The following is a 57,671-nucleotide window of genomic DNA, read 5'->3' on the forward strand; positions in this document are numbered from 1 at the left end:
TTCGCGCAGTTGAAACGCCTCCTGCATCCACTGCAGGCGGTTGAGCAGCGCCGCCTGGGTGTTGCCGGCCCCCTTGGGCCGGCCGGTGGAGCCGGAGGTGTAGAGCACATAGGCCAGGTGTTCGCCGTGCAGCGCCGGGGTGGGCGCCTGCGCCGGCTGGTCCTGCCAGGCCGAGCGGTCGTCCAGCAGCAACTGGGGCACCTCGCTGGCCGGCAGGCGTGGCTGCAGGTGGCGCTGGGTCAGCAGCAGCCGCACCTGGCTGTCTTCGAGCTGGTAGGCCAGGCGTTCGGCGGGATGGTCCGGGTCCAGCGGCACATAGGCACCGCCGGCCTTGAGCACCGCCACCAGGGCCAGCACCAGTTCCACCGAGCGCTCGGCGGCCACCCCCACCAGGACGTCGGGGCCCACGCCCTGGGCGATCAGCCAGTGCGCCAGGCGGTTGGCCTCGGCGTCGAATTCGGCGTAGTCCAGGCGCCGTGCGCCCTGGACCACGGCCAGGGCCTGGGGGCTGCGCCGCGCCTGCTCGGCCAGCAGCGCCGGCAGCAGCGGCGTCCGCGGATAGGCCACGGCGGTCTGGTTGCGCGCCGCGACCTGGGCCTGGCATTCGCCGGCGTCCAACAGGCACAGCTCGCCCAGCGGCTGGTCGACTAGGGCGGGCAACTCGATCAACAGCGCCTCGAAGGCCGCCGCCAGGCGTTGCACCGTGGCGCGGCTGAAGCGCTCGGGACGATAGCTGTATCTGAGCTGCAGTTGCTCGCCCGCGCTGGCGATCAGCGCCAGGGGATAGTGCACGCCATCGACATGGCTCGGCGTGCCGATGCGCAGCCGCGGATGGGGACTGGCCAGGGCCGCTTCCAGGGGGAAGTTCTCGAACACCAAGAGGGTGTCGAACAGTCCGTGCCCGGCATGACCCGCCAGGCGCTGGATCTCGTGCAGCGGTACCTGCTCGTGCTCGCGCACCTCCAGGTTGTAGGCCTGCAGCTGTGGCAGCCAGTCGGCCAGGGTCGCCGCCGAAGCGGGCCGCTGGACGATGGGCAAGGTATTGATGAACAGGCCCAGCAGTTCCTCGGCGCCCGGCAGGCTCGCCGGGCGTCCCGCCACGGTGGCACCGAAGCACACCTGGGCCTGCCCGGTGTAACGCTGCAGCAGCAGTATCCAGGCTGCCTGCAACAGGGTGTTGAGGGTGACTCGCTGGGCCTGGGCGAAGGCCTGCAGGCGCTGGGTACCGGCCGTATCCAAGGCCGCGACCAGGGGCTCGGCCGGCTCCTCCGCCGGCCCGGCCGACGCTAACGGCAGGGCGTCGGCCAGGCGGGTGGCGCCGTCCAGGTCGGCGAGCCGGGCCTGCCAGAAGGCGGCGCCCGCCTGCGCATCCTGCGCCTGCAGCCAGGCGATGTAGTCACGGAACTGCCCGGCGGGTGCACCAGGCGTCCGTCCGTCGTAATGCGCCAAGACTTCGCCGAGCATCCGGCTGCTGCTCCAGCCGTCCAGCAGCAGATGGTGACAGGTCCAGACCAGGCGGTAGCGCTGCTCGTCCAGTTGCACCAGCGCCAGGCGCTGCAACGGCGGCCGGGCCAGGTCGAAGGGCTCGGCGCGCTGGGCCCGGGCCAGTTGCTCCAGCGCCATGGCGTCGACATCGCGCCCGCGCCAGTCGAGCAGGGTCACCGGCAACTCGGGTGCCTGACTGACCCACTGCAGCGGCTCGCGCAACGCCGCCGCGCCACCTGGCACCAGGAAGCCGGTACGCAGGATGGCATGACGCTGCTGGACGGCGCGCCAGGCCCGCACGAACAGGTCGGCATCCAGGCCGTCGAGGGTCACCGCCAGCTGGTTGACGTAGAGCCCAGCGCCAGGCCGGTCCAGGGCATGGAACAGCAGCCCCTGCTGCAACGGCGACAGCGGATAGAGATCGCCCACCTCGGCCAGGGGCAACGGCAAGCGATCGAGCTGCGCCTGGTCGAGACCGGCCAGAGGTACGTCACTGGGCGTCAGGCCGCGCGGCGTGTTCAGGCACAGCTCGACCAGGGCTTCGAGTTCTCCTTGGAACAGGTGCAGGAGGGCCTCGATGTCGGCACGCCCATACTGGGCCGAGCTGTAGCTCAGGGCGAAGCCGAGACGACCGTCGAGGACCTTGCCGCTGAGGGTCAGGCGATTGCCCAGGGGCGCCGCCGGCTCGACGGTTCGCCCGGGCGACTCGGGCGCCAGGCTGAACAGCGCCTCGTCGCCGAACGCCTGGTCGAACTGCCCCAGGTAGTTGAAGGTGAGCGTCGGCTGCGGCAGGGCGGCCAGCGTGGCGCCCGGCGCGCTCAGGTAGCGCAGCACCCCGTAGCCGATCCCGCCGCGAGGCACCTGGCGCAGGTATTCCTTGACCACCTTGAGGTTGGCCAGGCGCTCGCCGCCACCCGGCAGGCGCACCGGGTAGAGACTGGTGAACCAGCCCAGGGTACGGTCCAGCACCAGGTCGGTATCGGCGCTCGGTTGCTCACGACCGTGGCCTTCCAGCAGGACCAGCGCCTCGGCCTGCTCGCTCCAGGCGCCCAGGGCGCGACCCAGGGCGGTCAGCAGCAGCTCGTTGATGCGGGTGCGATAGGCGCGACTCGCCTCCTCCAGTAGGCACCGGGTGGTGGTCGCATCCAGGGCGAAGCGGGCCTCGGCGGCCTGGGCCCAGGTCGCTGGCGCCTGGGGATCGCCTTCGGGAAGGCACGGCGCATCCTGCAGGCAGGCCTGCCAGTAGGGCAGCTCGGCGAGCAGTTCGGGGCTGCTGGCCAGGCGCTGCAGCTGGGCCGACCACTCGGCGAAGCTGCTGCCCTCACCGTCCTCCCCATGTCCGGAACCCGTTGGCGCAAGCGCCTGCCGATAGGCCAGTTGCAATTCTTCCAGCAGCACCCGCCAGGACACGGCATCCACCACCAGATGATGGATGACCAGCAGCAGCCGCTCGCTGCCGTCCGCCAGGCGCAGGTGCAGCAGCCGCAACAGCGGACCGGCATGAATGTTCAGGCTGCCCTGGGCAGCGTCGACCTCCTCGGCGAAGGCCGCGGCATCGGCCACCTCGCGAACCCACAGCAGGTCTGCCACGGCCTGGGGCTGACCGGCGCGGGCCGTCCAGGGCGCGGCGTCGGTGAACACCAGGCTCAGCACCGGATGGCGCGCCAGCACCTGGCTCAGCGCGACCAGCAGGGCCGCCCGCTGCAGGGGCTGACGCGGCGTCAGCAGGACGCTCTGGTTCCAGCGCTGGCGCAGCGGCGCCGGCACCTCGGCGAAGAAGCGCGCCTGGATCGGCGTGGCGGCGATCGCGCGGATACTCGCGTCTGGTGCGGGCTCCGCTGTGGTACGGCCAGCCTCCAGCCCCTGGGCCAGCTGGCGTAGGGTTTGTCGCTCGAACAGCTGCCGTGGGGTGAGCTTGTAGCCCAGTTTGCGGACGCGCGCGACGATCTGCAGGCTGAGAATGGAATCACCGCCCAGTTCGAAGAAGTTGTCGTCCAGGCCTATGTGGTCGCGCTTGAGCACCTGCTGCCAGATGGCCATGAGCTGGCCTTCCAGAGCGTCCGGGACGACCTCGGGCGGAGTAGCGGACTCCAGCTGGCGTGCGAGCTGGCGCACCGTCTGGCTCTCGAACAGCTGCCGCGGGGTGAGCCTGTAGCCCAGTTTGCGGACGCGCGCGACGATCTGCAGGCTGAGAATGGAATCACCGCCCAGTTCGAAGAAGTTGTCGTCCGGCCCCAGCCTGTCGCGCTTGAGCACCTGCTGCCAGACCTCGGCCAGCTGGCGTTCGAGTGGCGTCAAGGCCGCTGCTGGTGCGACGCCTTCGGCCTCGACCGCAGCGACCCGCGCCAGGGCCTGGCGATCGACCTTGCCGTTGGCCGTGCGCGGGATGCGTTCGACCCGCTGCAGTCGGGCGGGCAGCAAGGGTGCCGGCAGGCGTTCGGCCAGGGCCTGGCGGAGGGCCTCGACGCTCTGCCCAGGCGCGACGCAGTAGGCCAGCAAACGCGCCGGCTGTCCTGCGGGGCGCTCGGCCAACGCCCAGGCGTCGGCGACTCCCGGCAGGCTGGCCAGCACCCGCCCCAGCTCGGCAGGTTCGACGCGATAACCGCGGATCTTGACCTGGTCATCGGTCCGCCCAAGGAATTCGATGGCGCTCTGCGCGTTCAGCCGGGCGCGATCCCCCGTGCGATAGAGGCGTTCACCGGCCACATAGGGATCGGCGACGAAGCGCTCTGCCGTGAGTGCCGGCTGGCCCAGGTAGCCGACGGCCAAGCCCGCGCCGCCGATATAGAGTTCGCCGACCATGCCTGGTGGCACGGGGTTCAGGTGGTCATCCAGCAGGCAGATCCGGGTGTTGGCCAGGGGCCGACCGACGGGCAGCCGGGCCGGCACCTGGACTCCAGTCGGCCATTCGTGGGTCAGGACCCCGACGGCGGTCTCGGTCGGCCCGTAGTGATTGACGATGCGCAACGCCGGGGCCAGCGTGCGGATCCGCGCCAGCAACTCAGGCTCGCAGGCCTCGCCACCCAGCACCAGCAGGCGCCGCGGCAGCAGGGCACGCGGCTCGGGCGCCGCGGCGAGCAGGCCGCCCAGGTGACCAGGGACGATCTTGAGCACGGCGACCTGCGCCTCTTCCAGCGCCAGGGCCAGGCGCTCGGCATCGGCGACCGTGTCGTCGTCGGGCAAATAGAGGCAGCCACCGCTGGTCAGGGCGCCGAACACCGTGGTGTAGCCCAGGTCCGCCGCCACCGACGACAGCATCGCCTGGCATTCGCCCGCTTCGGGCTGGAGCCGGCGGGCCAGGGCCTGGGTGTAGTTCAGCAGGGCGCCATGGCTGACCAGCACGCCCTTGGGCCGGCCGGTGGAGCCGGAGGTGAAGACCACATAGGCCGGATCGCTGGCAGCAGGCATGATCGGCGTGACGCGCGGCGCCGCGTCCTCTGCCTCGCCGTGGACGCTCAATGCCCGGCCCGCGAAGCGAGCCCCCTCCTCCGCGGCGGCCACCAACACCTTGACCGCGCCGCTCTCGTCGAGCAGCTCGTGCAAGCGGGCCGTGGGCTGGCGCGGGTCCAGCGCGACGCAGACGGCGCCAGCCCGGTGTACCGCCAGCAACGCGGTGATCCAGTCACGGCCACGCGGCAGGCAGAGGCCGACCCGTTGCCCAGGCGCCACGCCGGCAGCGACCAGCCGCTGCGCCAGGCGCGCGGCGGCGGCGTCCAGCTCGGCATAGCTCAGGGTGCCGCGCCCATCGCGCAGGGCGGCTGCCGTGGGGGTCTGGCCGCACCAACGGGCGAAGGATTCCAGCCAACTGCCGCCGGCCAGCGCCAGGGTCTCGCCGGCCAGCCGCGCCATGGCGCCGGGCACTTCCAGCTCGCGCAGCGGCCGGTTCGGCGCGGCGACCAGCGCCCGCAGCCAGCCGCGGAAATGCTCGGCCAGGGCCTGGATGCTGGCCTCGTCGAACAGGTCGGTGGCATAGGTGAAGGCCCCCTTGAGGCCTTCGCCGCTGGCCGCCTCGGCCAGGTCCAGCGCCAGGTCGAAGCGAGCGCCGTACTGGGCTTCGTCGACCAGCGACAGCTGCAGCCCGGCCGGACTGGGCAGCGCGGACAGATCGAAGCCGAAGTTGAACTTCACCTGCACCAACGGATTGTGCGCCAGGCTGCGCTCGGGTTGCAGCGCCTCCACCAGTTGCTCGAAGGGTAGGTCCTGGTTGGCCTGGGCCTCCTGTACCGCCTGGCGGGCGTATCCCAGCAGCCGGTCGAAGCCCTCCTCCAGCCGCACCGGGCAGCGCAGCACCTGGGTGTTGACGAAGAAGCCCACCACCCGTTCGATCTCCTGCCGGGTGCGGTTGGCCACCGGCACCGCCACGCTGATCTCGGACTGGCCGCTGTAGCGCGCCAACAGGATTTGGAAGGCGGCCAGCAGGACGGTGAACAGGGTGGTGTCCTGGGACCGGGCCAGGGCTCTCAAGGCCGCCCCTTCTTCGCCAGTCAGGGCGAAGGGCAGGCTCGCGCCCTGCAGGCTCTGCACCGCGGGCCGCGGGCGATCGGTGGGCAGGTGCAGGGGTTCGTGGTGCACCTCGCCCAGCCGGCGGATCCAATAGTCCAGTTGCCGCTGTCCCTCGTCGCCGGCCAGCAGCGCCTGCTGCCAGTGGGCGAAGTCCTGGTAGCGCACCGGCAGCGGCGCGAAACGGGGTTCCTCATCCACAGCATAGGCACTGTAGGCGGTGGCGAACTCCTCGATGAGGATCGCCAGGGACCAGCCATCGGCGGCGATGTGGTGCAGGGTCAGCAGCAGCACGTGCTCCTGCTCGTCCAGGCGCAGCAGGCGCAGGCGGAGCAGCGGTCCCTGCTCCAGGTCGAAGGGCCGCAGGGCCTCCTCCCGGGCCAGGCGGGCGACTTCCCACTCCCGGGCGGCCGCCTCCAGTTCGCGCAGGTCCTGCAGTGCGATGGCCGGGTCGCTGGCCGGCTGCACGCGCGGCCGGACCTGGCCGTCATGCTCGCCGAACAGGGTACGCAGGCTCTCGTGACGCGCCACCAGGGCACTGAAGGTCCGCTCCAGGGCGCTCCGCACCAGCGGCCCCTGCAGACGCAGGGCGGCCGGGATGTTGTAGGCTGCACTCTCGGGGTCGAGCCGCCAGAGAAACCACAGGCGGCTCTGCGCCGGCGAGGCCACCGGCGCCTGACTGTCGTCCAAGCGGCGCAACGGCGGCGCGGTGGATGCCGCGGCCGGCGTCGCCAGGCGCTGTACCAAGTCGGCGAACACCGGCGTTTCGAACACCCAGCGCAGCGGGCACTCCAGCCCCAGCTCGAACTTGAGCCGCGCCACCAGGCGGGTGGCCAGCAGGGAATGTCCGCCCAGGTCGAAGAAATCGTCGGTGCGCTCCAGGGCCGGCACCTCCAGCAACTCTTGCCAGAGCGCCGCCACCCGGATCTCCAACGCACCCCGCGGTGCCTCGCGCGGCGCTATGGTCGTGGCTGGGGCCGGTAGCCGGCGGCGATCCACCTTGCCATTGGGCGACAGCGGCAGGGCATCCAGCACCAGGATCTGGCTGGGTATCTGATAGTCGGGCAGCTGCAGGCGCAGGGCCTCACGCAGGGCCCGGCTTTCCAGCGTCGCCCCGGCCTGGGCGGTCACGTAGGCGGCGAGGTAACGGCCCTGGTTGCCCTCGACCGCCTCCACCACCGCCTCACGTACCCCCGGCAGCCGGCGCAACTGCGCCTCCACCTCGCCGGACTCGATACGAAAGCCACGGATCTTCAACTGGCCGTCGAGACGACCAAGATAGTCCAGGGCACCATCCGCCCGTTGCCGTACCCGGTCACCGGTGCGGTACATGCGCCCGCCAGCTAGGAAGGGATCGGCGATGAAGCGCTCCGCGGTGAGCCCCGGTCGATTCAGGTAGCCACGTGCGAGGCCCGGACCGCCGATGTGCAATTCACCGGCAACCCCGGGAGGAACGGGTTGCAGGTCGGCATCCAGGATGTAGAGCCGCCGCTCGCCGACGGCCGTGCCGATGGGCGCATAGGCGGCGCCACAGGCCTGGTCCGGCTGCGCCTTCCACAGCAGCGGCGTGATCACCGTCTCGGTGGGACCGTAGCCGTTGATCAGGTGCTGCGGGCGCAGTGCCTGCCAGGCCTTCTGGTAGCTGGCCGCGGGCACGGCATCGCCGCCGAAGCAGTAGATCCGTACCGGCGGCGCCCAACCGACCTGCTCGGCATGCTCGGCGAGCTGCTGCAGGTAGGCCGGCGGAAAGGCTGCCACCGTCACCCCGAAGCGCTGCAGCGCCGCGTGGGTCTGCTCCGGCGTCCAGAGCTCGTCGCCGCGCAGCACCAGGCTGCCGCCATGGGCCAGGGTCGCCAGCCAACGCTCCTGCACGCCGTCGAAGGCGAACGACATGAACAGCAACTCGCGATCCGCCGGCCCCAGGCCATAGCGCTCGCCGATGGCCTGGCAGTGCATGTCCAATTCGCCATGGGCCACGGCGACGCCCTTGGGCTGGCCGGTGGAGCCGGAGGTGTAGATGAGATAGGCCAGTTGCCCGGCGCGGATGACCGGCCGGGACGGCGGCGCCCCCTCCTCGTCCAGCAGCTCGGCCACGTCCAGGCACTGCACCTCCGGCGGCAGCGGCAGGCAGCCCGCCACCGCGCGGGTGGTCAGCACCCAGCGCGCGCCACAGTCCTGCAACAGATAGGCCAGACGTTCGCGTGGATAGTCGATGTCCAGCGGCACATAGGCGCCACCTGCCTTGAGCACGGCGAGCAGGGCCACCGGCAGGTCGAGACCGCGCGGAAGCGCCACCGCCACCCGCTCCTCGGCTTGCAGCCCGAGCCGCCACAGGGCAGCGGCCATTCGCTCGCTGCGCCGGTGTAGCTCGGCATGGCTGAGCGCACCCTGGTCGGCCAGCAGCGCGGGTCGTTCGGGTTGCCGCTCGGCCTGGGCGACGATGCGACCGACGATGCCGCTGCGCGACCAGCGGCCCGCGGCATCCCCATGCAGATCGGCCGGTGCCAGCCAGGCGAGGTCGGCGACCGCTCGCTCCCAAGGCGTGGCCAGCAAGGCATCCAGCACCGCGCGATAGTCCGCCAGCAGGCGAGCGACGGTGGCCTCCTCGAACAGCGCCGTGGCATAGGTGAACTCACAATCCAGCCGGCCATCGGCCTGCTCCAGGGCATCCAGCGCCAAGTCGAACTTGGCTACCGGCGGCGTCTCTTCGAGCAACCGGGCCTGCAGCCCCGCCATCGCCGGCAGTTGCCAGGCGTCGCGCCGCTGATGGTTGAACAGCACCTGGAAGGGCGCGTTACCGGTAGCGCCACGCTCGGCCGCCGAGCCCTCGAACAGTCGCTCCAGGGGCAATTCGCCTTGGCTCTGGGCGTCCAGCGCCTCACGTTGCAGCGTGGCCAGGAAGCCGCCCAGGCTCAAGCCCGAGGCACGCGGCGCGCGCAGCACCAGGGTATTGACGAAGCAGCCGATCAGGTCGCTGGTCTCGGCCCGGGCACGCCCGGCGACCGGCATGCCGAGGCGCACGTCGCGCTGCCCGGCATGGCGTTGCAGCAACAGCATGAAGCCGCCTAGCAGCAGGTGCGGCAAGGTGATGCCCTGGGCCTGGCCACGCTGGCGCAGGGCAGCCACGGTCGACGCCGCCAGGCCCAGGCGCAACCGGGCGCCCTGGGTATCGAGCTGCGTCGGTCGCGGGTGGTCGAGTGACAACGGCAGTACCGGCGGCTCCGTCCCCAGATAGTCACGCCACCACTGGCGCTGGCGCTCGGCCTCGCCAGCGGCCAGGCGCTGCTGCTGCCAGCTGGCGTAGTCGGCGAATTGCACCGGCAGCGGCGGCAGCGCAGCCTGCGGCTCGCCATAGAGCGCCGCCAGTTCGCGCAGGAAGATCGCCACCGAGACGCCGTCGGCCACCACATGATGCAGGCTCACCAGCAACTGATGGCGCTCCGCGGCCAGACGCACCAGTTGCACCCGCAACAAGGGGCCGCGCTCCAGATCGAAGGGCCGCAGCGCGAAGGCCTCGCGCTGCGCCGCGGCGCGCTCCGGCACAGTCGTCAGATCGAGCTGCTCCAGTGGTAGGTCGCAGCGCTCGTCGATGCGCTGCCAGGTCCCCTGGGCATCCTCATAGAGCCGGGTGCGCAGACTTTCATGGCGCTGCACCAAGGCCTGCAGGGCGCCTTGCAGGCGGGTCTGGTCCAGCGCCCCATCCAGCTCCAGGGCGCCGGCGATGTTGTAGGCCGGACTGAGCGGGTCCAGGCGCCAGAGGAACCACAGACGCTGCTGCAAACCGGTCAGGGGCAGCGGCCGAGCCCGATCGGCGCGGGGGATGGGCAGGCGCTCGGAGATATCGATGCCTTTTTTCGCCAGCACGGCGGTCAGCGCCCGACGCTGGGCGGGGGTGAGCTGCTGCAGGGAGTGCGTGAGGTCGTTCATGACAGATTCTCTTGGTCCGCGCGCTCGGCGAGCGCCAGTAATTCGGCTTCGGACAGCCCCTCGAGGGCGGCCAGGGCGGCGGCGACCTCCTGGTCGACGGCAGCGGTCGGGGCGTGTGGCTGCGCCTGCTCGAGGCGTCGGGCCAGCTCGGCCAGGTCGGCCGTGGCGAACAGCTCACGCAGTGGCAACTCGACGCCGAAGCGTTCGTTGATCCGCGCCAGCAACTGGACGGCCAGCAGCGAGTGCCCACCCAGCTCGAAGAAATTGGCCGAACGACTCACCCGGACACGGCCCAGCGCCTGGGCCCAGAGCTCGGCCAGGACCGTCTCGGTGGCGCCCTGGGGCGGCTGGTATCGACGCTCCTGGCCGTTGTCCTGCTGGGGTTCGGGCAACCCCGCCTCGTCGAGCTTGCCGTTGACGGTGAGGGGCCATTGCGGCAGGACGAACAGCCGCGCCGGGATGGCCTGGGCGGGCAACGCCTGACGCAGGCACTCCCGCAACCCGGCCTCGGCCAGGGCCATACCGCTCGAGGCCAGTGCATAACCGACCAGCACCTCGGCGCCGCTGGGATCGCGACGCATCCGGACCAGGGCGTCGGCCACGCCGGGAATGGCCCGCAGCTGGGCCTCCACCTCGCCCAATTCGATGCGGAATCCCCGGAGCTGGACCTGGCGGTCGGCACGCCCCAGGTACTGCATGCCGTCTTCCGGCGACCAGCGCGCCAGGTCGCCGGTGCGATACAGCCGTGCGCCCTCGGCCCAGGGATGGGCGATGAAACGCTCCGCGGTAAGGCCCGGGCGGCCAAGGTAGCCCCGGGCCAGACCCGCCCCGCCGACGTACAGCTCGCCCACCATGCCCGGCGGGACCGGTTCCCCATACTCGTCGAGCAGGTACCAGTCGAGATCCGCCAGGGGCGTGCCGATCAGGCTGGGGCCGTCCAGATCGGCCGCCGCCAAGGCCCGAGCCGTGACATGGACAGTGGTCTCGGTAATGCCATACATGTTCACCAGGCGCGGCCGCTCGACACCAAAGCGCTCGAACCAAGGCCGCAGCAGCGCCGGTTCCAAGGCTTCACCGCCAAAGATCACGTAGCGCAGCGGTGATGGCCGCGGATCGGCCACCGCCACCGGGATCAGACCGCGGAACGCCGACGGCGTCTGGTTCAGCACCGTGACGCCCTCCTCCTGCAGCAAGGCCTGCAGCGCCTGGGGCGAACGACTGGTCAGCCAGGGCACGACCACCAGGCGACCACCGTGCAGCAAGGCGCCGAAGATCTCCCAGACCGAGAAGTCGAAGGCGTAGGCGTGGAACAGCGTCCAGACATCCCGGGCATCGCAGCGGACCTCCGCCGAGGCGCTCTCGAACAGGCGCAGCACGTTGCCCTGGGTGACCTGAACGCCCTTGGGCGTACCGGTGGAGCCCGAGGTATAAATGACGTAGGCCAACTGCTCAGGTAGCACCCGGCGCGACGGATTGGCCGCGCTCCGGCGTTCTGCCCAGTCATCCAGGTAGAGGGTGTCCCGCTGCCGTGCCCAGGGCTGATCGTCCAGCAGGCCGCGGCTGGTCAACAGCAGGTGCACCCCACTGTCGTCGCACATGAAGGCCAGGCGCTGCGCCGGATAGCCCGGATCGAGCGGCAGATAGGCACCGCCGGCCTTGAGGATGGCCAGCAGGCCCACCACCAGCTCCAGCGAACGTTCCACCGCCAGGCCGACCAGTACCTCGGCACCGACGCCGCGACGCTGCAGCTCGTGGGCCAGGGCATTGGCCCGGGCGTTGAGATCGGCATAGCAGAGCTGCGCCGCACCACAGGTCACGGCGATGGCCTGCGGCCGGCAGGCGGCCTGGGCCTCGATCAGACCGGCCAGGTCCGCATGGGTCCAACGCAGTCCCGGCCGCACCTGGCACGGTCGCTCGTTCCAGGCGAGGACCTGCGCCCGGGCCTGGGCCGGGCTCTGCCAGGGCAGCTGGGCCACCAGGGTGGTCACCGGCGCGGCCAGCTGTTCGAGCAGGGCCAGCCAGCGTTCGGCCAAGGCTTCGAGGGTCGTGCGCTCGAACAGGTCGCGGCGATAGACCAGGCGCGCCGACAGCACGGCGCCGCACTCCAGGGTATGCAAAGAGAGATCGAACGGCGTCTGCCGCTGGACCAGCGCCAGCGCTTCCAATTCCAGGCCCGGCAAGGCAGCGACCCCGGTAGTGGGACGCCACTGGTGGTCGTAGACCACTTGGAACAGCGGATGGGTGCCGGCCAGGCGTTGCGGACGCAGCGCCTCGACGATCTGCTCGAATGGCAGCTCGCCGTGGGCCTGGGCCGCCAGCAGTTCGTCGCGGACCTGGGTCAGCAGGGTACCGACCGTGGCCTCCTCGGCCAGGCTCAGGCGTAGCGGCAAGAGGTTGACGAAGAAGCCCACCAGCGATTCCAGTTCGCGGCGACTGCGTCCGGCGGTGGTCACGCCGATGCAGAAATCGCGCTGGCGGCCATAGCGGCTCAAGACCTGCTGGAAGGCCGCCAGCAGCAGCATGGGCAAGGTCACCCCGCGCGCGACGGCCAGTTGCCGCAGCGCCTCGACCTGCGTGGCCTCCAGGGTCACGGCCACCTCGGCGGCCGGTCCCTGGGCCGCCGAGGTGCGCGGTCGATCCAGCGGCAGCGCCAGCACCTCGGGCACCTCGGCCAGGCGCTGTTGCCAATGGCAAAGCTGGCGTTCGCCCTCGGCACCGGCCAGGCGTGCCCGCTGCCAACGGGCGAAGTCACCGTAGGCGACGGCCAGCGGCGTCCAGCCGGGCTGGCGGCCCTGAAGCGCCGCCCGATAACCCTCGGCGAATTCCTCCAGCAGCAGATTGAGCGACCAGCCGTCCGCGGCGATATGGTGGGTGCAGAGCTGCAGGGTGTACCGGTGATCGCCCGTGGACAGCACCTGGACGCGCAACAAGGGTCCCGTGTCCAGGGCAAAGGGGGCGTCGGCCGCCTGATCGAGCAGCGCGGTATCGCCCTGCAGATAAAGTATCTCGACGGGTGCCGCCGGCAGCACCTCGGCCTCGGGCTGACCCGCCCGCTCGATCACCCGGGTGCGCAGGGGGGCATGACGGGCGACCAGTGCATCCAGTGCCTCCTGCAGCGCCTGGTGCTCCAGGGTACCGCGCAACTGCAGGCGCCCGGCCAGGTTGTAGGCGGCATTGTCCGACTCCAGGCGCCAGAGGAACCACAGGCGATTCTGCGCCGGGGACAGCTGGCGGTGCTCGTGCTCGGCGACCGCTACCAGGCCCGACGCGACACCCGCGGTCGCCGAGCCCAGGTGCCGGGCCAGTTCGCCCAGCGTCGGTGCCGCGAACAGGGTTGCCAGCGGCAATTCCAGGCCCAGTTGCTCGCGCACCCGACTGGTCAGTTGTACCGCCTTCAGCGAATTGCCGCCGAGGGCGAAGAAATGCGCGGCGCGCTGTTGCGGACGGACGTCCAGCAGCTCTTCCCAGAGATCGGCCAGGCGGCCTTCCAGCTCGTCCAGGTCGTCGACCGCGGTCGCGACCGGCGCCGCCGGGGCCAGCAGCGGCAACTCGCCAGCCTCCAGCAGGCGGCGGCAGGCCGAGCGCTGCAACTTGCCGCTGGAGGTCTTGGGCATGCCGCCCGGCTCCAGCAACGCCACCTGCTGCGGCGCCTCGCCATGTACCTCGGCCACCGCCTGGCGGATGTCGGCGACCAGCGCGCCAACGTCCAGATCGCGCAGCCGGTTGCGCGCCACCTCGGCGGCGATGCCGATGCCCGGCGTGCCGCTGGCATCGCTCACGGCGAAGGCCGCCACCCGCCCCTTGCGTAACACCGGCGCCGCGGTTTCCACGGTCAGTTCGATGTCCTGGGGATAGAGATTCTGACCGCGCAGGATCAGCACGTCCTTCAGCCGACCGGTGACATAGAGTTCTCCATCGAGCAGCACGCCCAGGTCGCCGGTGCGCAGCCAGCGCCGCCCATCGCGCTCGACGAAGGTCGCGGCGGTCGCCGCGGGATTACGCCAGTAACCGCGGGCCACGCTGGGGCCGCTGGTCCAGATCTCGCCGACCTGACCGGCCGGTGTCAGCACGCCGCTGTCGGCATCCACCAGCAGCAGCTGCTGGCCGGGACAGGCCTGGCCGCAGGCGGCCAGTTGCAGGTCAATGCCCATCTCGGCACGCCCGTCGGCCAGGGCGTCGCGGGCGAAACCACGCCGCCCGATCCCTTCACCCGGGGCGCCGCCGCTCACGTAGAGCGTCGCCTCGGCCAGGCCGTAGCAGGCCATGAAGGAGGTCGGCGCGAAGCCGGCCGGCGCGAAGCGCTCGGCGAACAGATCCAGGGTGTCCGGGCGAATCGGCTCCGCCCCGGAAAAGGCCACCCGCCAGCGCGACAGATCCAGCTCCGCCACGGCGCTGTCACGCAGGCGCTCGGCGCAGAGTCGATAGGCGAAATCGGGTCCGCCGCTGACCGTGCCGCCATAGCGCGCCACCGCCTGCAGCCAGCGCACCGGGCGCTGCAGGAAATGCAGCGGCGACATCAGCACGCAGGGAATGCCGCTGTAGATGGCCTGCAGCAGGCCGCCGATCAGGCCCATGTCGTGGTAGAGCGGCAGCCAGCTGACCATGACGTCGTCGCTGCCGATGTGGAAACCCTGGCGGATGGCCGCTTCGTTGGCCGCCAGGTTGCCATGGGTGACCTCGACGCCCTTGGGCGTGGCGGTGGAACCTGAGGTGTACTGCAGGAAGGCGATCTGCTCGGGCGCCGGCAGGCACGGCTGCCAATCGGTCGACACCGGCAGGTCGTCGGTGGCCAGCACGGTAGGCGCCTCGGCGCCCTGGCCGCAGGCCTGCTGCAGGCTCTCCTGCAGGCTGCCCAGGGTCAGCACCAGGCGTGGCGCGCAGTCGGCGAGGATGCCGTGCAGCCGGGCCAGGTGTTGCGGGCGCAGGGATTCCGGCGGGTAGGCTGGCACGGCGATGACGCCGGCATAGAGACAGCCGAAGAAGGCCGCCACGTAGTCCGGTCCGCTGGGATACAGCAGGACGGCGCGCGCGCCGGGCTCCGCCTCGGCAAGCAGCCGGCGAGCGATGGCGCGCGCCCGGGCATCGAGTTCGCGATAGCTCAGCGGGGTTTCGCCCTGCTCGTCGAGAAAGCGCAGAGCCAACCGATCGGGGGCGAGCCGCGCCCATTCGGTCAAGGCCGCGGCCAGGCCCCGTGCGTCGTCAAAGCGACCGTCCATTGCATCGTCCTGTAGGCAGGCGAACGCGGCTCCGCGGAGAGAGCCGTGTTCAGAGGGTTTCATTGAGGTTGGAATGGCCTTCGGCCATGGCCACGATGACCTTGCGTGGCCCTTCGAACGGGGCGCGGGCATGGGCGGCCAGCATGTTGTCGAGCATCAGGACATCGCCGCTCTGCCAGGGGAAACTGACCTTTTCCTCCTCCAGTACGCCCCGGACGTCGTCCAGCAGGTCGACCTTGATGGGGCTACCGTCGCCGTAGTAGACGTTACGCGGCAGATCTTCCTCGTCGACGATCTCCAGCAGCGACTCGCGCACCTCGGGCGGCAGGTTGGAGACGTGGAACAGATGGGCCTGGTTGAACCACACCGCCTCCCCGGTACGCGGGTGCCGGGCGGTAGCCTGGCAGCGCTGGCGCGTGCGCAACTCGCCGTCGTCCTTCCACAGGCAATCGATACCGCGCGCTCGACAATAGGCTTCCACGACCTGACGGTCGGAGGTGTTGAACACCTGTTCCCAGGGCACGTCCAGGCCGTTACCGAAGTTGCGGGTGTAGAGCAGCCCCCGCGCCTCGAAGCGTTCGCGGATCGCCGTATCCATCCGCGCGTAGAGGGCGCGACTGTCGGCGATCGGCGTCTCGCCACCGCGCGCGGCCGCCACCAGGCTGTAGAACCAGATGCGCAATGGCCACTCACGGGTATAGGCCTGCTCGTTGTGCAGGGGGATATGCTGGTGCGCCGGATACTCGGTGGAGGTGTACACCCCCTGGGTCACGTTACTGCGTGGCGTCGAGCCGAACTCGTAGTTGAGCAACGGCTGACCGAAGCCGGCGGCGAAGCTGCGAAAGCGCTCGGCCTCCCCCACGCTGAAGCCACGGAACAGCAGCCCGCCGCAACGTTCCAGGCGCTCGTCCACCAGCGGTCGCAGCAACGCCTGGGCCTCGAGCAGATCGACACCCGGCTCGCGGGCCTCGACCAGCAGGGGTAGCGCGCCCGGCACCCCGGGCAGCGTCTCGATACGGAACAGTTCGGTGTTCATGCAGGCCTCGTCTCCCCGGCCGCCGCGACGGCCGCTTGCAGGTGAGCCACGAGCGCTGCGAGCACCGCGGCCTCCTGGCTGTTGATGAAGAAGTGGTCGCCCGGGAACCAATCCAGGGTGAAGGGACCGCGGGTCTCCTGCCGCCAGGCCTGCATGACCGCTTCGCTGGCGTCATCCTCGCGGCCGGCGAAAACGTGCAGCGGGCAGTCGAGGGGCGGTCGCGCCAGGGGCTGGTAATGTCCACAGAGGTGGAAGTCGGCGCGCAGCACCGGCAGGGTCAGGGCCAGCAATTCGGCGTCTTCGAGCACCGCCGGAGCCGTCCCGCCCAGGCTGCGCAGCCGCGCGATCAGCTGGTCGTCGGAGAGCGGCCCGCGCAGCTCGGCATCGTCACGCCGAGTCGGTGCCTCGGTGCCGGAGGCCAGTAGCGCGCACGGCATCGGTGCGCCCTGCTGGCCCAAGGCATGGGCCATCTCCAGGGCCAGCAAGGCGCCGAGGCTGTGGCCGAACAGGGCATAGGGCGGCGTGGTGGCCGGCACGATCTCGGCGGCCAGCTGGCGCGCAAGGCTGCGCAGATCGGTGGCGAACGGCTCGTCGAAGCGCCGACCGCGGCCCGGCAACTCCACTGGCCGCACCTCGATCCAGGCGGGCAGGAGTCGCCGCCAGCGGGCGTAGACCATGGCGCTGGCGCCGGAATGGGGCAGGCAGAACAGGTGCAGACCCATGGCTCACTCGCCTGCCTGGGCTTCCATGGCCTGGCGCAGACTCAACGGCCGCATGTCGGTCCAGGTCCGCTCGACGTAGTCCAGACATTCCTGCTTGGAGCCGCGAGCCCCGGTCTCGCGCCAGCCTGCGGGCACCGCCTTGTAGTCCGGCCACAGCGAGTACTGCTCTTCGTGGTTCACCAGCACCTTGAAGGTCGCGTCTTCTTGATCAAAGGCCATCTCAATTCTCCTCTGGATAGGGGCCTGCCACCCGCGATTCGCTCGAGGGTGTAAGCCATTGCTCAAAGGAAGACGCGTGACCGAAGAGATTAATTAGCTGCCGATCACGGGAGGGCGCGCTCAATCAGCCGAATGCGGACCAGGCGGGAGGTGTCACCACGAACCGAACGACACGCCTATGGCAGGTAAGGTGCCGTTTGTAAAACTATTGTAAACCATTCTCATTAACATTAGATTAGAGTCCCATTTCAGCAGGAGGCCAAGCTATGTCCGTTCGCCCCGATCCTCTTCCTCAAGAAGGTTTCGAGTCCCTGCAAGAAATCTATCTGACCAATCGGCCCTCCCTGCTCAGCGTGGCCACCCGTATCACCGGTTGCCGTAGCCACGCCGAGGATGTGGTGCAGGACGCCTTTTTCCGCCTGAAACGGTCGTCCTTATCGAACATCCGATCGCAGATCAGCTATCTCTTCCAAGTCGTCCGCAACCTCTCCATCGATCACTACCGCAAACAGACGCTGGAGCACCGCTACGCCGCGCCTGAAGAAGAGGGGCTGGCGGTCGTCAATCACTACGCCACTCCTGAAGAGATCAATACCCAGCAGCAGACGCTCGAAGTGGTGGAGGAGGCCTTGGCGCAACTTCCGGAGCGGACGCGCTATGCCTTCGAGGCCTATCGGCTCCATGGCCGCCCGCAAAAGGACATCGCCCGGGACCTGGGAGTGTCCCCTACCCTGGTCAACTTCATGATTCGCGATGCCATGGTGCATTGTCGTAAGGAAGTGCTAAGGCGCGATAGCTGACTCGCCTTGAAGCGGTGACCTCGACCGGGATACCCAGGTAACCGTTCGGCGCCACTGGAGATCAGCACCACCGCCTGCCGGCGCGGTGCCCAGGTGCTGATGAGGAGCCAGGGCAGCTCCATGGCGCCTCGACAGCATGGGTAGGCGCCCGGGATTGCCCAGGTGGAGGCGGATACCTGCCGCTGAGAGCCAGACCGCCCGCGCCCTCACTCCTTCTTCAACAACCCCGCCAGACCCGCGAAGGGATTGTGGGTGGCCTTTTCCACCTTGGGCGTGCCCAGGGAGCTGTCGCTGAAGTATTGCTGGTCGGTGTAGCGGCTGTGCTCGTTGTCGTGGCAGTACAGGCATAGCAATTCCCAGTTGGAGCCGTCCTGGGGATTGTTGTCGTGGTTGTGATCACGATGGTGCACGGTCAGCTCGCTCAGGCGCTTGCCGGAGAATTCCCGGGCACAGCGGCCGCAGACGTGGGGATACATCTTCAGCGCCTTGTCGCGGTAGCCGCGTTCGCGCTCGCGCTGGGTCTCGGCGAGGATGCGATCCAGCTTCGAGGTATCGGTGGCCATGCTGCGTCCTGGAGTCGTGTGGAAAGACCCAGTATAGCCCGCGCCTGGCCCGGCGGGTGATCAGGCGCGAGCCCGCTCAGGGCTTCGGCTGGGCGCCACCCTCCTCGCTCTCGAACTGGGCGAAGTATTGCTCCGCCATGGCCCGCAGCGAGCGACCGATGTTGGCGTATTCGTATTCGTTGAGGTTGGCCAGGGACACGCGGGCGGCCGGTTGCTGGGTGCCGAAGCCCTTGCCGGGCAGGAGCACGATGCCGGTCTCCTTGGCGATGCGGAACAGCAGGTCGCCGCTGCTGAACTTGGCCTTCACCCAGGTGGCGAAGGCGTCGCCATGGAGTTTGCGCGCCAGGTCTTCCAGATCCAGCAGGGTGTAGTAGTCGACGGCATTGGGGTCGCTTTCGGGGGCGACGCCCAGTTCGCGATAGAGGGCGGCTTCGCGGCGGCGCACCAGCTTCTTCAGTTCGGTCTTGTAGCCGTCGCTTTCGTCCATCAAGGCGAACAGCGCGAACAGCACCATCTGCACCTGCTGGGGGGTGGAGAGCCCGGCGGTGTGGTTGAGGGCCACGGTGCGGCTGTCGGCGACGAGGCGGTCGAGGAACTTGAGGCTGCGCACGTCCGGCAGCAGGCTACCGTAGCGGCGGTCCAGAGAAGCCTTGATCTCCTCGGGCAGTTCGGCCAGGGCCTGGTCGAAGATGCTGTCCTGGTGCGCCCCTATCACCCCCAACCGCCAGCCCGTGGCACCGAAGTACTTGGAGAAGGAATACACCAGCAGGGTGTTGCGCGGGCAGGTGGCGAACAGCGAGCGGAAGTCGTCGGCGAAGGTACCGTAGACATCGTCGGTGAGGATGAAAAGGTCCGGACGCGCCTCGGCGACGAGACGGGCAACGGTAGCCAGGCTGCGGTCGTCCATCTTCACCGAGGCCGGGTTGCTGGGGTTGATGCAGAAGAAGATCTTGATCGCCGGATCGCGCAACTTGTCGAGTTCGGCCTCGGGGTACTGCCAGTTGGCCTGGGGATCGGCGTGGATGTGCACCTGTTCCAGACCGAATTCCTCCAGTTCCGGGATCTCGATGTAGGGGGTGAAGGCCGGCATGCCGATGGCCACCTTGTCGCCGCGCCTGACCAGGCCGTTCTGCTGCAGCGAGTGGAAGATGTAGGTCATGGCCGCCGTGCCGCCTTCCACGGCGAAGAGATCGACGGAACCCGCGGGGACGTAGCCACCGATCATCTCCTTGACGATGTAGTGGCTGACCACCTGCTCGGAGATCCTCAGCATGCGCGGCGGCACCGGGTAGTTGACGCCGAGGATGCCCTCCACCATCTCGTGGAGAAAGGCCGAGGCCGAGAGTCCCAGCTGGTCGCGCACGTAGCTCAGGCTCTTGGCCAGGAACAGCACCCCGGGCTGGTCGCGGTGCTCGGCGGTGTAGCGCTCGAAGCGCGCCTCGATACCATCGATCTGCGGTAGCCCGCCGACCCCATGGGGCATGTAGGAATAGGACAGCTCGGCCTCGCTGGTGGCGAACAGGCCGAGGCGGAAGAAGGCCCGCCGCGGCAGGGTCGCCAGGAAGTTGGGATTGCCACGCCCGGCGTTGAGCATCAGGCGGTTCTCGCTGCCGGAGGCGAGCTTGATCAGTTCGTCCTTGAGCTCGAAGGGACTCAGCTTGGCGTATTGGGCGTAATCGTCTTGGGCTTCGCTCATGACTTGCCTCTTTCGGTTAGGCGAAGGCCACCACCAGTGGCCCGAGCAGGGTGAGGAACACGTTGGCCAGGGCGTAGGTGACCGCGAAGGGCACCGTGGGGATGGAGTTGCCGGCCTTGTCCAGCACCTCGCCGAAGGCTGGATTGGCACTGCGGGCACCGGCAACGGCCCCGGCGAACAGCGCCAGGTTGTCGTAACGCAGGAGGTAGCGGCCGACCAGGATGGTGATGACGATGGGCACCACGCAAACCACTACCCCGATCAGGAAGATGGAGAGGCCCTGGGTGGCGATGGTCTCCACCGCCTGGCGTCCGGATTGCAAGCCCACCACCGCCACGAAGCCGGCCAGGCCGAGGTCGCGCAACAGCGTCGAGGCCGGCAACGGCAGGTTGCCCCGGGTCAGGTGGCGACTGCGATACCAGCCGAACACCAGCCCGGCGATCAGCGCCCCGCCGCCGCTGCCCAGGGTCAGGGGGATGGCGCCCAGGCGGATCACGATCAGACCGATGAGCAGGCCCACCGCCAGGCCGAAGCCATGAAAGACGAAGTCGGTCTTGTCGCTGGGCACGACGAGGGAGCCGACCTGCTGGGCGACGCGCTGGATGTCGTCGGGAGTGCCGTAGAGGGTGACCAGGTCGCCCGCCTCGATGACGGTGTCCGGTTCCAGGGCCAGCGGTCGCCCGGCGCGTTTCACGCCCACCACGTAGACGCCATGGCGCAGGGCCCGATTGGCCGCCTGGCGGATCTCGGCCACGCGGCGGCCGATGAAGGTGGGGTTGTCGAGGGTGACGTCGCGTTGCACCACCACCACGTCCATGTCGGGCGAGGATTGCAGCTCGGCGCCCAGCCGCGCGGCGATGGCCACCACCCCGGCGCGGCGCCCTACCACCAGCACCACGTCGCCGGCTTCCAGCACGGTCGTCGGGCTGACCCCGATCAAGGCGCCGTCGCGCTTGATGCGCTCGATGGTCAGGCTCGCCCGGGGATCGCCCTGGCCGCCGGCCTCCAGTTGCTCTACGGTCTGGCCGGCGGCCTGGTCGATGCGATAGAGACGGCCCACCAGCGGCGGGATGGCCGGCAATTCCCCCGGTCCGTAGACCTTGGCGCCGGCCAGCAACTCGGCCTCGGCCCTGGTGGCATCGTCGCGGATGCTGCGCCTCATGAACCAGGGCAGCACATTGACGCAGAGGATGATGGCGCCGAAGGAGCCGAAGATATAGGTCACGGCGTAGCCCACGGCGACATTGCCCTGCAGCACCTGGATCTGTTCCAGCGGCAGGTCGAGCTTGGCGATGGCCGCGCTGGCGGTGCCGATGATGGCCGACTGGGTCATGGAGCCAGCGGCGATTCCGGCGGCGATGCCCTTGTCGAGGCCGAACAGCCGGGCGCAGGCGATGATGGTCAGCAGGCCGCTGAGCGCCATCACCGCGGCCAGGACGATCTCGCGCAGGGACTGACGCCCCAGGGAGCGAAAGAATTGCGGCCCGCTCTCGAAGCCCACGGCATAGATGAACAGCGCGAAGAGCACCGACTTGATGCCGTTGTCGATGCTGATGCCGATCTGGCTGATGACCACCGCCACCAGCAGCGAACCGGCGACCCCGCCGAGCTGGAACTTGCCGAACTGGATGCTGCCGATCCAGTAGCCGAGGGCCAGGGACAGGAACAGCGCCAGTTCCGGGGCCTGGTTCAAGATCTGGTGGACGTATTCCATGGGGCTACCTTCGACCGGGGTCCGCAAGCGGAAGAAGGTGAAGCGGGTATCTGGCCTGACACCTGAGCTGCCGGGAGAACCACGTTCCACCTGGTACGCTGCCTGTGCCCTGCGGGATTTTCCTGACCACGAGGGCGGCCTGCTGGAAATGGTCATGTAATAAGAAGACATAACTCAACAGGGCCCAAGGAACCTAAGCACAGCATTCCAGAGCTGTCAAAAGCGCGACCGTGGCGAATTCGGACTGGGAAAAGAGGGTTTTCAAGGGTGAATTCTGGGCACTAGGGGCACCTCTCGATAGCGGTCGATAGGAGCTCGAGCACCCGCCGTGACTCGGATTGCGCTGGATCGAGGCAAGCCGTCGCGGCGGCGCCCCTGCCTGCTCGAACAGCCCGGTACCTAGCCGGTCCGCTCGTCGGGTTCCACGTCGGGATGCCCGAGAGCGGCAATGGCGGGCTCGCGGTCCTAGCTATCAGGGGCAATAGCCAGCCCTAGAGCTTCATGCCCACCGCCAGGCGGTTGAAGGCATTCATCAGGGCCACCACCAGGGTCAGGTCGGAGATCTCGGCGTCACTGAAGTGCGCCCTGAGGGGGTCATAGACGGCGTCGGGCGCACCCTTCTCACTGACCTGCGTAAGGGTCTCGGCCCACTCCAGGGCGGCGCGTTCGCGGGCGTCGAACAGCTCGCTGATCCGCCAGCCGGCCAGGCGGTCGAGCTTGGCCTGGGCGATGCCCTGCTCGCGCAGGGTCTGGGCGTGCTTGCCCAGGCAGAAGGCGCAGCCGTTGATCTGGGAAATGCGCAGGTAGACCAGCTCCACCAGCGGCAGGCCGAGCGAGCTGTCGGCCAGGGCCTGGCTGGTCGCCAACAGGCCCTGGTAGGCAGCGGGAGACAGGGTGGCAAACGGCAGGCGCAGAAGACTCATGATTCACTCCGAAACGGTCGTGGGGGAAAGGGCGAGATGCCGGAAAGGCACCTCGCGAGAGAGTTGCAGGCGCGCGCGGGCCAGGGTGTCGAAGCTACTGCGCGGGTCGCCGACCAGGCCTTCGAGATAGCAGAAGTGCAGGTCGAACAGCCCCAGGGTGCCCAGGGCATGGCGCAGGTAGGAAGTGAAGAAGTCTGGCTGACGCGCGTCCGGAACGCGGTGGCGGCCACCCGAGCCAACCAGCAGATAGACCGGCCGGTCGGCCAGCAGGCCGACCTTGCCCTCGGCGGTGGCGGCGAAGGTGCGGCCGATGCGCAACACGTAGTCCAGCCACAGCTTGAGCGCCGCCGGCAGGGTGAAGTTGTGCAGCGGTGCGTTGATCAGTAGCAACTCGCTGGCCTCAAGCTCGACGATGAGGGCTTCCGACAGAGCGAACACCGGTGCCTCACATGGCGTGCGCCGGGTCAGGGCAGCGGCGTAGTCGGCGCTGAGCGGCGGCAGGGGCTCGGTGGCGAGATCGCGTTCCAGCACCTGAACGCCGGGATGGCCGTGGCGCAAGGCCCCGAGCAACTCGCCGGCCAGGCGATACCCGTGGGAACTGACCGGGCGCGGACTGGCGTTGAGGGAGAGGACGGTCTTCATGCCCGCCCCTCCCCGGTCAGCCGTTCGGCGAAATGCAGGCCACGGGCGAGCAAACCTTGGCGGAAGTAGAAGCGCTGGGCCAGGGGCATGTGCAAGCCGGTGTCCAGGATGAGGTGCGCGCAGCCACGCTGTACGGCCTCGACGCGCACGGCGGCGAGCAGTTGCGCGCCCAGCCCTCCGCGCTGGCACCCTGGCTGGACCACCAGGTCGTCGACATAGACGAAGCGGCCGTACAGCAGGTTTTCCAGTTCGCGATAGCCGGCCAGGCCGACCAGCTCGCCTGCGACGCAGGCGGCCAGCAACCGATAGCCCTGGGCGGCCTGGCGCTGGAGCTGACGCTGATACGCCTGGGCGTCGACGAGCTGTGGGCGCAACTCGCGCATCAGCGTAAAGCTGGCCGGACACAGGGGCGAATCCGGTTCCACGTGGTGGAAGGTCAGGGCCATGGGGCAGGTCTCCATTCAAGATGGCGCCACTCTAGCCGGCGCATGCCCTAGGCTATAGGGCCAAGAAAGCGACAAACGACTAGGCCATGACCCTCTCCGCCGCCCTCGACAAGCGTCTCGCCCTGCCCCTCTACCGGCAGCTGTACCAGCGCTTCCGCGACGCCCTGGACGAAGGCCGGCTGCATCCCGGCGACCGGGTACCGGCGGTGCGCGCCCTGGCGGCGGAACTCAATGTGGCCCGAGGGACGGTGGAGGCGGCCTACCAGCAATTGATCGCCGAAGGCTTTCTGGTGCCCCGGGGGCCAGCGGGAACCATCGTCTCGCCGCAATGGAGCCGAGCCGCCCCGCCCGCTGCCGCGCCCCTTTCTCCAGCCCCAGCCCTCGCCATGATCCACACCGGCGGCACACCCTTTCCCTTGCAGCTGGGCCTACCGGCCCTGGACGCCTTTCCACGCAAGCTCTGGACCCGCCTGGCCACCCGTGAGCTGCGCGGCGCCGGCGTAGACGGCCTGGTCTATCCGGACGCCCGCGGCCACGCTGGCCTGCGGGCGGCCATCGCCACCTACCTGGGGCTGTCCCGCGGGATCACCTGCAGCCCGGAACAGGTATTCGTCTGCGCCGGTTATCGCGCCTGCCTGGACCTGGTGGTCCAGACCCTGCTGGCGCCTGGCGATGCCTGCTGGTTCGAGGAACCGGGCTACTTCATCGCCCGTCAGGCGCTGCAGGCCGCGCGCCTTGAACTGGTGCCGGTATCGGTGGACGACCGGGGGCTGGACGTCGCTGCCGGCCTCGCCCAGGCACCCCATGCCCGCTGCGCCCTGGTCACCCCGAGTCACCAGAGTCCGTTGGGCGTCTCCCTCGCCTTGCCCCGGCGGCTGGCGCTGCTGGACTGGGCGCGCCAAGCCGATGCCTGGGTCATCGAGGACGACTACGACAGCGAATTCCGCTACCTGGGCAAACCGCTACCGGCGCTCAAGAGCCTGGATGACGGCGGCAGGGTGCTCTACACCGGCACCTTCAGCAAGGTGCTGTTCCCTGCCCTGCGCCTGGCCTATCTGGTGGTACCTCCCCGGCTGGTGGACAGCTTCGCCGCCAGCGCGGACCGCCGGCACAACCATGTCCCGCCGCTGTGGCAGGCCACGGTGGCGAGCTTCCTGGCGGAAGGCCACTTCGCCCGTCATCTGAATCGGATGCGCACGCTCTATCGGCAACGCCGCCAGTGGTTGGCCGAGGCCCTCGGCAGCAGCCTCGGCGAGCGGGTAGGAATCGACCTCCAGGCCGGCGGCCTGCACCTGCTGGCCCGCCTGGAGGATGGCGACGACCAGGCCTGGGCGGCCGCGGCCCAGGCCGAGGGGCTGGCGGTCCAGGCGCTGTCACGCTGGTATCTGGCCACGCCGCAACGCCAGGGACTGCTGCTGGGCTTCACCAACGTCACCCAGGCCGACGAGGCCCTGGCCCTGGCCCGACGCCTGGCCCAGCTGCGGGTCTGAGTCGTCCCGCGGCGATGCCTCTGCGGTGGAAAGCGCCTTACCATTCAGCCAGCCTGGACGACCATCCATCGCCAACCGCTCTGGAACGCCCGTTTCGCACTCCCGTACGGATCCAGCGTCGGGCTTGGCTTTCGCCTTTCGCGAAGGCTTCACTCGTCACCACGCGCGACGAAAGCGCGCACTGTGTCACAGAAAACTTTTTCCAGAGCGCTCCCTCCAAAAACGGGTCCTGCGGCTCTGGCAAGCACCTGCTGGCCGGGCACGCCTCTCCTTTCAACGCTCGGTCCAGACACCGGCCAGGCCGTGTACGCCACGCCTGGGCGCCGCTGCCTGCCAGAACCGTCCGCATCGTTGTACCGCCACCGCGCGAGGATTTCCATGCTGAAACGCCTGACTATCTCGAACAAACTCAACCTCGGCTTCGGCGCGATCCTGGTCATTATCCTGGCGCTGATCCTCGCCGCCAGCCGAGGCTTCACCGAGGTCAACTCGGCGGTCCGGCAGAACATCCACTCCTACGAGGTATTGCAGGACTCCGATGCCGCGCTGCTGGCACTGGTCAACATGGAAACCGGCATGCGCGGCTTCGCCCTGACCGGCAAGGACGACTTCCTCGCGCCGCTGAACGAAGGCGAGCGGCTGTTCACCGAGCAGTTGCAGGAGCTGATCCAGCTCACCCACGACAATCCCGAGCAGCAGCGCAGCCTGACCCAGCTCGGCGCTGACAAGGCGGCCTGGAAGAGCGACTCGGTGCAGCAGATCCTCGCCCTGCGCCGGCAGGTCAACGCCGGCACCCTGTCCCTGGACGTCCTCACCGCCCGCATCGCCACCGCCCAGGACAAGGCGAAGATGGACGCCATGCGCGCGCTGCTGGGGCAAATCAAGGCCCGCGAGACCAATTTGCTGGATGCCCGTACCGAGTCCATGGACGACGCCAAGCGCCAGGCCATGCTGACGCTCATCGTCGGCGGTGTGATCGCCGCCCTGCTGGCCCTCGGCATCGCCTGGTCGCTATCGCGCACCATCGTCGGCCGCCTGGCCCAGGCGGTGACGGTAGCGCGCAACATCGCCAACGGCCATTTGGACTCGCCCATCACGGAAAGCGGGGGCGACGAGGTGGGCCAGTTGCTCGGCGCCTTCGGCCTGATGCAGGAGAAGCTGCGCGAGATGATCCAGCGCATCAAGCAGGGTACCGACCAACTGGTCGCCGCCGCCCAGGGTATCTCGGCCAATTCGCAGCAACTCTCCGCCGCTGCCCAGGAGCAGTCCAGCGCCGCCTCCAGCATGGCCGCCACCGTCGAGGAACTGACGGTGAGCATCAATCACGTGGCGGACAACGCCAACGAGGCCCACGACCTGTCCAGCCAGTCCGGTCGCCTCGCTCAGGATGGCGGTCGTACCATCCAGGCGTCGGTGGACAGCATGAGGTCCATTGCCGGCACCGTGCAGTCCTCGGCCGACCGCATCGGCGAACTGGGTGAACACTCCGAGCGCGTTTCTTCCATCGTCAGCGTGATCAAGGGCATCGCCGACCAGACCAACCTGCTGGCGCTCAACGCCGCCATCGAAGCAGCCCGGGCCGGGGAACAGGGACGCGGCTTCGCCGTGGTGGCCGATGAGGTTCGGCAGCTGGCGCAACGCACCGCCAACTCCACGCAGGAGATCGCCGCCATGATCGAGAAGATCCAGGCCGCCACCCATGCCGCCATGGCCGATATGGACGTGGGCGTGCGCCAGGTCAACGCCGGCGTCGACCTGGCCAACCAGGCCGGCGAGGCGGTGGTCAGCATCAACACCTCGTCGGATAACGTGGTGCGGGTGGTCAACCAGATCTCCCTCGCCCTGCGCGAGCAGACCGCCGCCAGCCACGACGTGGCGCGCAACGTCGAACGCATCGCCCAGATGGCCCAGCAGAACAGCGAAGCCATTGGCGAGACGGTGCAGACGGCGGTATCCCTGGACGCCCTGGCCAAGGACCTGAATCGGCAGATCGGGCAATTCCGCTGCTGAGAGGGCCGTAGCTGCCACCTTCCGGCAATGGTGAAATCCCGGTAGTGCCGTGATTTCACCGGGGGCAGACCCTAGGAAACACCTTGCAACATTCGTTTAGCGAAACGGTCACACAGGCGTCCCCCTCAAGGCTTCGCTTGCATGACTACCCCTCGCCCCGCCGATCGTCTGCCCCGCCTCAATCAACTGCGCAACCTGAAGATGGCCCGTTCCGCCCATGCCTATGTGCGCGGTAGCACGGTGCAGTTCTACGAGTGGCTGCACAGCCAGCCGGGGCGCAACCTGCCCAACGGGCCGGCGGTATGGATCTGCGGCGATTGCCATGCCGGCAACCTGGGGCCCACAGGGGATCTCAAGGGCGCCACCGACGTCAATATCCGCGACCTGGACCAGACCGTGGTGGGCAATCCGGCCCATGACCTGGTGCGCCTGGCCTTGTCGCTGGCCACGGCGGCACGCGGCTCCGATCTGCCAGGGGTGACCACCGCGCGGATGCTCGAAGAGATGATGCGTGGCTACGAGATCGCCTTCGAGGACGATCTCGAGCGCGAGGTACCGCGCCCCGCCCAGGTCAAGGCCGGAATGCGCAGCGCGGTGCAGCGCACCTGGAAGCACCTGGCCCGCGAGCGCATGGAGAACACCCGGCCCAAGCTGCCTCTGGGCAAGCACTTCTGGCAACTGAGCAAGGCCGAGCGCCAGGCCATCGCCGAACTGTGCCAGACACCCGGCATCCACGCCCTGGTGACCTCGCTCAAGGGCCGCAGTCACGACAGCCGCGTCGAGCTGCTCGACAGTGCCTACTGGGTGAAGGGCTGTAGCTCCCTGGGCCTGAGACGCTACGCCGTGCTGTTGGGGGTGGATGATGGCGACGACCAGGACTTCTGCCTGATCGACGTCAAGCAGGCGGTGGCCGCCGCCGCACCACGGGCCGCCCACGCCGCCATGCCGCGCGACAACGGCAAGCGAGTGGTCGAAGGTGCGCGCCAGCTTTCCCCTGCCCTGGGCAATCGCATGCTGGCGGTGCGGCTGCTGGACCACTCCTTCTTCATCCGCGAACTGCTGCCCCAGGATCTCAAGCTGGAGCTGGACGAACTCAGCGCCCGCGAGGCCATGGGCGCGGCGGCCTACCTGGCGCGGGTCGTGGGCCGCGCCCATGCCCGGCAGATGGACCTGGCCACCCGCGTGGAGTGGATGAGCGATCTGCAGCGTAACCGCACCCGCACCCTGGATGCCCCCTCCTGGCTCTGGAGCAGCGTCGTGCAACTGGTGGGGGCCCACGAGATGGGCTACCTGGAACACTGCCGGCGCTATGCCCTGGAGCATGCGCAGGACTGACGTCGGCAAGGCTATGCCGTCGGAAGGTGCACGGTCCGGGTACCAGACGGACAGCCAGAACCGCGAATGATCCAGGAGGGGATGTAGCGATGCCACCGGCACCTGTTACCGCTCTTCCCCTCCTTTTGCCCGTCTGCCAGTTTCAGCGGCAACAACGTCATCCGGCACTTAAACTTCCGTTTTTACAAGGAGGTTCCAGTGAAAAGGACGATCATTCTCTTGGCTGCGTTGCTCGGCGGCTGCAGTATCAAACAGCAGGTAGCCCCTGCAGAGCTGTCCGCGGCGAGCTCTTCCGAGATTTGTACCATCCCCGCTGTAGGACTGAGATCAGGCTTCAATACGACCTATGTCAATGCTCTGCAGCAGAAAGGATTCAAGGTCAGGCCACTATCTGCCGGTTCCAATCCCGGCGAGTGCGAGCTTTCGACCACCTACACCGCCACCTGGGGCTGGGATCTGGCGCTGTACATGAAGTTCGCCGATATCCGTGTGTTTCAAAACGGACGCCAGATTGGCCAGGCCGTATACGACTCACGCTGGGGCTCTGGCCGACCGGACAAGTTCATTAACGCCGAAAACAAGATCAACCAGCTCGCCGACGAGTTGTTTCCCCGCGGTGCCAGCGTACTCGCCGCCCGGTATCCAGTGTCCTCTTCCATCCCAGCGCCTGGCAGCTTGTCCAAGGAGGCCCAGATCCAAGCGCTTCAGGGGCAAGGTTTGTCCTATGAGGAGTACTCGAAACGGTATCGGGAAATCTTGGCTCAGTGATAGGTCGCACCTCGTTGCAGTTCAAGCCAACAGACCCCTGGGGTAGATTTTGAGCGACATGCAGGTGACAACGCTGAAGCGCTGCTTTCGCCCGCCCATTCCCGCGCTTCTCGATGTAGCACGCTATCTGGACGCCGCGGTATCCGCGCACCACGCCGGCTATGCACTGGACGCAGCAAGGTTGTTCACGCTCGCGGACTGTTCGACTTCGCGGCAGTGGCTGGAGTCCATCTGGGGCCGGGCCAGTCCTTACGTGACGGTGACCAGGTTGCCGCCCGTACCTATCACGATGCCCGTCAAGGCCAGGATGCCTACCGGTTCTCAGATCCGCTGCCTTCATCAGCGCGACGGTTTTCACTGCCGCTTCTGTGGGCTACCCGTGATTCGCGCGGAAATTCGCAAGAAGGTGGTCGCGCTGTATCCCGATGCAGTCAGCTGGGGCAGGACGAATGCCTCTCAGCATGCGGGCTTCCAGGCGTTATGGGCCCAGTATGATCATGTCGTGCCCCATTCCGCAGGCGGTAGCAACAAGCTGGATAATCTGGTCGTGACCTGTGCTGCCTGCAACTTCGGCAAGATGTCCTATCGCTTGGAGGAAATTGGCTTGCTGGACCCGAGAGAGTTTCCAATCGTGGTCAGTCATTGGGACGGACTGGAGCGGCTTTAGGCGTTCCCAGACCAAAAATTCGATCGGAGTAGTGACTCTTACTACCTCATAGGGTCCGATTCTGCACGTTCCTGAACAAGGCTGTACTGCGCTCATGCCCTCCTCCCCCCGTCCCGGTTTCGTCTCCGTCCGCGGTGCCCGCGAGCACAACCTGAAGAATGTCGACGTGGACATCCCCCGCGATGCCCTGGTGGTGTTCACCGGGGTGTCCGGCTCGGGCAAGTCGTCGCTGGCCTTCGGTACCCTCTACGCCGAGGCCCAGCGGCGCTACTTCGAATCGGTGGCGCCCTATGCCCGACGGTTGATCGACCAGGTGGGGGTGCCCCAGGTGGAGGCCATCGAGGGCCTGCCGCCGGCGGTGGCCCTGCAGCAGCAACGCGGCCAGCCAAGCAGTCGCTCGTCCATGGGCAGCGTGACCGGACTGTCCAGCCTGGTGCGGATGCTCTATTCCCGCGCCGGCCGCTATCCGGCCGACCAGCCGATGCTCTATGCCGAGGACTTCTCGCCCAACACGCCCCAGGGCGCCTGCCCCGAGTGTCACGGCCTGGGCCGGGTCTACGAGGTAACCGAGGCCTCCATGGTGCCGGACCCGTCGCTGACCATCCGCCAGCGCGCCATCGCCGCCTGGCCCACCGCCTGGGGCGGGCAGAACCTGAGGGATATCCTGGTGACCCTGGGCTACGACGTCGATATCCCCTGGCGCGACCTGCCCCAGAAGCAACGCGACTGGATCCTCTTCACCGAGGAGCAGCCCACCGTACCGGTCTATGCCGGCCTCACCCCCGAGCAGACCCGCGCCGCGCTCAAGCGCAAGGCCGAGCCCAGCTACCAGGGCACCTACACCGGGGCGCGGCGCCATGTGCTGCACACCTTCGCCAACTCCCAGAGCGCCAAGATGAAGCAGCGCGCGGCGCGCTTCATGATCGGCCAGACCTGCCCACTGTGCCACGGCAAGCGCCTGACCCGGGCGGCGCTCTCGGTGACCTTCGCCGGCCTGGACATCGGCGAGCTGTCGCGCCTGCCACTGGACGACCTGAGCGTGCTGCTGCGCCGGGTCGCTGCCGGCGACTTCGACGAGACCAAGGACGCGGAAGTGCTGGACGCCAAGGCCGGCCAGCAGGATCGCGCCCGGCGCAAGGCCGCCGGTGGCAGCGACCACGCCGGCGCGCCGGACGTGCGCCGCACCCCCGATCTGTCCCCGGAAAAACGCCTGGCCGCCCAGCGCATGGCCAGCGAATTGCTGGAACGGCTGCAGACCCTGACCCGCCTGGGCCTCGGCTACCTGGCGCTGGAACGCAGCACCACCACCCTCTCCTCCGGTGAGTTGCAGCGGCTGCGACTGGCCACCCAGCTGGTGTCCCAGCTGTTCGGCGTGGTCTATGTGCTGGACGAACCCTCAGCCGGCCTGCATCCCGCCGATGGAGAGGCGCTGCTGGAAGCCCTCGACGGCCTCAAGGCCCAGGGCAACTCGCTGTTCGTGGTGGAGCACGACCTCGCCACCATGAAGCGTGCCGACTGGCTGGTGGACGTCGGTCCCGCCGCAGGCGAAAGCGGTGGTCGGGTGCTCTACAGCGGTCCGCCCGCCGGCCTCGCCGAGGTCAAGGAATCGGTGACGGCGCGCTATCTGTTCGCCGCACCGCAGCGCGAAACCCGGCCACCCCGCGAGCCCCGGGGTTGGCTGCGGCTGGCCGGGGTCACCCGCAATAACCTCCAGGGCCTGGACGCCGCCTTTCCGCTGGGCTGCCTGACCGCGGTGACCGGTGTCTCCGGCTCGGGCAAGTCCAGTCTGGCCAGCCAGGCGCTGCTGGAACTGGTCGGCGCCGAGCTGGGCCAGCGCGCCGCCGAGGACAGTGACGAGGCAACGGAACTGGATGCCGACGCCCTGCCTGCCACCACCGGCCAGGTAGTCGGCGGCCTCGGTGGCATTCGCCGCCTGGTGCCGGTGGACCAGAAACCCATCGGCCGTACGCCGCGTTCCAACCTGGCCACCTACACCGGGCTGTTCGACGGGGTACGCAAGCTGTTCGCCGCTACCCCCGAGGCCCAGGAAAGAGGCTTCGATGCCGGGCGCTTTTCCTTCAACGTCGCCAAGGGCCGCTGCCCGACCTGCGAGGGCGAAGGCTTCGTCAGCGTCGAATTGCTGTTCATGCCCAGCGTCTATGCCGCCTGCCCCACCTGCCAGGGCGCCCGCTACAATCCCGAGACCCTGGAGGTGCGCTGGCAGGGCAAGACCATCGCCGAGGTCTTGGGCATGACGGTGGACGAGGCCCTGGCCTTCTTCGCCGGGGAAGCCACGGTGGCGCGCGCGCTGCGGGTACTGGCCGACATCGGCCTGGGCTATCTGCGGCTCGGCCAGCCGGCCACCGAACTCTCCGGCGGCGAGGCCCAGCGCATCAAGCTGGCCACCGAACTGCAACGCACCAGCCGCGGCACCACCCTCTATGTGCTGGACGAACCCACCACCGGCCTGCACCCGGCCGACGTGGAGCGCCTGATGCGCCAGCTGCACGGCCTGGTCGACGAAGGCAACACGGTGGTGCTGGTGGAGCACAACCTGCAGGTGGTGGCCGGCAGCGACTGGCTGATCGACATCGGCCCCGGCGCCGGCACCGCGGGCGGCCGCATCGTCGCCTGCGGTACGCCGCGCAGGGTGGCGGACGACCCTGCCAGCCCCACGGCGCCCTATCTACGGCCCTTGTTCGACTAGCCGACCGCCGGCGCCACACTCCGCCGGCAGGCCGCCAGCACCAGCAGCGATAGACCAGCCGCCAGGGCGCCGAACTGGAAGGTGGCGGCGGAACCGAGGAAGTGCCAGAGCGCCCCGGCGATGGTGCTGGCCAGCAGCAGGGCGATGCCGCTCACCAGGTTGAACAGGCCGAAGGCGGTACCACGCAACTCGGCCGGGGCGGTCTTGGCGACCATGGCGGCGAGCAGGCCCTGGGTCATGCCCATGTGCAAGCCCCAGAGCAGGATGCCCAGGGCCAGGCCTGCCCAGTTGCCGGTCCAGGCCAGTACCAGGTCGGCGGCGATCAAGAGGACCAGTCCCCAGGCCAGCAAGGTGCGATGGCTGACCCGATCGGACAGCGCCCCCAGCGGATAGGCCGACAGCGAAAACACCAGGTGCATGCCCACCATCACCAGCGGCACCAAGGCCAGGGGCACGCCCAGTTGCTCGGCCTTGAGCACCAGGAAGGCTTCGCTGAAGCGTGCCAGGGTGAAGACCGCGCCAAGCAGCGCCACCTGCCAGAAGGCCGGCGGCAGCTTGCGCAACTGGCTGCGAGTGAGCGGATTGCGGCGCGGCTGGACGATGGCTGCCTTGGGCTCGTCAAGCCCGAAGACCAGCAGCGCTATGGCGATGAAGGCCGGGATCACCGCCACCCAGAACACCGCGCGGAAGTCGTTGGCCCAGAGCAGCATCAGTCCTACCGCCAGCAACGGTCCGAGGAAGGCGCCGAGGGTATCCAGCGACTGGCGCAGGCCATAGGCGGCGCCACGGATCTCCGGCGGCGTGACGTCGGCCACCAGGGCATCGCGCGGCGCCCCGCGGATGCCCTTGCCGATGCGATCCATGAAGCGCGCGCCGAACACCAGGCCGGCACCGCTGGCCAGGGCGAACAGCGGCTTGCTCAGGGCGCCCAGGCCGTAGCCCAGCACCGCCAGGCCCTTGCGCTTGCCCAGGTAGTCGCTCAGGACCCCGGAAAAGATCTTGGTGATGAGCGCCGTCGCCTCGGCCACTCCCTCGAGGATGCCGATATAGAGCACGCTCAGGCCCAGGCCGGTGGCCAGGAACAGCGGCAACAGGCTGTGGATCATCTCCGAGGAGAGGTCCATGAACAGGCTCACCCCGCCCAGTATCCAGACCCCACGGGGTATCCGTCGCCAGCTTCCCATCATCCCCAAGACGCTCCCAGTACCGTGGCAGGCAAACCGCCCGAACCTAGCATGGCGATTGTGCACGGCTCTACCAAAGCGACATCCCTGGTTACACTGGGCGCTGCTCTTTCCATCGAGGCCAACTCATGAAAACCCTGCTGGTCATCGGCATCGGCGCCGGCGATCCCGACTACCTCACCCTCCAGGCCATCGCCGCCCTCAATCGCGCCAGTACCTTCTTCCTGTTCGACAAGGGCACGGAAAAGGACAGCCTGATCCATCTGCGCGAAACGATCTGCGCCCGGCACATCCAAGAGCCGAGCTATCGCTTCGTCACCGCGCCCATTCCCGAGCGTCGCCGCGAGGGTGACTACCGCCAGGCGGTGGACGACCTCAACGCCGCCAAGCAGGCCCTAATGGCGCAGATGATCGAGGAGGAGCTGGGCGAGGACGACTGCGGCGCCTTCCTGGTCTGGGGCGATCCGGCGCTGTACGACAGCACCCTGCGCATCCTGGCGGCGATCAAGCGCGAGGGCCGGCTGGACTTCGACTACGAGGTGATCCCCGGCATCTCCAGCGTCCAGGCCCTGGCCGCGCGCCATCGGGTAGCGCTCAATCGCATCGGCCAGGCCCTGGAGATCACCCCGGGCCGCCGCCTGCAGCGCTTCCCCGAGCACCTGGACAGCCTGGTGGTGATGCTCGACGCGCACGAGGCCTACCGCCAGCTGGACGATCCGCAGCTGTATATCTACTGGGGCGCCTACGTGGGCACGGCGGACGAGATCCTCATCGCCGGGCGCCTGGTGGAGGTGGCCGAGGAGATCCATCGGGTGCGCAGCGCCGCGCGCGAAGAGCACGGCTGGATCATGGATACCTATCTGCTCTGCCGGGGGCCGGCGGACGCCTGAGAGCCTTTCCAAAGGCTGCTGCGCGTCGGCCAAACGGCATCGCCTGCAGTTCTCTCCGGCGAGCGGGACGCGACATTTCGGCGCAGGCGGTGACGGTATCCATCCCGTCGGGCTGTGCGCCCGCGGCGGCGATGATACAGTCCACAGCCATGAAAACCGTCCGTTCCCCGCGCACCTCGCTCGCCTGGATGCTGCTTGCCTGCATCCTGTTGAACGGACTCGTCTGCGCGCTGGGGCATGGCCAGATGCTCGCCCGCTTCACCCAGCCGCTGCTTCCGGCGGCCAGCGCGGCGCACGCTCATCACCATCACGACGCGCAGCCCCTGCACGCCCAGGTGGACATGGCCGGCATGCACGCCAGGCTGCCGGGCGGCAGCGTGACGAGCCTCTCACCTACCAGCGATTGCGTCTTCGCCGCCACCCTGCTGCTGGTCACCCTGGCCTCTATCGTCCTGCAGTGGCTGCTCAGGCCCGGCGATCCTCATCGCCGCCGCTATCGCGGCGCCCTGCCGCCACCGCCCCGCGCGAGCCGCTCCACCCTCCATCCCCAGGCACCCTGACACCCCGGTCGCGGAAAGCTGCTGTCCTCCTTTTTCCGTAATCCTGCACGCGACCCGCTGTCGGCCGCGTGTCGCTCCGTGGTGACCGTCATGACTTCGCACCCCTCCGCTCCGGCCGTCCAGGCACCGGGGCCGCTGTTGCAGCTGCTGGCGCGGCTGCACTTCCTGATCGGCCTGTTCGTCGGGCCCTTCCTGCTGGTGGCCGCCGCCAGCGGCCTGCTCTACGCCCTCACCCCGCAACTGGAAGCCCGCCTCTACGCCGAGGCCTTGCATACCCCCAGTCGCGGTGAACCCCTGCCACTGGCCGAACAGATCCGCGCCGCCCAGGCGGTGGCCGGCCCGACCCTGACCCTGGGCGCGGTACGGCCGGCGCCGGCCGCGGGCGATACCACCCGGGTGATGTTCAACGACCCCTCCCTGGGCGAGTCGACCCATCGCGCACTGTTCATCGACCCGGTCACCGGCGCCATCCGCGGTGATATGGCGGTGTACGGCACCAGCGGCATCCTGCCCCTGCGTACCGCCATTGATCAGTTCCACCGCAGCCTGCTACTGGGTGACTTCGGCCGGCTCTACAGCGAACTGGCCGCCTCCTGGCTATGGATCGCTGCTCTGGGTGGGCTGACGCTCTGGCTGGTACGCCGCCGCCAGCGCCGCCCAGCGCGGGGCTTGCGCGGCCTGCATGCCAGTACCGGGCTCTGGCTGCTGGGTGGGCTGTTGTTCCTGTCCGCCACCGGCCTGACCTGGTCACGCTTCGCTGGCGACAATATCGGCGTCCTGCGTGCCCACTATGGCTGGTCCACCCCCAGCGTGAAGACCGCCCTGGGCAGCACCGCCATGCCAGCCATGAGCCACGACGAACACGCCGGCCACCACGGCCAGGGCGCCCTGCCCGCCGCCCTGGCCGCGCCCCTGGACCCGGCCACCTTCGACCGGGTGTTGGCGACCGCACGAGCGGCGGGGATCGACGCCGGCAAGGTGGAAATCCGCCCGGCCCGCAGCGCCGACAAGGCCTGGACGGTAGCCGAGATCGACCGCCGCTGGCCGACCCAGGTGGACGCCGTGTCCATCGATCCCCAGGATCTGCGCGTGGTCGACCAGGTGCATTTCGCCCAATACTCCTTGCCGGCCAAGCTGACCCGCTGGGGCATCGACGCTCACATGGGCGTGCTCTTCGGCCTGGCCAACCAGCTGGTCCTGGTGGCCATCGCCCTTGGCCTGCTGGCGATGACGGTCTGGGGCTATCTGCTCTGGTGGCGGCGCCGTCCCACCCGCGATCCGGCGCAACCCGGCCTGCTCGCCCTCTGGCGCCGGCTGCCACCGCTGTCGCGGATGCTGGTGCCGGTCGTGGTCCTGGCGCTCGGCCTGTGCTTGCCGGTACTGGGCGGTAGTCTGCTGGTCTTCCTGCTGGTAGACGCCCTGCTCGGCCTGCGCGGTCCGGCCCTGCGCACAGAGGCCGGTTCGGCTTGAGGTGGAAAGGAGGCAAGGGCTGGGGTGAGGGCCCGTAGCGTGGAAAACCGCGCAGCGTTTTCCACCTGTGCCATGCCGGACGCGTGGACAAGGCTGCGCCGTTGTCCACCCTACAACGCGCGCGGCATCTCGCCTGCTCCAGACCTTCCCCAGACCATCCATCGGCATACCCCGTTCTTGGCTGGCGCACTCTGACGAGGCGCTTATAGTTATCGCAATCCCCATCACCCAAAGGATCTGCCCATGCCCCGTCTGCTGCACGTGATAGGTTCGCCCCGCCAGGATCGCTCCGCCTCCCTGGAAGTCGCCAATGCCTTCATCCAGGGCTGGCAAGGCAAGCATCCGGATGGCGAGGTCGATACCCTCGACGTCTGGCATTGCGACCTGCCGGAATTCGACGGCCCCATCCTCGAGGCCAAGTACGCCGGCATCCAGGGCCAGTCCTTGAGCGCCGAACAGGAGCATGCCTGGACGGTCGCCAAGCAACTCGCGCAGCGCTTCAAGGCTGCCGACGTGCTGCTGTTCGGCGTACCCTGCTGGAATTTCGGCATTCCCTACAAGCTCAAGCAGCTGTTCGACGTGGTCAGCCAGAAGGACCTGCTGTTCACCTTCGACGAGCGCGGCCTCAACGGCCTGCTCGGTGGCCGCCAGGCGCTGGTGATCGCCGCTCGCGGTGCGGCCCTGGATCGCCAGGCGCACCAGGAATCCTATCTGCGCACCTGGTGCGAGATGGTCGGCATCGACCGCGTGCACACCGTGGTGCTGGAGAAGACCCTGTTCGGGCCCGAGGTCGACCAGGCCTCGCGCGAGCAGGCCAGCCGCGACGCCGTGGCGCTGGTGGACAAGCTCTGAGCCCTCGCTTCGTCGTTACGTCCCGTAGGTGGGGCTGAGCCTAGCGAAGCCCAACAGCCATCGCCGAACTGGAGCCACCCTCACCCCGGCCCTCCCCCGGCGGGAGAGGGCCGGGAGCGTACCTGCCGGACTGCCGCACGATCAGAGACTGGGCAACAACTGCGCCGGCACCAGCTCGTTCAGGCAGCCGCCCGCCAGCAGGTCCACCGCACGCTCGATGTCCGGCGCGAAGAAGCGGTCCTCCTGGTAGTAGGGCACCGCGGCGCGCAGCAGGCCACGAGCCCGCTCCAGCACCGGCGTGGTCTTGAGCCCGGTGCGGAAGTCCAGGCCCTGGCAGGCCCCCAGCCATTCGATGGCGAGGATGCCGCGCACGTTGTCGGCCATGGCCCAGAGCCGCTTGCCGGCGTTGGGTGCCATGGACACATGGTCCTCCTGGTTGGCCGAGGTGGGCAGGCTGTCGACGCTGGCCGGGTGGGCCAGGGCCTTGTTGTCGCTGGCCAGGGCCGCGGCGGTGACCTGGGCGATCATGAAGCCGGAATTGACTCCGCCGTTCTCCACCAGGAAGGGTGGTAGCTGGGACATGTGCCGGTCCATCATCAGCGAGATGCGCCGTTCGGACAGGGCACCGATCTCGGCCAGGGCCAAGGCCAGGTTGTCGGCGGCCATGGCCACCGGCTCGGCGTGGAAGTTGCCGCCGGAAATCACCTCGAATTCCTCGGCGAACACCAGGGGATTGTCGGAGACGGCATTGGCTTCCACCGCCAGTACCTCGGCGGCCTGGCGCAACTGGGTCAGGCAGGCGCCCATCACCTGGGGCTGGCAGCGCAGCGAGTACGGGTCCTGCACCTTGTCGCAGTTGGCGTGGGACTGGGCGATCTCGCTGGTCTCGGTGAGCAGCGCCCGATAAGCCGCGGCGGCGTCGATCTGGCCGCGCTGGCCACGGGCGGCATGGATGCGCGCATCGAAGGGCGCGCGAGAACCAAGCATGGCCTCCACGCTGAGACCGCCGCAGACGGTGGCGGCGGCATAGAGATCCTCGGCCTCGAACAGGCCACGCAGGGCGTAGGCGGTGGACACCTGGGTGCCGTTGAGCAGCGCCAGGCCCTCCTTGGCCGCCAGGGTCAGGGGCGCAAGGCCGGCGACCGCCAGGGCCTCGCTGGCCGGCAGCCACTGGCCACGATGGCGCGCCTTGCCCTCGCCCAGCAGTACCAGCGACAGATGGGCCAGAGGCGCCAGGTCACCGGAGGCGCCCACCGACCCCTTGAGCGGGATGTGCGGATAGACCTCGGCGTTGATCAGTGCCACCAGGACGTCGATCACCTGGCGGCGGATGCCGGAGAAGCCGCGCGCCAGGCTGTTGACCTTGAGCCAGAGGATCAGCCGCACCAGGGCGTCGTCCAGCGGCTCGCCGATACCGGCGGCGTGGGACAGCACCAGGGAGCGCTGCAGCTTCTCCAGGTCATGGGGGGCGATGCGGGTCGAAGCCAGCAGGCCGAACCCGGTGTTGATGCCATAGGCAGTGCGGCCCTCGGCGAGGATGCGCTCGACACAGCCGACGCTGGCGTCGATGGCCGCCGCGGCGCTCTCGGCCAGCACCAGGGTGACGGGCTGGCGATGAATCTCGCGGAGCTGGGCCAGGGTCAGGTGGCCGGGCTGCAGGGTGAGGGTATTCATGCAAGGACTCCAATGTCGATCATAAGCAGCGTGCGCCAGGTCTGCAGACCGCCAAACAGGTGACATGGGGCCAGAGCAGGTGGGGACAACCAGGACATGCCGAGCCCCGATTAATGTATATACATGTAATCGAGAGCGGATGGATCGTCAAGCATGATGCTGTTAGGAGAAATTCAACTTCCTTTGGGATAACAGGCCGTCTGAGCGTGCGGCCGGATCAGGCGGGACGGCGTCGCTACACGGAATTTGTATAGACAGGACGTCAGCTGAAGGCGGAATGCCAGAGCAGTCCCTGCCGCCACAGCCAGCTCGAGGCCGGCCGGACCAGAATCTCCGCCCTGAAGATCGCCCACACCAGAACTACCCCCACGGCGAGGACCAGCAGAGGGGCGAAGCTATAGCGACAACGGCGCTTCCCGTCGTCCAGGCCGACCAGATTGCCCAGCACCAGCCAGGTCAGTGGCAAGCCGATGAGCAGCAGGTAAAGCCAGGCCTCCGGCGTCTGGGGGCGCCCGATCACGGCAGACAGCAACAGGACATGGACGGCCGTCGAACCGAAATAAGAGGAGCGTGAGGGGCCAAGCGGGAAGTTCAACCAGCGGTCGTTCTTCATGAATGGAATCCGTTCCAAAAGGTGCAATTACAACGGCGTCACCGTCACCTCCACCACCGGATCATGGTCACCGCCGCCGAGGATCACCCCGCGCAGTGGCGAGACGTCGGTGAAATCGCGCCCCCAGGCCAGGGTGATGTGCTCGACATCGGGCAGGACGTCGTTGGTGGGGTCGAAGTCGACCCAGCCCAGCACCGGGCAATGCACGCTGACCCAGGCATGGGAGGCATCGGCGCCGATCAGCCGCGGCTTGCCGGGCGGCGGTTGGGTCAACAGGTAGCCGCTGACATAGCGGGCCACCAGGCCCAGGCCGCGCAGGCAGGCCAGCATCAGGTGGGCGAAGTCCTGGCAGACCCCATGCCGATGCTCCAGCACCTCGCGCAGCGGCGTCGCCACCTGGGTGGCGGTGGCGTCGAAGCGGAATTCGCGGTGGATCTTCTCCATCAGCGCCCGGCAGCCCAGCAGCAAGGGCTGACCAGGCGGGAAGCAGTCCGCCGCGAAGCGGGCGAAGATGCGGTCGATGGGCACCGCCGGCGATTCGAAGCGGAAATGGTGGACGTCCAGCGCCACGGTGGCCGCCGGATAGCGCAGGCCCTCGCGTACCTCTTCCCAGGCGGGCGAGTCTTCCAACACCCATCCGGCGCGGGAATCCACCTCCACCTCCAGGTCGGTGCCCACGTAGAGTTCGTCGTGCGGGCGCTCGAAGGACAGCCGGGTCAGCGGATTGCCGAAGGCGTCCCAGGCCTCCTGGCGCTGGGTCGGTGCCGGCAGGATCGCCAGTTGCTGCGACAGGCAGCGCTGCCAGGCGCAATCACGCGGCAGCAGGTGCAGCAGTTGCTGCGAGAGCGACACCGGCGCCTCGTAGCGGTAGTGGGTATCGTGCTGGATGCGATAGCGAACCTGCTTCATCACATGGACACCGTGCGCTGGCTCACGACGTCGACATGGGCGAAACAGCGATAGATGACCCGTTCGGAGAGCTGCCCGCTGGCCTCGGCGATCTGCCGTAGCAGCCGCGCCAGGCCCTGCTGGACCTCGACCCGGCCGACGTCGCCGAACAGGGTGTTTTCCAGGGTGCCGAGGTCGAACCGGCGCAGGCGATCGTAGGCGTCGTTCAGCGCGGGATCACGCGCCAGGCCGAAGTAGCGTTCCAGGTGTTCCACGGCGTTGATCAGCGCATGCAGTTGAAAGCGGATCGAATAGGGGTTGTGCTCGTGCAGCATCAGCAGGTCCAGCACCGGGATGAGCTGCGGCGCCGCCTGGTAGCGCGATCGGTAGGTGATGATGCTGTTGCCCAGTTCCAGCAGCCACTCGAGCCCCGCCGCATCCCAGGTGGCGCCGCCTTCGAGGAATTGCGCCAGGCTACCGGCGAGGAACTGCACCCGCTCGATGCGCCGGCCGATCATCAGGAAGCGCCAGCTCTCGTCGTGGGTCATGTCGTCGAAGGTGAAGCCGGCCACCGCCGCCAGGGCCATCACCAGGCGGTTGAGGCTCTGCAGGGCTTCGCCCGGCTCGCTGCCCACCTGGCCCAGGCCACGCGCCTCGCGCTCCACCTCGCGGACGGCGCGCCAGTTCTCCGGCGACAACCGCCCGCGTACCTGGGCCGCGGCCCAATGCAGACGTTGCAGGTTGGCACCGAGACCGCTGGGGAAGTCGCCCGGGCCAAGCGCCGCATGCAACTGCTCGGCGAGGGTGCCCTCCTCCGGCAGCAACTCCAGGGCCATGGCCAGTTCGATGGCGGCCTGCACCGCCGGGCCCTGGTCATCGGCATCCAGGTAGCGGCTGAGCACGATGCGCAGCAGGCGCGCGGCATCTTCGCAGCGCTCGCTGTAGCGCCCGTACCAGAACAAATTCTCGGCGGTGCGCGAGGGCAGGAAGGGATCCTTGCGCACCAGGTCGCGCACCCCCAGCATCCGTGGTGCTGGCACCTCGGCCGCGCTGCGACTGCCGCCCAGCACCCAGGTGTCCTTGCTCGAACCACCACGCTGCATGGACACCACCTCGGCGCCCTCGTGGGCGACCCGGGTCAGGCCGCCGGGCATCACCCAGTAGCCATCTTCGCTGGCCACGGCATAGACGCGCATGCCGATGGCCCGGGACTGCAGGCTGCCGCCCTGCCAGACCGGCGCCCGGGAGAGCTGGATGCGCTCCTGGGCGACGTAGGCATGGGGCCGCGCCTCGATGCGCTCGCGCAGGGCGGCGTGCTCCTCGGCATCCAGGGCCTTGCCGAATACCGGCTCGAAGCGCTGGGACGGATAGGCCGGCTTGATCACCAGTTCACCGAGGCGGGCCAGGGCCTCTTCCCGCACCGGCGTCTCGCCGCACCACCAGGTGGCGACCGCCGGCAGTGCCAGGGTCTCGCCCAGCAGCGCCTGGCAGACGCCGGGCAGGAAACCCAGCAGGCCAGGCGACTCCAGCAGGCCGCTGCCCAGGGCGTTGGCCATGATGACGTTGCCCTGGCGCACCGCTTCCAGCAGCCCGGGCACGCCCAGGGCCGAGTCGGTACGCAGCTCCAGCGGATCGCAGAAGTCGTCGTCCAGGCGACGGAACACCGCGTGGACGCGTCTCAGGCCGCTCAGGGTCTTGAGGTACAGGCAGGCATCACGCACCGTGAGATCCTGGCCTTCCACCAGCGGGAAGCCCAGTTGCCGCGCCTGGTAGAGGTGCTCGAAATAGGTCTCGTTGTAGCGCCCCGGAGTGAGCAGCACCGCCAGCGGTGCCTCGTCGCCGGTGTCCAGGCCGGCACTGAGGGTGCGCTGCAGGGCCTGGAAGTAGCCGTTGAGTGGCTGGACCTGCAGGTCGCGGTGCAACTCGGGAAAGGCGCGCGCGACGATGTGACGGTTTTCCAGGGCGTAGCCGGCGCCGGAGGGGGCCTGGGTGCGGTCCGCCAGCACCCACCAGCGGCCATCCGGCGCCCGCGCCAGGTCCACGGCGTAGACGTGCAGCCAGGTATCGCCCGGCGGGCGCATGCCCTGGCAGGCCCAGAGGAAGTTGTTGTGGCCGAACACCAGCTCCGGCGGCAGCAGGCCCTCGCGCAGCAGCCGCTGTTCGCCATAGAGATCGCTCAGCACCCGATTGAGCAAGCGGGCCCGCTGCGCCACCCCGGCGGCCAGCGGCGCCCATTCCTCCGCCGAGATCAGTTGCGGCAGCAGGTCCAGCGCCCAGGGACGGTCGCTGCCCTTGGGATCGGCGTAGACGTTGTAGGTCACGCCGTTTTCCTGGATCTGCCGGGCGATCAGCGCCTGGCGCTGGTCCAATTGGGCCGGCCGCAGCCCGGCCAGGTGCCCGTAGAAGCGCCGCCAGGTCGGGCGCACGCCACCGCGAGGGTCCCAGAGTTCGTTGAAACTGCCGGCCGCCTCGCGGGCGGCAGGTGGGGGGGTTGGGTGCATGTCTAGTGCGGTCGGCTGACGTGGGTCTGACGCAGATCCAGGGTGAAGGGCGCCTCCAGACTCGTCGCGAGAGAAGTCGGAACCTGCCGCCCCGGGGTATGCCCGAAGCGGAAGAAGCGCGCCAGGCGCCGGCTTTCCGCCTCATAGGCGTTGACCGGTAGCGTAGCGTAGTTACGACCGCCGGGATGGGCCACATGATACTGGCAACCGCCCAGGGAGCGCTGCATCCAGGTGTCGAGCAGATCGAACACCAGCGGCGCATCCACCCCCAGGTTGGGGTGCAGCGCCGACGCGGGCTGCCAGGCGCGGAAGCGCACTGCGCCGACGTACTCCCCGACCCGGCCGGTCGCCCGCAGCGGCACCCGGGCGCCGTTGCAGAACAGGGCATAGCGATCGGGCGCCAGGCCGGTGACCTTCACCTGGACCCGCTCCAGCGAAGAGTCGACGTAGCGCATCGTCCCGCCGATGACGCCCTCCTCGCCCAGCACGTGCCAGGGCTCCAGCGCCTGGCGCAGCTCCAGCTCGATGCCCTTGACCGCGAAGTCGCCGTACTTGGGAAAGCGGAATTCGAAGTGCGCGGCGAACCAGGCCGGGTCGAAGGCGTAGCCGGCGTCGGCCAGTTCGGCGAGCACGTCCTGGAAGTCGTCCTGGATGAAGTGCGGCAGCAGGAAGCGGTCGTGCAGCTCGGTACCCCAGCGGGCCAGGCGCTCCGGCGCATAGGGTTCGCGCCAGAAACGGGCGACCAGGGCGCGCAGCAGCAGTTGCTGCACCACTTGCAGGCGGCTATGGGGCGGCATCTCGAAGGCGCGCAATTCCAGCAGGCCGAGGCGGCCGCTGGTGCTGTCGGGTGAATAGAGCTTGTCGATGCAGAATTCGGCGCGGTGGGTGTTGCCGGTCACGTCCACCAGCAGGTTGCGCAGCAGCCGGTCCACCAGCCAGGGCGGACAGGCAGTGCCCGGCGCCGGCAGTTGGGCGAAGGCCAGTTCCAGTTCGTAGAGGGCGTCGTTGCGCGCCTCGTCGACCCGCGGCGCCTGGGAGGTCGGGCCGATGAACAGGCCGGCGAACAGGTAGGACAGCGAGGGATGGTTGTGCCAGTAGCTGATCAGGCTGCGCAGCAGGTCGGGACGGCGCAGGAAGGGCGAATCGCCCGGCGTCGCCCCGCCCAGCACGCAGTGGCTGCCGCCGCCGGTACCGGTATGGCGGCCGTCGACCATGAACTTCTCGCTGGTCAGGCGCGACAGCCGCGCCGCCTCGTAGAGGAATTCGCTCTGCTCGACCAGGGCCTCCCAGGTCGCCACCGGATGGATGTTGACCTCGATGACCCCGGGATCGGGGGTCACACGGAAATTGATCAGTCGAGCATCGCGCGGCGGCTCGTAGCCTTCCAGTACCACCGGGCAGCCCAGGGCGGTGGCGGTGTCCTCGATGGCGCCGACCAGCTCCAGGTAGTCCTCCAGGCGTGCCAGCGGCGGCATGAAGAGGTACAGCCGACCCTCGCGCGGCTCGGCGCAGAAGGCGGTACGGACGATGTCACTCGCCGAATCGAACGGCGCCGGCGCGGTCGGGGCACCGCCCGCATCGACACTGGGGACCGATCGCGGCTGGCGCCAGCGCTCCTGCAGACGGATGGGATCGGGCAAGGGCGCCAGCGGCTGGTTGGGGTCGGTGGGATGCAGGTAGGGATAGTCCTCGTCACGTACCCAGGGCTGCGAGTCCAGTGGCAGGCGATAACCCAGCGGCGAATCGCCCGGCACCAGCCGGCACTGCTCCTCGCGCAGGAACCAGGGCCCGGTGCGCCAGCCATCCTCGGCGGCGGTGCGGGCCAGCGGCAGGACGTAGCCCACCACCCGATCCAGGCCCTGGTCGAACACCCGCCGCAGTCGCTCGCGCTCCAGCGGATCGCTCAGCCTCGAATCCAGGACGTCGACGTTGCTCGGCAGGCGGCGCTCGCGCCAGAGGTAGTACAGCCAGTCCTCGAAGGCCGGGAAGCGATGCTCATCGGCCACGCCCAGGCGCTGGGCCACTTCCTGCACGAAGCGCTCGGCCAGGGCGGTGTCGGCACCGTAGTCGCGACGCTCGTCGGCCAGCAGGGCGGGATCGCGCCAGAGCGGTTGGCCGTCGGCGCGCCAGAAGCAGTTGAGCGACCAGCGCGGCAGTTGCTCGCCGGGATACCACTTGCCCTGACCGAAGTGCACCAGGCCCTGGGGCGCATAGTGCTGGCGCAGGCGGTGGAACAACTCGGTGGCCAGGCGGCGCTTGTTCGGCCCCAGGGCGGCGGTGCTCCACTCCTCGTCGTCGGGATAGTCGAGGGCGACGAAGGTCGGCTCGCCGCCGAGGGTCAGGCGCACGTCCTGGGCCTGGAGGTCGGCGTCCACCCGCCAGCCCAGGGCGAGGACGTCCTGCCACTGGCGCTCGTCGTAGGGCCGGGTGACCCGCGGGGCTTCCCACAGGCGCTCCACGCCCATGTGGTGGGTGAAGGTGCACTCGCTCTCGCTGACCAGGCCGGAGATAGGCGCCGCCGAGGCCGGCTCGGGGCTGCAGGCCAGGGGGATGTGGCCTTCGCCGGCCAGCAGGCCGCTGGTGGGGTCCAGACCGATCCAGCCCGCGCCGGGCAGATAGACCTCGCACCAGGCGTGCAGGTCGGTGAAGTCCACCTCGGTGCCGGAGGGGCCGTCCAGGGCCTTCTGGTCGGCGGTCAGCTGGATCAGGTAGCCGGAGACGAAGCGCGCCGCCAGGCCCAGGTGGCGCAGCAGCTGCACCAGCAGCCAGGCGCTGTCGCGGCAGGAGCCGGAACCCTTCTCCAGGGTCTCATCCGGTGTCTGTACGCCAGGTTCCAGGCGGATCAGGTAGGCCACGTCGCGGCTCAGGCGCTGGTTCAGGGCGACCAGGAAGTCCAGGGTCGGCACCGGCTCGCGGGAGATGCCGGCCAGGTAACGTTCGAACAATGGCGTCGCTGGCAGGCACTCGCAAAAAGCGCTCAGTTCGCGCCGCTCTTCCTCGGCATAGCTGAAAGGAATCTTTTCCGCGTAGGGTTCGAGGAAGAAGTCGAAAGGGTTGAACACCGCCATTTCGGCGACCAGGTCGACCTCCACGCGGAATTCGCGGGTCGGCTCGGGGAACACCAGCCGCGCCAGGTAGTTGCCCTGGGGATCCTGCTGCCAGTTGATGAAATGCTGCTCCGGCTGGACTCGCAGCGAATAGGACAGGATGCGCGTTCGGCTATGGGGTGCCGGGCGCAGCCGCACGATCTGCGGGCCCAGTTCCACCAGGCGATCGTAGGTGTAATGGCTGATATGCTGCAGAGCGACATGGATGGACACAGGGAGACTCCGTTCACCGGTTGAACTCAAAGGAAGAGCAAATCTCGTGCCCCGACACCCCAGGGGGCGTCCCAGAGGGCTTCTCGTACCGACCAGGCGACGAACAACCCGGAACTCCAATCACCGCCCGCTCAACTAAATCGCTAGCAAGGCGCCAGCGTTCCGCTCGGTGTCAGACGTGGTCGTTCCCGCCAGGTATCCAATATGCGCAATTTTCTCGGAAGCTACAGCTCGAACCGCCTAGAGCGCAACGTACTGCGTGCGCTGCCCGTGCAACGCAAGGTCGCCAACTGCACCTGTGGGCAGGCCATCTTCTTTCCCAACAGTGAATGCCTGGCCTGTGGCGCCGTCCTCGGCTATGCCCCGGATCAGGGCACACCCACGGCGCTGCAACCCGGCGACGGCGGTCTGTGGCGGTTGCCCGACGCCAGCAGCGGTCTCTATCGCCGTTGCGCGAACCTGGATACCCCGGCCGCCTGCAACTGGCTGGTGCCCGCCGACGCGGGCAGCGACTTCTGCCTGGCCTGCCAGCTCAACCACACCATTCCCGACCTCACCTTCGAGGGCAATGGCGAGCGCTGGCGCAAGCTGGAGCTGGCCAAGCGTCAACTGATCGCGCAATTGCTGGGCCTGGGTCTCCAGGTGATTCCACAGAGCGTCGACCCCGAGCATGGGCTGGCCTTCGACTTCCTCGCCCCGGACGCCAACGGTACGCCCACCACCGGCCATGCCAACGGCCTCATCACCCTGAACATCCTCGAAGCGGACGACGCCCATCGGGAGAGGGTACGGGCCGACATGCACGAGCCCTATCGCACCCTGCTCGGGCACTTCCGCCACGAGGTCGGCCACTACTACTTCGATCGGCTGGTCGCTGGCACCGAATGGGAAGAACCCTTCCGCGCCCTGTTCGGCGACGAGCGCGCCGACTACGGTCAGGCGCTGGAGCGCCACTACCAGCAGGGTGCGCCAGCGGATTGGGAAACCCAGTACGTCAGCGCCTACGCCACCATGCATCCCTGGGAAGACTGGGCGGAAACCTGGGCACACTACCTGCACATGATGGATACCCTGGCCACGGCGGCCAACCTGGGGATGAACGCTACTACCACCCAGCTGGATTTCCAGCCCTTCACCCGCGAGGCGCTGTACGAGGCCGAAGACCGCAGCGACGATGAGTTCCTCGGTTTCGCCAACGCCTGGATCGAACTGGCGGCCATGCTCAACGAGCTGTCGCGCAGCATGGGCCAGCCGGATTTCTACCCCTTCGCCCTGCCCGCGCCGGTGATCGCCAAATTGCACTTCATCCACAAGGTGACGAATGGAACAAATGCGAGCAATATCAATGAGTTAAAGGGTGACGCCGCCGCGTGAATCCGACAAGTGGCCGGGGCTTGTGTCCCGGTCCGGGCGGCTCTCACCGTATCTAGGCGGGACCGACGGCATATTGCCATTACGGCAGACAACGCTGCATAGTCCCAGCTTGGACATCATCCAGGGATGGGAAGTATGGAGTCTTTCATCGGGGTACTATGCGCAGCGGCTGTGCTGTTTGCTTGCTGGAAGCTGTTCAAGCCGAACGGCAGTGACAAGCTGACCCAAGCTAATCTCGACATTTGGATACGGATGTACAGCCTAGCCCCGCCGCGCAAGGCAGCGGAGATGGCCACCGCGCTCATCGTCCAATCGATCAAGGTAGCGAACAACGCAGGCCTACGGATCAGCGTCGGCGAGTTCATGCGGCACAAGGCCCAGTCGGGCATGCTCTCTACGGAGGTCGTGAGTAACTGGCTCGACTACCTCCATGACAACCTGACCGACGACGCCCCGCTTGCTGATCTCTATAAGATGCCTGCTCGCGCAGCCTGCGGACTGGTGGCGCTCAAGCCGCTAGACCAGTCGGCCTACCGGGCGTTTGTCCGTTAAGCAACCTGCGCCAGCTCCTGCTGCATGTCTGCCAAGAGCTTTGCATCAGTCGCCGCAAGAACACGTACCGGCAGCAGCGACTGACCCGCACCGGTATCGCCCACCTGGTACAGCGTCGCGGTGCAGTGGTTTACGCGAATCATCGAATCGCCAACGTAGAAGTCCAGGGCATCAGCTGCCAGGCCGTAGTTCGGCAGCGGCAAAGGCGCGATAGCCAGGCCAACCAACGCGGCCAACACTTCGAGGTCTTCTTGGGTTAGCTCGGCAACGCCGACCCCGGCGCTCTGTAGCTGCATCAGGCCACGGCCCGCAGCCATGACGGGTAAAGTCGCGGCCACGGTGCTGCTGTACTTCTCGTCCACGTAGAGTCGGAGGGCCATAGCCGCGCTGGTCTTAGTGCGCTCCTGGGCCACCTCCTGCATGTCATCGGCGTGGACTAAATCACGGAGGACTAGCACGGCCTTTAGGTCGTCGATCCAGTCAGAGGCAGCCAGGGCCAGCGCTTCGGCACGGGCACCACTGCCGCGGATGTAGTTTGCCTGGCGCTCGCGGTGCACGGTCATGGCCTGATCATAGGCAAAGGCAGCCGGCAGCTGGGCGAACGGGAGGCCCTTCTCCGCAGCACGCGCCAGCAATTCGGTCAGGTCGCGTGTCACGTCATCGACAGAGGTACGGCGGGACTCGCCGCGCTCTCCTTGCGCCATGTATTCACCCATCCGGTCTAGGCCGTATTTCACCTCGGCATAGCCCTCGGGAAGGGTCGGAGCGGTCAGGGTCGGCACGTCTTCACGGTCCAGGGTGAGTGCGGATTGGAGCACAGCCAGCAGGGCACGGGCGGTCTGGTCGGCTACAGCTACAACAGGTTGGGTGTTCTTGGCTTGCTTGGTCATGGGTCAGGTCTCTTCGAAGTGGGATAGGTCAGGCGCGGTCAGCAAGACGGCGCAGGATTGGGAGGGTGTCCAGCGGGCGGCCCTTGCGGGTCCAGTTCATGGCAGAACTCAGGGCGTTGCGAACGAAAGCGCCGCGGTCTGGCTGGTTGCCGCGGGGTCGCCACAGGGCAGCCGCGGCCAGGGCCACACGCAGTTCATCGGTAAGGGATAGGGTCATGCTGGGTCTCGATAGATAAGGGGCGCTGTAGACGTCGTCCGCGACTTGTCTTGGGGTTGGGTACTGATCGGCTATCCAAGGCCCTCAGCGCGGCCGCCAGGGGCCTATGCGTTGATGCCGAGTACGGTCCCTGGCAGGCGTCGGGTCATCTGCCCGGTGTGGGCGGTTTGTGGGATACCCGACTCGACGTTAGGGTCTTCGGGCTCGATGCTTGCCGGCACTAGCACGGGGGCAGCCTGGCGAGCCTGCTGGCGCTGTGTTACCTGGTCGTGCAGGTCGTAGAAACTGGCGAGCGTCAGGACGTTGGATTGGCGCCGGGCCTGGGCCTCTGCGGATGTCTCCTCGGGGAGGCTGGCGTGGATCGCTAGAACGTCGTCAAAGGTGGTCAGCATGTTGGTCTCGGTATTTGTCGCCCACAGCTACACCTCGCAGCGAGGCGATGCAGGGGCTTGGTTGTAGGAAGGTCGGCGCGTAAGTGCAGCGCGAATCAGGCCGCGAGTGCAGGTGTACGCATGGACTGTACGCATGCGTACAGATGAAACACCTTGCATTTCTATAGGTACTACGTACTAGGAGAATCAGGGTTGCCGGGCGAGATAGCTAGAGACTGTACTCCGGCTCTGACCTGTGCTCTTCGCGATGGCCCCGTATGAGGCGCCATCAAAGCGCATACGCTTGGCTACGTCGTGCCAGTGCTCCCCGGACTCTGCAACATCCTGGCGCGTCTCCAGAGCAGCTAAACGGGCTTTCAATACCGCAATCTCTCGGGCCTGTTCCGCCTGGGTGTCGCTAAGCCCGGCAAGGCGCTTGGCTACGTCTGCTCGCTGATACAGCGCTTGAACACCACCGGCCAGGGTGGATCGGCATATCTCGCTAACATCACGCGCGGTACGCATACCCTGGGTCTCCATAAGTTTGGCAGTCGGGTGGTTCTCCAGCTTCCGCATGGCGCTCTTAACATGGCGGCTCCTGGTTGAAGCCAGGCGCGGAGCATCGGCCTCACCTACTTGGTGACGAAGCAACGCGCGAGCAGAAGGACGGTCAGCACCTAGTGCGCAATCGTGCGCTGCAGTCATCAGGTCGAGCACTTCCCCAGCGCTGGCATAGCGTCCCAGGTAGCCGAGGGCATTCAGCTCCTTGGTCATCTCCTGGCGCTGGGCTTTAGCCTTACCCATGTGGCGCCGCACTATGCTCTGCGCTGTAGCGGGTGCCGCAGCATAGGAACCGGTGGAACAGTAGCGGCGCTCCATGCGCTCCAGCTCCGCAGTAAGCGCGGCGCCGTCAAGACGCACGCCCTTGGCCCGCAAAGCGCGAATGGCTGCCATGCTATCGAAGGGTGCCGATGTAGCGGTGCTGGACTGGGCGACCTCTGCAGAGCTATCGGACTGCGACATGTCGAGCCCGGTATCGGCGACCTGGGCCGCCTGTTGTTTGATTGCATCAAGTCTGGACATAGGTGGTCCTTACGGTCGCACCTGGCGTCCGTTCTATTGGTGGTTGGGGTTGAGTCCTGCGCCCTCGTACAGGGCAAGGATGGCTTCTTCGGATAGTTCGTCTCGCGGTGCGCTGGACTTGGGCTGACGCTTGGAATGGAACTCGGCCTGGAGCTTCGCCAGCTCAGCGGCACGGTCATCGCGGGTGGCAGCGGCGCGGGCCTCTACCAACTTGAGCAGCGACACGCTGGCGCTGATGGTGGCAGCGTCGATGGGGTAACCGTTGTCAGGGTCCAGCGCCTGCTGGAATCGCTGAGTGGACGCCTTGAGAGTTAGGTCCAGCAGCTCCACAGCGCTGCGGTCTAGGTTGATCTTGCGGGGACGGGCCATTAGCGGGCCTCCTGTTCGTGGTCTGCCAGCATCAGCAGCATGGTGTTCTCGACGATAGTGCTGTGCCGCACCTGCTCCGGGGTGACGCTAAGTCCCCAGGCGATACCCGCTCGGGAGCCCAAGCAGAACTCTCGCAGTCCACTGTCCGGCAGGTACCGGTGCTGTAGTCCAGCGCGCTTCTGTAGTGCAGAGACGGCATGCAGCAGGGAGAGACGAGGAACGCCAGGTAATTCCTTACGTAGTACGGTCGTGGTGACAGGTTCGGAACGGTGCATGTAGCGCCGCATAACCCGTACGATTTGTGCAGCGACGAGGGGCTTTCTCCCTCTCAGCTTGGTGGCGTTGGCCATAGTGAATCCTCAGATTGAAGTACACGTTTCCTGATATGCGAATGCATCCGTACCGTTAGCCATGCGGCTTACAGTGCGGTTGGGTTCGGGTTGTTCTCGATTGCAGGGAATCGTTGTGGTGTATCAGAAGGCGGGGAAACGGGCGGTGTGATGCTGGCTCTTGTAGGTACAGCCGTAACTAGGCTGCGAGTGCAGACTTTGCCCTGATCGGGTTAGCGCTTCGGGTAGGGTGGTGACCGGCATTGCACCGGTCACTAGGTGACGTTGTCCGACCAACGCGGGAAGGCTACCCGGCCACGCTGAGCTGCCCAAGCTCGGCGATGGCGTTTTCCTTCCTTCCTGCTCGGTATGTGACATCAAGAACACATGACCAGAATAGCCACCTGCCGAGACCGTGAAGGCATCCTCTGGCACCTAGCGCAGCCAGCCTCCCAGCCTGTCCAGGAGCACGCCAGGAAGGCGCAGCCGCTGGCCAGTAGGGTAGCCAGGGCAAGCTAATGAACGCCTTGCCTAGGGCTCCGCACTGGGCTACGCCTGCCCTGCCGCAGCCCCGCCTGGATGTACCGCTTAGACGTTCCAGTGCCGCTTGATGGTGGCCAAGCTGATGCCTAGCCGCTGTGCTACCTGGGACTGGCTCAGGCCCTCAGCCTTGACCGCCTGCACCTGCTTGGTGGTACCCGTAGCCTCCGGCCGCCCGAGCTTCTTCCCTTCTGCCTTGGCCCGTTGCAGGCCGGCATTGGTGCGCTCGATCAGCAAGTCCCGCTCGAACTCAGCCACGGCGCACAGTACCTGCATGGTCATCTTGCCGGCTGCGCTGGTCAGGTCCACACCACCCAAGGCCAGGCAGTGCACGCGGATACCGTCTGCGGCCAGGCGCTCTACGGTGCTGCGCACGTCCATAGCGTTACGACCAAGGCGGTCGAGCTTGGTGACGATCAGTGTGTCCCCGCGCTCCATGCGCTCCAGCAGCTTCTGGAAGCCTGGGCGCTCATTGGCCTGCGTGCTACCAGACACCGTCTCAGCTATGACGCGCTGCGGCTCGACAGCAAAGCCAGCCTGCTCTACCTCAAGGCGCTGGTTGTCAGTGGTCTGCTCGGTGGTACTAACGCGGGCATAAAGAAAGGTGCGGCTCATGGCTTGATACCTGGTGTCCTCTAACGTGGTGTCATCCTGCGGCAGTCGCATAAAGTCGTCAAGCAGGATTGATGACACCAGCCAGGCGCGCCGATAAGTGGTATCTCTTAACGGTCGATTGATGACACCGGCATTGCTTCAGCAGGTAACAGCCGAGCAGAGTGCTGTGCGCCAGCCTGCAGGTGGTGCTGGTATCCCCGGCAAGCGGCCCGCCCAGCGCCAGCCACCCCACCCGTGGGGGAAAGGCGACCGTGATGGAGTCGGAGAGGCCCACGCAGGTTCAACCCAAATTTAGGCCGCGCGGTGAATGGCCGGACAGCACTGTTTCTAGTTAGAATACGGATTCACTTCAAACAGGGACGATTGATCATGGCCAAGTACACAATCCGCGTTGAACTGCATGACGCTAGCGCCGCCGACTATAAAGAACTAGCAAAGCAATTAGCGGCACGAAGCATTACCGACGTCATTAAGAACGGGGACGGCGAGCGCTACAAACTTCCTCCGGCCGAATACAATTATGAGGGAACAGCAACACGGGCTGCAGTCATGGATATGGCTAAAGCAGCAGCGCAAGGTGTAGTGAAATCTTTCGCTGTTTTGGTCACTGAGTCTAATGGCCGTACTTGGCACGGCCTAGAGCGAGCATAAGGCTACGTAAAGCTATCACCTATGGCATCCAACCTAACTAACACCTAGCAAAGCTCTAACTTCGCTTAGTATTTCTTTAGCGCGGCCTAATGACTTACCCCCGCCATAGATACCAGTCACCTTCGAAGCGCCTTTGGTCGTGTGCCCGAGCAGGGCACCGGCCTCCTCCTCTGTAGCACCAGCAGCGCGGGCAAGGTCAGCGAATAGGTGCCTTACACCGTACAGGCTTAGTTCCGGGCGCAGCTCCGTTGGCAGCAACCGCCGGAAGCGCTTCGCTAGTTCGTTGCTCCTGATCCGCCCCCGGTGCTCCCGCTCATCCAGCGGACAGTCCTCCGCCAAGCCCAGGGAGGCGTGCACCGTGGCGAACAACGGCAGGTCGTCAGGGTGGATCGGCAACGCACGCTTACTGTTCCGCGTCTTGCGCATGGTGAGCCCAGCCACGAACACCGTATCGACATTGCCCAGCACGTCCCGCCGCTCCTGAATGCTCGATGGACCTTCGCGTAGCAGCTCTGAGGGCCGCATGCCGTAGAGCGCCAGCAGCCGGAACGCAGCAGCCGACACGTCATCCCCTGCCTCCTGGAAGGACCTGATAGCGCTCAGCAGCACGTCACGCGGGACAGGCGCCCTAGCTTCCGCGTCCAGCATCTCGCCCCGTAGCGCCTCGGTGGTGGGGTGTCGCTTCGGCAGGGCCAGGCCCTCGAATCCAGGTAGCCACTTCAGGATGGCGAACAGCAGCGTGCTAGCGGTGCGCAGCGTACTGGGCTTGATCCCCTCCTCCAGCTTCCCCGTCAGGTACTCCAGTATCTGCGCCTCGGCCTGGGCAGGTGCACAGGGGAAGCGCAGCACGGCAGCGCTGACGTTCCGGGCCTGGGTCTTGCGGGACTTCGACTTCCCAACGCAATAAGCCTCCAGAGCCAGCTCGAACTCTGCCTGAGTGGCAACCCCGGCACCTACCGCACCAGGCAGCGCAGGGGCCTCTGTAATGGGCCTAGGCGGGGCGATCTCCTGCGGAGCTGGCATCGGTACGTCCCCGGCCACAACGCTGTCCAAGGCCCTCATAGCGCCCGCTGCAATGGTGGGATGCATGGCTATCTCGGTAGGCATATCGCCAGCGGCATGAGCAGCCAGGGAAGCACGCCGCCAGGCCAGCTCCCGTTGCCATCCGGGCGCCTGCATTCGCTCCAGCGCCTCGACTTGTACCCGGTGCATAGCCGCCTGCATCTGGCGCAGGATGTCGTCCGCTGTGAGGCGTACAGGGATAGGTACTGAGGGCGCGCCAGGCCCTGCATGCACAGGCGCCAGGGCAGCCTCGCAGATGCGGTCAAACTCGACAGACAGGGAACGGGAAAGCTTCAGCGCCTCCGTCCGGTCTGCGGTGCCGAGGGCACGTTTCATCTCCGCCTTGCCTATGGCGTCGGCAACGGCCTTGGGGAAGCGACGGCGGTAGAGATAGCGCCCATCCTTGCGCGTTAAGTACGTGCTCATGCTGCTGGCTCCGGTGACACGTGACCCCGACATGAGGACACGGCACCCGGCCCAAAAGTCGGGCTTTGTGTCCCGGTCTCGATACGGGCTAAAGCCGCATCATAGCTGCGTTCCAGCCCATGCAGTCAACGACAACGTGACCCGCAAGCTTCATCCACAAGGTGATCCACTCGGCGCAGCCCAGCGTGCTGGAACAGGGCATGGTCAGCGACGAAACCATCACCGGCGCCACCCTGGGCGTACCGGTCTGAGAGGTCGGTCGTCCTGCTCAGCCCAGCAGGACGATGCCCCACACCGCCGCGATGATGATCATTGCCACGAACTGCGCGGCACTGCCGAGATCCTTGGCGTTCTTCGACAGTTCGTGCCAGTCCAGCGAGATGCGATCCACCACCGCCTCGATGGCGGCGTTGAACAGCTCTACCACCAGCGACAGCAGGCATACCGCCACCAGCAGGGCGCGCTCGCCACGGCTGACGTCCAGCCAGAAGGCGATGGGCAAGAGCACCACGTTGAGCACTACCAGGGAGCGAAACGCCGCTTCCTGGCGAAAGGCCGTGCGCAAGCCGGCCAGGGAGTAACCCGTTGCGTTGATGACCCGGCGCAGACCGGTCTTGCCTTTGTAGGGAGAGATCACCTGGAACTCCATTCAGCGTGGTCGAGCCGCCGACGATAACGGGCGGCAGGTGCACAAAGCGGGAAAATCGGTAGCGTCGCCTGACGGGCGCGGATCGCCGGATCGGTAGGCGCGGGCCACCGCCCGCGCCAGAGGTGCCGGGTCGACCTAGCTGGAGGTACTCTCCAGCTGCTGCAGCAGCAGCGCCGCCTGGGTACGGGTGCGGACGCCGAGCTTACGGAAGATGGCCGTGGCATGAGCCTTCACCGTGGCTTCGGAGACATTCAGCTCGAAGGCGATCTGCTTGTTGAGCAGGCCTTCGCAAAGCATGGTCAGGACGCGGAATTGCTGCGGGGTAAGGCTGGCGAGCCCGGCACTGGCGGCCTTGGCTTCCTCGCTCAGGGCGGCAGCACCCTCCATCTGCGGTGGCCACCAGGTATCGCCATCCAGCACCTGGCTGACCGCCTGTTGCAGGGTGCTCAGATCGCTGGACTTGGGAATGAAGCCGCTGGCGCCGAATTCCCGGGCGCGCTGCACCACGGCGGGTTCTTCCTGCGCCGAGATCATCACCACCGGCACCTGCGGATACTGACCGCGCAGCAGTACCAGCCCGGAGAAGCCATAGGCACCGGGCATGTTCAGGTCCAGCAGCACCAGGTCCCAGTCGGTACTTTCGGCGAGACAGGCCTGGAGTTCGGCGATGTCGGCTACCTCGGTGAGCCGCGCCTGGGCACCCAGGCCCAGGATGAGCGCCTGCTGCAGCGCGCTGCGAAACAGCGGATGATCGTCCGCGATCAGGATCTGGTAGGCAGCCGCCATGGTGTCGCTTTCCTTGTTGTCGTGAGAGCCTGCTTAAAGTCTGCTGCGCGTCGGCCAAACGGCGTTGAAAAGGCCTTCGGAATGCTCATTTACCACTCGTAAACTCCGCTTCCACAGCCCTTTTCGCCTTGTTTGTCTCTAGCTCGCGAGCCTTTAAGCAAGCTCTGAGGCCGCGAACACCCGGCGCCTGGCACACCGGCAGCGTTCGCGCCCGCCTCAGCATGCCGAACGGCGCGGACGGGAGCAAGGCCGAAGGGCGTCCTAGCGGTAGGCAAGCCCCGACGGTTGCGGCACAGTTGCGCTTTTTTGCCCAAGAGATACCCAATGCCCAGCGCCGCTCTCCGTGCCGATCTGCTCATGCTGCTCACCGCCATCATCTGGGGCAGCGCCTTCGTCGCCCAGACCGGCGGCATGGCCCACATCGGTCCCTTTCTCTATACCGGCCTGAGATTCGCCCTGGGCGTCCTCACCCTGCTGCCGCTGCTGCTGTTCCTGCGCCGCGGTGGCCGCCAGCAGGCCTTCACCCGCGATACGCTCAAGGGCGGCCTGCTGATGGGGCTGGTGCTGACCCTCGGCATCAACCTGCAGCAGGTCGGCCTGCTGTTCACCAGCGTGACCAACTCCGGCTTCATCACCGGGCTGTACGTCATCGTCGTGCCGCTGTTGGGACTGCTGCTGGGCCAGCGCAGCCACGTCGGGACCTGGGTCGGCGCCTGCCTCGCGGTGGTCGGCATGGGCCTGCTCAGCCTGGGCGACAACTTCCAGGTGGCCTCGGGCGATCTGCTGCAACTGGCCGGCGCCCTGGCCTGGGGCGTGCACGTACTGCTGGTTGGGCACTATTCCAGTCGCCATGACGCGACCCTGCTGTCCATCGTGCAGTTTCTGGTCTGCGCCGTCCTGAGCCTGCTGCTGGCGCTGGTCTTCGAGCCGATCCAGGCC

The 57,671-nt window shown here is 67.6% G+C and carries 41 protein-coding genes and 2 pseudogenes (1 of these 43 running past the window's edge); 16 read left to right on the forward strand and 27 right to left on the reverse strand.

From position 1 onward, the window contains the following. From RND78_RS02475 to RND78_RS02495, 5 genes are all read right to left on the reverse strand, one after another. Window positions 1–9,912 (reverse strand): non-ribosomal peptide synthetase (locus tag RND78_RS02475; protein WP_312725793.1); only part of this gene is annotated, 9,912 nt, incomplete at its 3' end. Next, window positions 9,909–15,128 carry a non-ribosomal peptide synthetase gene (locus tag RND78_RS02480; protein WP_312725795.1) on the reverse strand — a complete coding sequence of 1,740 codons (5,220 nt, stop codon included), beginning with the start codon at window positions 15,126–15,128 and terminating at the stop codon, window positions 9,909–9,911. The genes RND78_RS02475 and RND78_RS02480, both read right to left, overlap by 4 nt. 49 nt (window positions 15,129–15,177) lie before the next feature. Next, window positions 15,178–16,164, reverse strand: a complete 987-nt coding sequence (locus tag RND78_RS02485; RefSeq protein ID WP_312725797.1) for a TauD/TfdA family dioxygenase — start codon at window positions 16,162–16,164, stop codon at window positions 15,178–15,180. Continuing rightward, the gene (locus RND78_RS02490; RefSeq protein WP_312725800.1) at window positions 16,161–16,886 is read right to left on the reverse strand and encodes an alpha/beta fold hydrolase; all 726 of its coding nucleotides are present in this window, start codon (window positions 16,884–16,886) and stop codon (window positions 16,161–16,163) included. Before RND78_RS02490 ends, RND78_RS02485 begins: the two co-directional genes overlap by 4 nt. 3 nt (window positions 16,887–16,889) lie before the next feature. Next, on the reverse strand, window positions 16,890–17,105 hold the full coding sequence (locus tag RND78_RS02495) for an MbtH family protein (protein WP_059226584.1): 216 nt from the start codon (window positions 17,103–17,105) through the stop codon (window positions 16,890–16,892). 266 nt (window positions 17,106–17,371) lie between these two features. Between RND78_RS02495 and RND78_RS02500 the strand changes: the two genes are divergently transcribed. Next, window positions 17,372–17,905 (forward strand): RNA polymerase factor sigma-70, encoded by a 534-nt coding sequence (locus RND78_RS02500; RefSeq protein ID WP_059226583.1) that lies wholly within the window; start codon window positions 17,372–17,374, stop codon window positions 17,903–17,905. A gap of 206 nt (window positions 17,906–18,111) precedes the next feature. Here RND78_RS02500 and RND78_RS02505 read toward each other — a convergent pair whose 3' ends face one another. From RND78_RS02505 to RND78_RS02530, 6 genes are all read right to left on the reverse strand, one after another. After that, complete coding sequence (locus RND78_RS02505; protein ID WP_312725807.1) at window positions 18,112–18,468, reverse strand: YajD family HNH nuclease; 357 nt, start codon at window positions 18,466–18,468, stop codon at window positions 18,112–18,114. Window positions 18,469–18,544: 76 nt separating this feature from the next. Then, window positions 18,545–20,164 (reverse strand): bifunctional aspartate transaminase/aspartate 4-decarboxylase, encoded by a 1,620-nt coding sequence (locus RND78_RS02510; protein ID WP_312725808.1) that lies wholly within the window; start codon window positions 20,162–20,164, stop codon window positions 18,545–18,547. A gap of 16 nt (window positions 20,165–20,180) precedes the next feature. Then, window positions 20,181–21,878 (reverse strand): aspartate-alanine antiporter, encoded by a 1,698-nt coding sequence (gene aspT, locus RND78_RS02515; protein WP_312725810.1) that lies wholly within the window; start codon window positions 21,876–21,878, stop codon window positions 20,181–20,183. Between the two features lie 491 nt (window positions 21,879–22,369). After that, window positions 22,370–22,801 (reverse strand): carboxymuconolactone decarboxylase family protein, encoded by a 432-nt coding sequence (locus RND78_RS02520; RefSeq protein ID WP_312725812.1) that lies wholly within the window; start codon window positions 22,799–22,801, stop codon window positions 22,370–22,372. A gap of 3 nt (window positions 22,802–22,804) precedes the next feature. Beyond that, window positions 22,805–23,443, reverse strand: coding sequence for an NAD(P)H-dependent oxidoreductase (locus tag RND78_RS02525; protein ID WP_312725813.1), 639 nt, complete (start codon window positions 23,441–23,443; stop codon window positions 22,805–22,807). Continuing rightward, on the reverse strand, window positions 23,440–23,889 hold the full coding sequence (locus RND78_RS02530; protein ID WP_312725814.1) for a GNAT family N-acetyltransferase: 450 nt from the start codon (window positions 23,887–23,889) through the stop codon (window positions 23,440–23,442). The genes RND78_RS02525 and RND78_RS02530 overlap by 4 nt, the downstream gene beginning before the upstream one ends. An 86-nt stretch (window positions 23,890–23,975) precedes the next feature. Between RND78_RS02530 and RND78_RS02535 the strand changes: the two genes are divergently transcribed. From RND78_RS02535 to RND78_RS02560, 7 genes and pseudogenes are all read left to right on the forward strand, one after another. Then, window positions 23,976–25,379, forward strand: coding sequence for a PLP-dependent aminotransferase family protein (locus RND78_RS02535; protein ID WP_312725815.1), 1,404 nt, complete (start codon window positions 23,976–23,978; stop codon window positions 25,377–25,379). Between the two features lie 378 nt (window positions 25,380–25,757). After that, window positions 25,758–26,534: pseudogene (locus tag RND78_RS28135) on the forward strand (CHASE3 domain-containing protein); the annotation flags it as partial. Between the two features lie 258 nt (window positions 26,535–26,792). Further along, window positions 26,793–27,389: pseudogene (locus RND78_RS28140) on the forward strand (methyl-accepting chemotaxis protein); the annotation flags it as partial. Between the two features lie 141 nt (window positions 27,390–27,530). Beyond that, the gene (locus RND78_RS02545; RefSeq protein ID WP_312725818.1) at window positions 27,531–28,724 is read left to right on the forward strand and encodes a DUF2252 domain-containing protein; all 1,194 of its coding nucleotides are present in this window, start codon (window positions 27,531–27,533) and stop codon (window positions 28,722–28,724) included. 198 nt (window positions 28,725–28,922) lie between these two features. Next, entirely contained in the window at window positions 28,923–29,492 is a 570-nt protein-coding gene (locus RND78_RS02550; protein ID WP_312725821.1) for an Sbal_3080 family lipoprotein, read from the forward strand. A 58-nt stretch (window positions 29,493–29,550) separates the two neighbouring features. Then, window positions 29,551–30,159: an HNH endonuclease gene (locus RND78_RS02555; protein ID WP_312726541.1), complete on the forward strand. Its 609-nt coding sequence runs from the start codon at window positions 29,551–29,553 to the stop codon at window positions 30,157–30,159. Between the two features lie 94 nt (window positions 30,160–30,253). Continuing rightward, window positions 30,254–32,866, forward strand: coding sequence for an excinuclease ABC subunit UvrA (locus tag RND78_RS02560; RefSeq protein WP_312725822.1), 2,613 nt, complete (start codon window positions 30,254–30,256; stop codon window positions 32,864–32,866). Here the strand turns inward: RND78_RS02560 and RND78_RS02565 are convergent. Next, window positions 32,863–34,053 carry an MFS transporter gene (locus RND78_RS02565; RefSeq protein ID WP_312725824.1) on the reverse strand — a complete coding sequence of 397 codons (1,191 nt, stop codon included), beginning with the start codon at window positions 34,051–34,053 and terminating at the stop codon, window positions 32,863–32,865. The two genes, RND78_RS02560 and RND78_RS02565, sit on opposite strands and share 4 nt — an antisense overlap. Before the next feature lie 125 nt (window positions 34,054–34,178). On the opposite strand from RND78_RS02565, the gene cobF reads away from it, so the two are divergent. The 4 genes from cobF (at window position 34,179) to RND78_RS02585 (ending at window position 37,822) form a co-directional block, all read left to right on the forward strand. Next, window positions 34,179–34,940, forward strand: a complete 762-nt coding sequence (gene cobF / locus RND78_RS02570; RefSeq protein ID WP_312725825.1) for a precorrin-6A synthase (deacetylating) — start codon at window positions 34,179–34,181, stop codon at window positions 34,938–34,940. Window positions 34,941–35,089: 149 nt separating this feature from the next. Continuing rightward, window positions 35,090–35,500 carry a hypothetical protein gene (locus RND78_RS02575; protein WP_312725826.1) on the forward strand — a complete coding sequence of 137 codons (411 nt, stop codon included), beginning with the start codon at window positions 35,090–35,092 and terminating at the stop codon, window positions 35,498–35,500. Between the two features lie 90 nt (window positions 35,501–35,590). Then, window positions 35,591–36,970 carry a PepSY-associated TM helix domain-containing protein gene (locus RND78_RS02580; protein ID WP_312725829.1) on the forward strand — a complete coding sequence of 460 codons (1,380 nt, stop codon included), beginning with the start codon at window positions 35,591–35,593 and terminating at the stop codon, window positions 36,968–36,970. Between the two features lie 243 nt (window positions 36,971–37,213). After that, on the forward strand, window positions 37,214–37,822 hold the full coding sequence (locus RND78_RS02585; RefSeq protein ID WP_312725831.1) for an FMN-dependent NADH-azoreductase: 609 nt from the start codon (window positions 37,214–37,216) through the stop codon (window positions 37,820–37,822). 141 nt (window positions 37,823–37,963) lie between these two features. On the opposite strand, the gene hutH is transcribed toward RND78_RS02585, so the two are convergent. The 5 genes from hutH to RND78_RS02610 all read right to left on the reverse strand — a co-directional run bounded on the left by hutH (window position 37,964) and on the right by RND78_RS02610 (window position 46,818). Further along, the gene (gene hutH, locus RND78_RS02590) at window positions 37,964–39,496 is read right to left on the reverse strand and encodes a histidine ammonia-lyase (RefSeq protein ID WP_312725833.1); all 1,533 of its coding nucleotides are present in this window, start codon (window positions 39,494–39,496) and stop codon (window positions 37,964–37,966) included. Window positions 39,497–39,758: 262 nt separating this feature from the next. Continuing rightward, window positions 39,759–40,109: a hypothetical protein gene (locus RND78_RS02595; RefSeq protein WP_312725835.1), complete on the reverse strand. Its 351-nt coding sequence runs from the start codon at window positions 40,107–40,109 to the stop codon at window positions 39,759–39,761. 27 nt (window positions 40,110–40,136) lie between these two features. Beyond that, window positions 40,137–41,018 carry a transglutaminase family protein gene (locus tag RND78_RS02600; protein WP_312725836.1) on the reverse strand — a complete coding sequence of 294 codons (882 nt, stop codon included), beginning with the start codon at window positions 41,016–41,018 and terminating at the stop codon, window positions 40,137–40,139. Continuing rightward, window positions 41,018–43,498, reverse strand: a complete 2,481-nt coding sequence (locus tag RND78_RS02605; RefSeq protein WP_312725838.1) for a circularly permuted type 2 ATP-grasp protein — start codon at window positions 43,496–43,498, stop codon at window positions 41,018–41,020. Before RND78_RS02605 ends, RND78_RS02600 begins: the two co-directional genes overlap by 1 nt. Window positions 43,499–43,500: 2 nt before the next feature. Next, window positions 43,501–46,818 carry a transglutaminase family protein gene (locus RND78_RS02610; protein ID WP_312725840.1) on the reverse strand — a complete coding sequence of 1,106 codons (3,318 nt, stop codon included), beginning with the start codon at window positions 46,816–46,818 and terminating at the stop codon, window positions 43,501–43,503. Window positions 46,819–47,022: 204 nt separating this feature from the next. On the opposite strand from RND78_RS02610, the gene RND78_RS02615 reads away from it, so the two are divergent. Both RND78_RS02615 and RND78_RS02620 read left to right on the forward strand, forming a co-directional pair. Beyond that, window positions 47,023–48,192 carry a putative zinc-binding peptidase gene (locus RND78_RS02615; protein WP_312725842.1) on the forward strand — a complete coding sequence of 390 codons (1,170 nt, stop codon included), beginning with the start codon at window positions 47,023–47,025 and terminating at the stop codon, window positions 48,190–48,192. A 135-nt stretch (window positions 48,193–48,327) separates the two neighbouring features. Further along, window positions 48,328–48,744, forward strand: coding sequence for a hypothetical protein (locus RND78_RS02620; protein ID WP_312725844.1), 417 nt, complete (start codon window positions 48,328–48,330; stop codon window positions 48,742–48,744). On the opposite strand, the gene RND78_RS02625 is transcribed toward RND78_RS02620, so the two are convergent. From RND78_RS02625 to RND78_RS02655, 7 genes are all read right to left on the reverse strand, one after another. Then, a complete protein-coding gene (locus RND78_RS02625; RefSeq protein ID WP_312725845.1) occupies window positions 48,741–49,634 on the reverse strand; it encodes a hypothetical protein in 894 nt (297 codons plus the stop codon). The genes RND78_RS02620 and RND78_RS02625 overlap by 4 nt on opposite strands. A 28-nt stretch (window positions 49,635–49,662) precedes the next feature. Further along, window positions 49,663–49,851, reverse strand: a complete 189-nt coding sequence (locus RND78_RS02630; protein WP_312725846.1) for a hypothetical protein — start codon at window positions 49,849–49,851, stop codon at window positions 49,663–49,665. Window positions 49,852–49,955: 104 nt separating this feature from the next. Beyond that, entirely contained in the window at window positions 49,956–50,243 is a 288-nt protein-coding gene (locus tag RND78_RS02635; protein WP_312725848.1) for a hypothetical protein, read from the reverse strand. 186 nt (window positions 50,244–50,429) lie between these two features. After that, window positions 50,430–51,305 (reverse strand): hypothetical protein, encoded by an 876-nt coding sequence (locus RND78_RS02640; RefSeq protein WP_312725850.1) that lies wholly within the window; start codon window positions 51,303–51,305, stop codon window positions 50,430–50,432. Between the two features lie 33 nt (window positions 51,306–51,338). Beyond that, on the reverse strand, window positions 51,339–51,674 hold the full coding sequence (locus RND78_RS02645; RefSeq protein ID WP_312725852.1) for a hypothetical protein: 336 nt from the start codon (window positions 51,672–51,674) through the stop codon (window positions 51,339–51,341). After that, window positions 51,674–51,796, reverse strand: a complete 123-nt coding sequence (locus tag RND78_RS02650; protein WP_312725854.1) for a hypothetical protein — start codon at window positions 51,794–51,796, stop codon at window positions 51,674–51,676. The genes RND78_RS02645 and RND78_RS02650 overlap by 1 nt, the downstream gene beginning before the upstream one ends. A 795-nt stretch (window positions 51,797–52,591) precedes the next feature. Next, window positions 52,592–53,158, reverse strand: a complete 567-nt coding sequence (locus RND78_RS02655; RefSeq protein ID WP_312725856.1) for a recombinase family protein — start codon at window positions 53,156–53,158, stop codon at window positions 52,592–52,594. Between the two features lie 369 nt (window positions 53,159–53,527). On the opposite strand from RND78_RS02655, the gene RND78_RS02660 reads away from it, so the two are divergent. Beyond that, the gene (locus RND78_RS02660) at window positions 53,528–53,809 is read left to right on the forward strand and encodes a hypothetical protein (RefSeq protein ID WP_312725857.1); all 282 of its coding nucleotides are present in this window, start codon (window positions 53,528–53,530) and stop codon (window positions 53,807–53,809) included. 33 nt (window positions 53,810–53,842) lie between these two features. Here the strand turns inward: RND78_RS02660 and RND78_RS02665 are convergent, their stop codons facing one another. From RND78_RS02665 to erdR, 3 genes are all read right to left on the reverse strand, one after another. Continuing rightward, window positions 53,843–55,297: a DUF6538 domain-containing protein gene (locus tag RND78_RS02665; RefSeq protein ID WP_312725859.1), complete on the reverse strand. Its 1,455-nt coding sequence runs from the start codon at window positions 55,295–55,297 to the stop codon at window positions 53,843–53,845. Between the two features lie 268 nt (window positions 55,298–55,565). Then, a complete protein-coding gene (locus tag RND78_RS02670; RefSeq protein WP_312725860.1) occupies window positions 55,566–55,946 on the reverse strand; it encodes a diacylglycerol kinase in 381 nt (126 codons plus the stop codon). Between the two features lie 135 nt (window positions 55,947–56,081). Next, entirely contained in the window at window positions 56,082–56,732 is a 651-nt protein-coding gene (gene erdR / locus RND78_RS02675) for a response regulator transcription factor ErdR (protein ID WP_312725861.1), read from the reverse strand. A gap of 324 nt (window positions 56,733–57,056) precedes the next feature. Between erdR and RND78_RS02680 the strand changes: the two genes are divergently transcribed. After that, window positions 57,057–57,671: the 5' portion of a DMT family transporter gene (locus RND78_RS02680; RefSeq protein WP_312725863.1), read on the forward strand. The gene runs 282 nt beyond the window's last position; the window shows 615 of its 897 coding nt (coding positions 1–615); the start codon lies at window positions 57,057–57,059; the stop codon falls past the right edge of the window.

Origin of the sequence: Pseudomonas oryzihabitans (assembly GCF_032027545.1) — a bacterium.
Classification (GTDB): Bacteria; Pseudomonadota; Gammaproteobacteria; order Pseudomonadales; family Pseudomonadaceae; genus Chryseomonas; species Chryseomonas oryzihabitans_F.

Bases quoted from the DNA above. Each gene is read 5' to 3' on its own strand.
- RND78_RS02500 (WP_059226583.1), top strand. From the start codon at position 17,372: ATGTCCGTTCGCCCCGATCCTCTTCCTCAAGAAGGTTTCGAGTCCCTG.
- RND78_RS02545 (WP_312725818.1), top strand. From the start codon at position 27,531: ATGACTACCCCTCGCCCCGCCGATCGTCTGCCCCGCCTCAATCAACTG.
- RND78_RS02655 (WP_312725856.1), bottom strand. From the start codon at position 53,158: ATGAGCCGCACCTTTCTTTATGCCCGCGTTAGTACCACCGAGCAGACC.
- RND78_RS02555 (WP_312726541.1), top strand. From the start codon at position 29,551: ATGCAGGTGACAACGCTGAAGCGCTGCTTTCGCCCGCCCATTCCCGCG.
- RND78_RS02575 (WP_312725826.1), top strand. From the start codon at position 35,090: ATGAAAACCGTCCGTTCCCCGCGCACCTCGCTCGCCTGGATGCTGCTT.
- RND78_RS02565 (WP_312725824.1), bottom strand. From the start codon at position 34,053: ATGATGGGAAGCTGGCGACGGATACCCCGTGGGGTCTGGATACTGGGC.
- hutH (WP_312725833.1), bottom strand. From the start codon at position 39,496: ATGAATACCCTCACCCTGCAGCCCGGCCACCTGACCCTGGCCCAGCTC.
- RND78_RS02490 (WP_312725800.1), bottom strand. From the start codon at position 16,886: ATGGGTCTGCACCTGTTCTGCCTGCCCCATTCCGGCGCCAGCGCCATG.
- RND78_RS02480 (WP_312725795.1), bottom strand. From the start codon at position 15,128: ATGGACGGTCGCTTTGACGACGCACGGGGCCTGGCCGCGGCCTTGACC.
- RND78_RS02620 (WP_312725844.1), top strand. From the start codon at position 48,328: ATGGAGTCTTTCATCGGGGTACTATGCGCAGCGGCTGTGCTGTTTGCT.
- RND78_RS02560 (WP_312725822.1), top strand. From the start codon at position 30,254: ATGCCCTCCTCCCCCCGTCCCGGTTTCGTCTCCGTCCGCGGTGCCCGC.
- RND78_RS02605 (WP_312725838.1), bottom strand. From the start codon at position 43,498: ATGCACCCAACCCCCCCACCTGCCGCCCGCGAGGCGGCCGGCAGTTTC.
- aspT (WP_312725810.1), bottom strand. From the start codon at position 21,878: ATGGAATACGTCCACCAGATCTTGAACCAGGCCCCGGAACTGGCGCTG.
- RND78_RS02665 (WP_312725859.1), bottom strand. From the start codon at position 55,297: ATGAGCACGTACTTAACGCGCAAGGATGGGCGCTATCTCTACCGCCGT.
- RND78_RS02660 (WP_312725857.1), top strand. From the start codon at position 53,528: ATGGCCAAGTACACAATCCGCGTTGAACTGCATGACGCTAGCGCCGCC.
- RND78_RS02525 (WP_312725813.1), bottom strand. From the start codon at position 23,443: ATGAAGACCGTCCTCTCCCTCAACGCCAGTCCGCGCCCGGTCAGTTCC.
- RND78_RS02595 (WP_312725835.1), bottom strand. From the start codon at position 40,109: ATGAAGAACGACCGCTGGTTGAACTTCCCGCTTGGCCCCTCACGCTCC.
- RND78_RS02615 (WP_312725842.1), top strand. From the start codon at position 47,023: ATGCGCAATTTTCTCGGAAGCTACAGCTCGAACCGCCTAGAGCGCAAC.
- RND78_RS02535 (WP_312725815.1), top strand. From the start codon at position 23,976: ATGACCCTCTCCGCCGCCCTCGACAAGCGTCTCGCCCTGCCCCTCTAC.
- RND78_RS02670 (WP_312725860.1), bottom strand. From the start codon at position 55,946: ATGGAGTTCCAGGTGATCTCTCCCTACAAAGGCAAGACCGGTCTGCGC.
- RND78_RS02600 (WP_312725836.1), bottom strand. From the start codon at position 41,018: ATGAAGCAGGTTCGCTATCGCATCCAGCACGATACCCACTACCGCTAC.
- RND78_RS02585 (WP_312725831.1), top strand. From the start codon at position 37,214: ATGCCCCGTCTGCTGCACGTGATAGGTTCGCCCCGCCAGGATCGCTCC.
- RND78_RS02505 (WP_312725807.1), bottom strand. From the start codon at position 18,468: ATGGCCACCGATACCTCGAAGCTGGATCGCATCCTCGCCGAGACCCAG.
- RND78_RS02510 (WP_312725808.1), bottom strand. From the start codon at position 20,164: ATGAGCGAAGCCCAAGACGATTACGCCCAATACGCCAAGCTGAGTCCC.
- RND78_RS02625 (WP_312725845.1), bottom strand. From the start codon at position 49,634: ATGACCAAGCAAGCCAAGAACACCCAACCTGTTGTAGCTGTAGCCGAC.
- RND78_RS02495 (WP_059226584.1), bottom strand. From the start codon at position 17,105: ATGGCCTTTGATCAAGAAGACGCGACCTTCAAGGTGCTGGTGAACCAC.
- RND78_RS02520 (WP_312725812.1), bottom strand. From the start codon at position 22,801: ATGAGTCTTCTGCGCCTGCCGTTTGCCACCCTGTCTCCCGCTGCCTAC.
- RND78_RS02640 (WP_312725850.1), bottom strand. From the start codon at position 51,305: ATGTCCAGACTTGATGCAATCAAACAACAGGCGGCCCAGGTCGCCGAT.
- RND78_RS02645 (WP_312725852.1), bottom strand. From the start codon at position 51,674: ATGGCCCGTCCCCGCAAGATCAACCTAGACCGCAGCGCTGTGGAGCTG.
- RND78_RS02530 (WP_312725814.1), bottom strand. From the start codon at position 23,889: ATGGCCCTGACCTTCCACCACGTGGAACCGGATTCGCCCCTGTGTCCG.
- erdR (WP_312725861.1), bottom strand. From the start codon at position 56,732: ATGGCGGCTGCCTACCAGATCCTGATCGCGGACGATCATCCGCTGTTT.
- RND78_RS02635 (WP_312725848.1), bottom strand. From the start codon at position 50,243: ATGCTGACCACCTTTGACGACGTTCTAGCGATCCACGCCAGCCTCCCC.
- cobF (WP_312725825.1), top strand. From the start codon at position 34,179: ATGAAAACCCTGCTGGTCATCGGCATCGGCGCCGGCGATCCCGACTAC.
- RND78_RS02485 (WP_312725797.1), bottom strand. From the start codon at position 16,164: ATGAACACCGAACTGTTCCGTATCGAGACGCTGCCCGGGGTGCCGGGC.
- RND78_RS02580 (WP_312725829.1), top strand. From the start codon at position 35,591: ATGACTTCGCACCCCTCCGCTCCGGCCGTCCAGGCACCGGGGCCGCTG.
- RND78_RS02630 (WP_312725846.1), bottom strand. From the start codon at position 49,851: ATGACCCTATCCCTTACCGATGAACTGCGTGTGGCCCTGGCCGCGGCT.